General features: G+C 68.3%; 40 protein-coding genes, 1 tRNA gene and 1 riboswitch (1 of these 42 only partly in view). Of the genes, 18 read left to right on the forward strand and 23 right to left on the reverse strand.

Translation table 11 applies throughout. From position 1 onward, the window contains the following. Window positions 1-610, reverse strand: partial view of an endonuclease III domain-containing protein gene (locus ASF60_RS08995; protein WP_056183576.1) — the 5' portion only. 182 nt of this gene lie to the left of the window's left edge; the window shows 610 of its 792 coding nt (coding positions 1-610); its start codon is at window positions 608-610; its stop codon lies beyond the left edge, outside the window. 264 nt (window positions 611-874) lie between these two features. Then, window positions 875-983, forward strand: a riboswitch (glycine riboswitch). A gap of 51 nt (window positions 984-1034) precedes the next feature. On the opposite strand from ASF60_RS08995, the gene gcvT reads away from it, so the two are divergent. The 4 genes from gcvT (at window position 1035) to ASF60_RS09015 (ending at window position 6286) form a co-directional block, all read left to right on the forward strand. Beyond that, window positions 1035-2165 (forward strand): glycine cleavage system aminomethyltransferase GcvT, encoded by a 1131-nt coding sequence (gene gcvT, locus ASF60_RS09000; protein ID WP_056183579.1) that lies wholly within the window; start codon window positions 1035-1037, stop codon window positions 2163-2165. A 50-nt stretch (window positions 2166-2215) separates the two neighbouring features. Continuing rightward, window positions 2216-2578 carry a glycine cleavage system protein GcvH gene (gene gcvH / locus ASF60_RS09005; RefSeq protein ID WP_056183581.1) on the forward strand — a complete coding sequence of 121 codons (363 nt, stop codon included), beginning with the start codon at window positions 2216-2218 and terminating at the stop codon, window positions 2576-2578. Window positions 2579-2865: 287 nt separating this feature from the next. Beyond that, on the forward strand, window positions 2866-5712 hold the full coding sequence (gene gcvP, locus ASF60_RS09010) for an aminomethyl-transferring glycine dehydrogenase (protein WP_056183583.1): 2847 nt from the start codon (window positions 2866-2868) through the stop codon (window positions 5710-5712). A 61-nt stretch (window positions 5713-5773) separates the two neighbouring features. Continuing rightward, on the forward strand, window positions 5774-6286 hold the full coding sequence (locus ASF60_RS09015; RefSeq protein ID WP_056183586.1) for a methylated-DNA--[protein]-cysteine S-methyltransferase: 513 nt from the start codon (window positions 5774-5776) through the stop codon (window positions 6284-6286). Window positions 6287-6293: 7 nt separating this feature from the next. Here the strand turns inward: ASF60_RS09015 and ASF60_RS09020 are convergent, their stop codons facing one another. Then, window positions 6294-7001, reverse strand: coding sequence for a GyrI-like domain-containing protein (locus ASF60_RS09020; RefSeq protein WP_056183589.1), 708 nt, complete (start codon window positions 6999-7001; stop codon window positions 6294-6296). A gap of 276 nt (window positions 7002-7277) precedes the next feature. Between ASF60_RS09020 and dapF the strand changes: the two genes are divergently transcribed. Then, window positions 7278-8171: a diaminopimelate epimerase gene (gene dapF / locus ASF60_RS09025; RefSeq protein WP_056183591.1), complete on the forward strand. Its 894-nt coding sequence runs from the start codon at window positions 7278-7280 to the stop codon at window positions 8169-8171. Window position 8172: 1 nt separating this feature from the next. Next, window positions 8173-9417, forward strand: a complete 1245-nt coding sequence (gene mtaB / locus ASF60_RS09030; RefSeq protein WP_056183593.1) for a tRNA (N(6)-L-threonylcarbamoyladenosine(37)-C(2))-methylthiotransferase MtaB — start codon at window positions 8173-8175, stop codon at window positions 9415-9417. Window positions 9418-9453: 36 nt separating this feature from the next. On the opposite strand, the gene ASF60_RS09035 is transcribed toward mtaB, so the two are convergent. Continuing rightward, window positions 9454-10155 (reverse strand): RluA family pseudouridine synthase, encoded by a 702-nt coding sequence (locus tag ASF60_RS09035; RefSeq protein WP_056183595.1) that lies wholly within the window; start codon window positions 10153-10155, stop codon window positions 9454-9456. Between the two features lie 41 nt (window positions 10156-10196). Between ASF60_RS09035 and ftsY the strand changes: the two genes are divergently transcribed. Next, complete coding sequence (gene ftsY / locus ASF60_RS09040) at window positions 10197-11672, forward strand: signal recognition particle-docking protein FtsY (protein WP_056183597.1); 1476 nt, start codon at window positions 10197-10199, stop codon at window positions 11670-11672. Window positions 11673-11730: 58 nt separating this feature from the next. Beyond that, window positions 11731-12348, forward strand: coding sequence for a septation protein A (locus tag ASF60_RS09045; RefSeq protein WP_056183647.1), 618 nt, complete (start codon window positions 11731-11733; stop codon window positions 12346-12348). 10 nt (window positions 12349-12358) lie between these two features. Here the strand turns inward: ASF60_RS09045 and ASF60_RS09050 are convergent, their stop codons facing one another. Continuing rightward, on the reverse strand, window positions 12359-12904 hold the full coding sequence (locus tag ASF60_RS09050) for a Crp/Fnr family transcriptional regulator (protein WP_056183599.1): 546 nt from the start codon (window positions 12902-12904) through the stop codon (window positions 12359-12361). Window positions 12905-13776: 872 nt separating this feature from the next. Between ASF60_RS09050 and ASF60_RS09055 the strand changes: the two genes are divergently transcribed. Further along, entirely contained in the window at window positions 13777-14493 is a 717-nt protein-coding gene (locus ASF60_RS09055; RefSeq protein ID WP_056183601.1) for a Crp/Fnr family transcriptional regulator, read from the forward strand. Between the two features lie 37 nt (window positions 14494-14530). Here ASF60_RS09055 and ASF60_RS09060 read toward each other — a convergent pair whose 3' ends face one another. The 6 genes from ASF60_RS09060 to ASF60_RS09080 all read right to left on the reverse strand — a co-directional run bounded on the left by ASF60_RS09060 (window position 14531) and on the right by ASF60_RS09080 (window position 20046). Continuing rightward, window positions 14531-15142: a DsbE family thiol:disulfide interchange protein gene (locus tag ASF60_RS09060; protein WP_056183603.1), complete on the reverse strand. Its 612-nt coding sequence runs from the start codon at window positions 15140-15142 to the stop codon at window positions 14531-14533. Beyond that, window positions 15139-15315 (reverse strand): heme exporter protein CcmD, encoded by a 177-nt coding sequence (gene ccmD / locus ASF60_RS23525; RefSeq protein ID WP_082507830.1) that lies wholly within the window; start codon window positions 15313-15315, stop codon window positions 15139-15141. Before ccmD ends, ASF60_RS09060 begins: the two co-directional genes overlap by 4 nt. Window positions 15316-15378: 63 nt before the next feature. Next, window positions 15379-16200 carry a heme ABC transporter permease gene (locus ASF60_RS09065; RefSeq protein ID WP_056183605.1) on the reverse strand — a complete coding sequence of 274 codons (822 nt, stop codon included), beginning with the start codon at window positions 16198-16200 and terminating at the stop codon, window positions 15379-15381. A gap of 88 nt (window positions 16201-16288) precedes the next feature. Then, window positions 16289-18616, reverse strand: coding sequence for a PAS domain-containing sensor histidine kinase (locus ASF60_RS09070; RefSeq protein WP_082507831.1), 2328 nt, complete (start codon window positions 18614-18616; stop codon window positions 16289-16291). Between the two features lie 43 nt (window positions 18617-18659). Then, window positions 18660-19469 carry a Crp/Fnr family transcriptional regulator gene (locus ASF60_RS09075; protein WP_056183607.1) on the reverse strand — a complete coding sequence of 270 codons (810 nt, stop codon included), beginning with the start codon at window positions 19467-19469 and terminating at the stop codon, window positions 18660-18662. Between the two features lie 328 nt (window positions 19470-19797). Next, complete coding sequence (locus ASF60_RS09080) at window positions 19798-20046, reverse strand: hypothetical protein (protein ID WP_056183609.1); 249 nt, start codon at window positions 20044-20046, stop codon at window positions 19798-19800. Between the two features lie 246 nt (window positions 20047-20292). Here ASF60_RS09080 and ASF60_RS09085 point away from each other — a divergent pair, with 246 nt between their 5' ends. Next, the gene (locus ASF60_RS09085) at window positions 20293-20508 is read left to right on the forward strand and encodes a hypothetical protein (RefSeq protein ID WP_056183611.1); all 216 of its coding nucleotides are present in this window, start codon (window positions 20293-20295) and stop codon (window positions 20506-20508) included. A 252-nt stretch (window positions 20509-20760) separates the two neighbouring features. Here ASF60_RS09085 and ASF60_RS09090 read toward each other — a convergent pair whose 3' ends face one another. The 5 genes from ASF60_RS09090 to ASF60_RS09110 form a co-directional block, all read right to left on the reverse strand. Beyond that, the gene (locus ASF60_RS09090) at window positions 20761-21030 is read right to left on the reverse strand and encodes a DUF6894 family protein (RefSeq protein WP_056183612.1); all 270 of its coding nucleotides are present in this window, start codon (window positions 21028-21030) and stop codon (window positions 20761-20763) included. Window positions 21031-21271: 241 nt separating this feature from the next. Beyond that, entirely contained in the window at window positions 21272-22333 is a 1062-nt protein-coding gene (locus ASF60_RS09095; RefSeq protein WP_056183614.1) for a hypothetical protein, read from the reverse strand. Between the two features lie 296 nt (window positions 22334-22629). Beyond that, complete coding sequence (locus ASF60_RS09100) at window positions 22630-23055, reverse strand: RES family NAD+ phosphorylase (RefSeq protein ID WP_244477078.1); 426 nt, start codon at window positions 23053-23055, stop codon at window positions 22630-22632. A 128-nt stretch (window positions 23056-23183) separates the two neighbouring features. Then, the gene (locus tag ASF60_RS09105) at window positions 23184-26291 is read right to left on the reverse strand and encodes a penicillin-binding protein 1A (protein ID WP_056183616.1); all 3108 of its coding nucleotides are present in this window, start codon (window positions 26289-26291) and stop codon (window positions 23184-23186) included. A gap of 213 nt (window positions 26292-26504) precedes the next feature. Then, complete coding sequence (locus ASF60_RS09110; protein WP_056183618.1) at window positions 26505-28139, reverse strand: ABC1 kinase family protein; 1635 nt, start codon at window positions 28137-28139, stop codon at window positions 26505-26507. 248 nt (window positions 28140-28387) lie between these two features. Here ASF60_RS09110 and ASF60_RS09115 point away from each other — a divergent pair, with 248 nt between their 5' ends. Further along, window positions 28388-29032, forward strand: coding sequence for an MBL fold metallo-hydrolase (locus ASF60_RS09115; RefSeq protein ID WP_056183620.1), 645 nt, complete (start codon window positions 28388-28390; stop codon window positions 29030-29032). 587 nt (window positions 29033-29619) lie between these two features. Beyond that, a complete protein-coding gene (gene gyrB / locus ASF60_RS09120; RefSeq protein ID WP_056183622.1) occupies window positions 29620-32067 on the forward strand; it encodes a DNA topoisomerase (ATP-hydrolyzing) subunit B in 2448 nt (815 codons plus the stop codon). Between the two features lie 471 nt (window positions 32068-32538). On the opposite strand, the gene ASF60_RS25135 is transcribed toward gyrB, so the two are convergent. Continuing rightward, window positions 32539-33051, reverse strand: coding sequence for a hypothetical protein (locus tag ASF60_RS25135; protein ID WP_200940940.1), 513 nt, complete (start codon window positions 33049-33051; stop codon window positions 32539-32541). Between the two features lie 227 nt (window positions 33052-33278). Between ASF60_RS25135 and ASF60_RS09130 the strand changes: the two genes are divergently transcribed. From ASF60_RS09130 to ASF60_RS09145, 4 genes are all read left to right on the forward strand, one after another. After that, complete coding sequence (locus ASF60_RS09130; protein WP_056183624.1) at window positions 33279-35579, forward strand: FdhF/YdeP family oxidoreductase; 2301 nt, start codon at window positions 33279-33281, stop codon at window positions 35577-35579. Between the two features lie 380 nt (window positions 35580-35959). Then, window positions 35960-36775, forward strand: a complete 816-nt coding sequence (locus ASF60_RS09135; protein WP_082507832.1) for a Crp/Fnr family transcriptional regulator — start codon at window positions 35960-35962, stop codon at window positions 36773-36775. An 80-nt stretch (window positions 36776-36855) separates the two neighbouring features. After that, entirely contained in the window at window positions 36856-39783 is a 2928-nt protein-coding gene (locus ASF60_RS09140) for a PAS domain-containing protein (protein ID WP_156633967.1), read from the forward strand. Further along, window positions 39780-40208, forward strand: coding sequence for a response regulator (locus ASF60_RS09145; protein WP_244478378.1), 429 nt, complete (start codon window positions 39780-39782; stop codon window positions 40206-40208). Before ASF60_RS09140 ends, ASF60_RS09145 begins: the two co-directional genes overlap by 4 nt. Before the next feature lie 77 nt (window positions 40209-40285). On the opposite strand, the gene ASF60_RS09150 is transcribed toward ASF60_RS09145, so the two are convergent. The 5 genes from ASF60_RS09150 to ASF60_RS09170 form a co-directional block, all read right to left on the reverse strand. Beyond that, window positions 40286-41014 (reverse strand): sensor histidine kinase, encoded by a 729-nt coding sequence (locus tag ASF60_RS09150; RefSeq protein ID WP_056183629.1) that lies wholly within the window; start codon window positions 41012-41014, stop codon window positions 40286-40288. 387 nt (window positions 41015-41401) lie between these two features. Further along, window positions 41402-41944 (reverse strand): TetR family transcriptional regulator, encoded by a 543-nt coding sequence (locus tag ASF60_RS09155; protein ID WP_056183658.1) that lies wholly within the window; start codon window positions 41942-41944, stop codon window positions 41402-41404. Between the two features lie 222 nt (window positions 41945-42166). Continuing rightward, window positions 42167-45268, reverse strand: coding sequence for an efflux RND transporter permease subunit (locus ASF60_RS09160; RefSeq protein WP_056183631.1), 3102 nt, complete (start codon window positions 45266-45268; stop codon window positions 42167-42169). After that, window positions 45265-46350, reverse strand: coding sequence for an efflux RND transporter periplasmic adaptor subunit (locus tag ASF60_RS09165; RefSeq protein ID WP_056183634.1), 1086 nt, complete (start codon window positions 46348-46350; stop codon window positions 45265-45267). The genes ASF60_RS09160 and ASF60_RS09165 overlap by 4 nt, the downstream gene beginning before the upstream one ends. Before the next feature lie 690 nt (window positions 46351-47040). After that, complete coding sequence (locus ASF60_RS09170; protein WP_056183636.1) at window positions 47041-47688, reverse strand: hypothetical protein; 648 nt, start codon at window positions 47686-47688, stop codon at window positions 47041-47043. Between the two features lie 362 nt (window positions 47689-48050). Between ASF60_RS09170 and ASF60_RS09175 the strand changes: the two genes are divergently transcribed. Next, complete coding sequence (locus ASF60_RS09175) at window positions 48051-49043, forward strand: DUF808 domain-containing protein (RefSeq protein ID WP_056183660.1); 993 nt, start codon at window positions 48051-48053, stop codon at window positions 49041-49043. Between the two features lie 16 nt (window positions 49044-49059). On the opposite strand, the gene aroQ is transcribed toward ASF60_RS09175, so the two are convergent. Beyond that, window positions 49060-49509, reverse strand: a complete 450-nt coding sequence (gene aroQ / locus ASF60_RS09180; protein ID WP_056183638.1) for a type II 3-dehydroquinate dehydratase — start codon at window positions 49507-49509, stop codon at window positions 49060-49062. A 176-nt stretch (window positions 49510-49685) separates the two neighbouring features. Here aroQ and ASF60_RS09185 point away from each other — a divergent pair, with 176 nt between their 5' ends. Beyond that, complete coding sequence (locus tag ASF60_RS09185; protein ID WP_056183640.1) at window positions 49686-50528, forward strand: 3-keto-5-aminohexanoate cleavage protein; 843 nt, start codon at window positions 49686-49688, stop codon at window positions 50526-50528. A gap of 54 nt (window positions 50529-50582) precedes the next feature. Here the strand turns inward: ASF60_RS09185 and ASF60_RS09190 are convergent. Further along, window positions 50583-50659, reverse strand: a tRNA-Met gene (locus tag ASF60_RS09190). Window positions 50660-50773: the final 114 nt, after the last annotated feature.

Below are 50773 nucleotides of genomic sequence, written 5' to 3' on the forward strand. Positions count from 1 at the left end.
GCAGAATCGGATGCGACGGTCCGACGTCGACGCGCGAACCGATGAGTCCGGTGCGCTGGGCGACCCGGTGATGGTGGCTATCCACTGGCAGGGCCGGCATCCGCAGGACGCTGAAGGAGAGCACGGCCGCGCTGGTCTTCGGCCCGACACCCGGAATCGTCTCCAGCCAGTCCCGGGCTTCGTCCACCGCCATGTCCCTGAGGAAGTCAAGGCTGAGACGGCCGTGGCGCGCCTTCACGGCGGACAGGATCGCCTGGAGCCGCGGCGCCTTCAGTTCCGGCCAGGTCACACCCGCGATCGTCGCCTGGATTTCGGCGACGGGAGCCGCCAGCATCATGTCCCAATCGGGATAGCGGGATCGCAGGGCTTTGAAGGCACGTCCCGAATCCGCGTTGCGCGTCCGGTGCGAGAGGAGCGACGAGACGAGTTCGCTCAAGGGATCGAGCGCGTGGAAGTACGGGATCGGACAGCCATAGACCGGACAGAGGCGCGCATGGATCGCCAGGGCCTTGTCGGTCAGGGCCGGATCGACCTCCGTCTTGGGCGGTTTCGAGGAACGGGTCCGGCGAGGGCGGGGGCCGGCGAGGTCGTGCCCGGATGGGGTCGGCATGCGGAGGGAATCCCTGCCGAGTCTTGGCGGTTCCCAGGCGATCGTCAGCTGCCGGCAGACCATTCGGAATGACGGATTACCACAAGCGTCACACGCTTGCGGGGTCGGGCGGCTTGCCTGACGCGGTGCGGTGTGGAACCTTGTCCGGGTCAGCAATGACGATACGGGAGAGCCCAGGCCGCAAGTTTCGCTGAGCGAATCGTCCGGACCATGGCGCCGACGGAGCAACCACCCCCGGAAACTCTCAGGCACAATCACCGTATCGTTGGACAATCTGGAGAGAGGCGCCTGACGGCGTCCACCGAAGGAGAAATCCTGGGCCGCACTCGCAGCCCGGGAGAAACTCTCAGGTAACCGCGACAGATGGGGGCAGCCGGAAACGCTCAACCGAGCATCCGGAAGCTTTGTGTCGTGGAGTCATCCGATGTCCCCTGATGTTGCCTGCACACCCCTGCACGGGCTGCACTTGCGCCATGGCGGCCGGATGGTGCCATTCGCGGGTTATGCCATGCCGGTGCAATACCCGGCCGGCCTGATGAAGGAACACCTACACACCCGGTCTCATGCCGGCCTGTTCGACGTGTCGCATATGGGTCAGATTCGACTCACGCCGCATTCCGGCGACGTCGAGGACGCGGCGCGCGCACTGGAAACTCTGCTGCCCATCGACGTGCTCGGCTTGAGGCCAGGTCGCCAGCGTTACGGACTCCTCCTCGACGCATCCGGCGGCATTCGCGACGACCTCATGGTCGCGCATTGCGGCGACAGCCTCTTCCTCGTGGTGAATGCGGCCAACAAGGTTGCCGACGAGGCGTATCTGCGGGCCCACCTGTCCCATGCCTGCAAGGCGACGGTCCTCGCCCGCGCCCTCGTCGCCCTCCAGGGGCCAGGCGCCGAAGCGGCCCTGTCCCGCCTCGTGCCGGAGGTGACGGAGATGCGCTTCATGGACGTGCGGATGCTCGGCCTTCTCGGCACGTCCGCCATCGTCAGCCGCTCCGGCTATACCGGCGAGGACGGCTTCGAGATCTCGGTTCCGGAGGACCGGGCCGAGGCCCTGGCCGAGGCACTGCTGGCCGATCCGACCGTGCTGCCGATCGGGCTCGGAGCCCGCGACTCGCTCCGCCTCGAGGCGGGTTTGTGCCTCCACGGCAACGACATCGATGCGGGAACCGACCCCGTGGAAGCCGGGCTGTCTTGGGCGATTTCCGCCGTGCGACGGCGTGGCGGCGCTCGGAGCGGCGGCTTTCCCGGCGCCGCGCGCATCCTGGACGCCCTGGAGAACGGGCCGCCCCGCAAGCGCGTCGGCCTTCGCCCCGAGGGACCGACGCCCGTTCGGGCCGGCGCACCGCTTTTCGGCGACGAGACTGGCGAGGCGATCGGCCACGTCACCTCCGGCGGATTCGGACCGAGCCTGCAGGCGCCCATCGCCATGGGCTACCTGCCGGCAGCGCTCAGCACCCCCGGCACTCGCATCTTCGCGGAGGTACGCGGCAAGCGCCTCGCCGTCGTGGTCTCGGCACTGCCCTTCGTTCCGGCGGGCTTCAAGCGCGCCTGACCCCCCTTTCACGTCGACCCCCAACGCACGTCAACAATCAGGAGAGAGCGATGCGGAAGTTCACGGACGAGCACGAATGGCTGGACTGCGCCGGCGACGTGGCCACGGTGGGCATCACCAGCCATGCCGCCGAGCAGCTTGGTGACCTCGTCTTCATCGAGCTGCCGAAGGTCGGCGCCCGGCTGACGAAGGGCGAAGCCGCGGCGGTGGTCGAGTCGGTAAAGGCCGCCTCGGACGTCTACGCACCTGTCTCCGGCGAGGTTACGGAGGTTAACGAGGCAGCTGTGGCCGACCCGTCCAGCGTGGGTGCCGATCCGCAGGGCGCCGGCTGGCTCTATCGCATCCGCCTCGACGATCCCGCCAGCCTCGACGAGCTGATGGACGAGACGGCCTACGCGGACTTCGCGAAGTAGCGCCCCGCTGGCGCATGACGACGACCGTCTCCCTGCGCGCGCCTTTCAAGTCGCCGCAGGCGACCCCGGACTCCAAGGGGCGCTCCAGTGGCGTGCAATCTCGAACCGCCTACGGCGCCGGACCGCGCACCCTATGCGGTTCTGGATCCGGGGCTCCGCTGCGCGGACCCAGGATAACGCGGCGCTTCGGGCGATTACCGGACACCCCATTCGCGACGCCCGCTCCCGTTCGCAAAGACACGTGAGAGCGTCGGCGCAGTCCCGACAATTCACCATTCGAGGCCCCCATGACCACCGACCGCTACGACCCCTACGATTTCGCCAACCGCCGCCACATCGGTCCAACGACGCAGGAAATCGACGCGATGCTCGGCGTCGTGGGCACGGACAGCCTGCACGCTCTGATGGACGAGACCCTGCCAGCCGACATTCGCCAGGAAGAGCGCCTGGACTTCGGGATCGCCATGACCGAGCGCCGGGTCATCGAGCACATGCGGGGCATCGCCGACAAGAACCGGCTCCTCGTCTCGCTGATCGGACAGGGCTATCACGGGACGACGATGCCGCCCGTGATCCAGCGCAACATCTTCGAGAACCCGGCCTGGTACACCGCCTACTCGCCCTACCAGCCGGAGATCAGCCAGGGTCGGCTGGAGGCGTTGCTGAACTTCCAGACTCTGGTCTGCGACCTCACCGGCCTCGACATCGCCAACGCGTCGCTCTTGGACGAGGCCACCGCCGCGGCGGAAGCTATGGGCATGGCCCAGCGCATTGCCGGCAACGGGAAGACGACCTTCTTCGTGGATGCCGAGTGCCTGCCCCAAACCATCGCAGTGCTGCGCACCCGCGCCGCGCCCCTGGGCTGGACGATCGTTGTCGGCGACCCCGCGACCAATCTCGATCCGGGGCAGGTCTTCGGCGCGATCTTCCAGTATCCCGGCGTCTGCGGTGGCATCCGCGACCTGACACAGCCCATCGCCGACCTGCACGCGGCCGGCGCGGTCGCCGTCGTGGCGGCCGACCCTCTGGCGCTGACGCTGCTGACCTCCCCCGGTGAAATGGGCGCCGACATCGCCATCGGCTCGATGCAGCGCTACGGCGTGCCGATGGGCTACGGCGGCCCGCACGCCGCCTACATGGCGACCCGCGACGCGCACAAGCGGACCCTGCCGGGGCGCTTGGTCGGTGTTTCGGTGGATGCCCGCGGCAACCGGGCCTACCGTCTCGCGCTCCAGACCCGCGAGCAGCATATCCGCCGCGAGAAGGCGACCTCGAATATCTGTACCGCGCAGGTCCTGCTCGCAGTCATCGCCGGCATGTACGCGGTGTTCCACGGCCCGCGCGGTCTCAAGGCCATCGCCGCCCGCGTCCACCGCGACGCCGTGCGCCTCGCCGCTGGGCTGGAAGCCCTCGGCTTCACGGTGGAACCGGAGCACTTCTTCGACACGATCACCGTGCGGGTCGGCGCCTTCCAGAGCCTGATCCTCGGACAGGCGGTGGCCAACGGCGTCAACCTGCGTAAGGTCGGCGACGAGCGCATCGGCATCACGGTGGACGAGCGCACCCGCCCCGACATCCTCCAGGCCGTGTGGCGCGCCTTCGGGGCCAAGGACCCGGCCTACGACGAGGCCTGGCCCGAAGCCCGCCTACCGGAAGCCCTGGTGCGCACCTCCCCGTATCTGACGCACCCGATCTTTCACATGAACCGGGCCGAGAGCGAGATGACGCGCTACATGCGCCGCCTCGCGGATCGTGACCTGGCGCTGGATCGAGCGATGATCCCCCTCGGCTCCTGCACGATGAAGCTGAACGCCACCGCCGAGATGCTGCCGATCTCCTGGCCGGAATTCTCTGAGATCCACCCCTTCGTCCCGGCAGACCAGGCGCTGGGTTATCGGGCGCTCATCGACGACCTCTCCGAAAAGCTCTGCGCCATCACCGGCTACGACGCGATCTCGATGCAACCGAACTCGGGGGCGCAGGGAGAGTATGCCGGGCTTCTCGCCATCCGGGCCTACCACCTGTCGCGGAACGAAGCGCACCGTACGGTCTGCCTGATCCCATCCTCGGCCCACGGCACCAATCCGGCCTCGGCCCAGATGTGCGGCATGAGCGTGGTGGTGGTGGGCGCCGACGCCCAGGGTAACGTCGACCTCGCGGACTTCCGCCGGAAGGCCGAGCAGCACGCGGACAAGCTCGCTGCCTGCATGATCACCTATCCGTCGACGCATGGAGTGTTCGAGGTGCAGGTCCGCGAGATCTGCGACATCGTCCACGGCCATGGCGGGCAGGTCTACCTCGACGGAGCCAACCTCAATGCGCTGGTGGGCCTTGCCCGGCCCGGTGACATCGGCGCCGATGTCAGCCACCTCAACCTGCACAAGACCTTCTGCATTCCCCACGGCGGCGGAGGCCCCGGCATGGGCCCGATCGGCGTCAAGGCGCACCTGATCCCGTTCCTGCCCTCCGACCCGCAAACGGGTGAAGAGGGCGCGGTCTCGGCCGCCCCCTACGGCTCGGCCTCGATCCTGCCGATCTCGTGGAGCTACTGCCTGCTCATGGGCGGGCGCGGCCTGACCCAGGCGACCCGCATCGCCATCCTCAACGCCAATTACATCGCGGCCCGCCTCGCGGGCGCCTACCCGGTGCTGTATTCCGGCGCAGGAGGCCGCGTGGCGCACGAATGCATCATCGACGTGCGCGCGTTCCAGAAAAGCGCGGGCGTCAGCGTCGATGACATCGCCAAGCGACTGATCGATTGCGGCTTCCACCCGCCGACCATGTCCTGGCCGGTGGCCGGTACCCTGATGATCGAGCCCACCGAATCCGAGACCAAGGGCGAAATCGATCGCTTCTGCGATGCCATGCTGGCGATCCGCGAGGAGATCCGCGCCATCGAGGAGGGGCGGATGGACAAGGCGAACAACCCGCTGAAGCACGCGCCCCACACGGTCCGGGACCTCGTCGGGACCTGGGAGCGTCCCTATTCCCGCGAGGCCGCGTGCTTCCCGTCTGGCAGCCTCGGGATGGACAAGTACTGGCCCCCGATCAACCGCGTCGACAACGCCTATGGCGACCGCAATCTCGTCTGCTCCTGCCCGCCGATGGATTCCTACAGCGAGGCAGCGGAGTAGGGCGCGCGTGCCGGCGCCACCTGCTCCATTCCGAGCGCGTCGCGCCGTGCTAGGAGGGGCCATGTCCCGAATGCGCTACACAACCCTGCCCAGCCCCATCGGCACCCTCGTCCTCGTGGGTGCGGACGGACGCCTCGCCTGCATCGGTTTCCCCGCCGGCAAAGGCGCTGTGACAGTGGGTTCCGACTGGCGACGGGACGATGCAGCCTTCCCGGATGTGCGCGCCCAGCTGGGTGCCTATTTCGGTGGGTGCCTCACACGGTTCAAGGTGGAACTCGCTCCGCGCGGTACGCCGTTTCAGCTCGAGGTCTGGCGGGCCCTCACCGAAATTCCGCCGGGCGAGACGATCTCCTACGGCGAACTCGCCCGACGGATCGGCCGGCCGCGTGCCAGCCGAGCCGTCGGCGCGGCCAACGGCGCCAATCCCTTGCCCATCGTGGTGCCCTGCCATCGGGTCATCGGTGCAGGCGGCGCCCTGACTGGTTTTGCCGGCGGCCTCGATACCAAGCGCTTCCTGCTGGCACTCGAACGCGGCCACGGTCGCACGCAGCTGGAGCAGATATTTCGACCCTGATACCCGCCTATTTCGGCAGGGCGTAGATGTTCACGTCCAGCTTCTCGTCCGCCTTGTCGTTGAGATCGGTGACGTATTCCTCGATGAACCGGTCCTGCACCACCACGTCCTTGGCATCGAGATAGGCCGTCAGAGTCTCGTAGGTGCCGTCGATCTCGTCGTAGGAACCCTTGTGCGGGAAGCGCAGGGCCTTGCCGCTCGGCGTGGTGCCGAAGCGCAGGCCGTCGGTTTCGGCCGGCTTCGGGTCCGGCATTGCGGCGATCGGGATCATCGCGTCGTACTGGAAACCGTCATCATCGGTCTTGGCGAAGACGGCGATCGGCCGGCCCACCGGCCGAATGCCGGCCTTGGCCAGATCAGCTTCGATCCGCTGGAAAGCGGCCTTCAGGCTCGGCACCGCCTCCTCCCACTTGGCCCGGCCCGCCAGGATGGCGGCCGGCTTGGCCGGCAGCGAGACCTCGTCGACGTCGTTGGCGTCGCCGGGCGTCGCGACCAGTGTATCGCGTCCCGCAGCCGGCGGCATGGCGGAGGGAGCAGCACCCGCCTGGGCGGGGACCGGGATATCGGCCGTTCCCGGCGTCTTCGGATCGGGATTGGTGGTCGTCGGCAGCGGGTTCGTTGCGGCCGGCGGCGGTGACTGAGCAAGAGCAGGTGCGGCAGCATCAGCGATCGAGAGCGCGAGGCACCCGGCGAGCGTGCGGGCCAGCAGCGTCAAACGCGACTTGGAACGTGTGCGGGTCAAGGCGAGGGCTCCGGAACGTCGCTGGGGCGCGGATGACGTCGGATCGGCGACGCGATTCCGAGGTCAGGAATCTAGTGGCGACAGGAGCGATCGGCGAGGGATCATCGGTGTCGCGACGCACGAAGCCTGCAGGGCGCGGCGCTTCTGCAACGCAGCTCTGGCGCCGGCCCCCGTGCGTGCGGGCGCGCTTTGCCCTATAGCCCTGGGGCGTTGAACACACCGGAAGACAGACGAAAGAGACTAGGCGGCATGAGCGAGCTCGCCCATCGACGGTTCCTGAAGATGCACGGAGCCGGCAACCGGATCGTGGTGCTGGATCTGCGCGGAGCCTCCACGCAGGTCGCTCCCGGGGAGGCGCGCGCGATCGCGGAGCATCCACGATCGGCCTTCGATCAGCTCATGGTCATCCATGATGCCCGCACCCCCGGCACAGACGCGTCCCTGCGCATCTACAACACGGACGGTTCGGAATCCGGTGCCTGCGGCAATGGCACCCGCTGCGTCGCCTACGCCATGTTCGATGATCCGGCCATGGCGCGCCCGGCGGAGAGCGGTCGGCTGCTCCTGGAGACGCAGGGCGGGTTGGTGGGCGTTAAGCGCGTTGCCGAGCGCTCCTTCACCGTCGACATGGGTCGGCCGAAACTGGCCTGGAACGAGATCCCGCTCGCCGAACCGTTCCAGGATACGCGGCGGATCGAGCTGCAGATCGGGCCGATCGACGATCCGGTCCTGCACTCGCCGAGCGTCGTCAACATGGGCAACCCGCACGCGATCTTCTTCGTGGAGCACGACCCCGACAGCTACGATCTCGCCCGCATCGGCCCGATGCTGGAGAACCACCCCATCTTCCCGGAGCGGGCCAACATCTCGGTGGCGCAGGTCCGCGGGTCGGATCGGATCAAGCTGCGGGTCTGGGAGCGCGGGGCCGGGTTGACGCTCGCCTGCGGCACGGCCGCCTGCGCCACCGTGGTGGCGGCTTCGCGCCTGCGCATGATCGGCCGCGGCGCCACAGTAAGCCTGCCGGGCGGCGACCTGGTCATCGAGTGGCGCGCCGATGATCACGTCCTGATGACCGGACCCGTGGCTCTCGAATGGGACGGCACCTTCCCGCCCGAGCTGTTTTCGCACGTGGACGCCGCCTGACATGGCGGTGGAAACCCTGACCTTCGGATGCCGCCTCAACACCGTCGAATCGCAGGTGATGCGCGAGCATGCGGAGGCGGCTGCGATGCACCGCGACCTCGTCATCGTCAACACCTGCGCGGTGACGGCCGAAGCCGGGCGCCAATCGCGAAAGGCCATTCGCCGCCTCGCCCGCGAGCGTCCCGGCGCGGAGATCATTATCACCGGCTGTGGCGCGCAAGTCGAGACCGCCGCCTACGCGGCGATGCCCGAGGTCGCACGTCTCGTCGGCAACGATGCGAAGAGTCGCGCCGAGACCTGGGGCCCGCTTTCGTTGTCAGCGGAACGGATCGAGGTCGACGACATCATGTCGGTGCGCCGGGCGAACTCCACCCGGATCGCCGGCATCGCCGGGCAGACCCGCGCCTTCGTGCCCGTCCAGAACGGCTGCGACCATCGCTGCACCTTCTGCATCATTCCTTTCGGGCGCGGAAACTCGCGCTCCGTCCCGATCTCCGACGTCATCGACCAAGTCGTCCGCATCGTCGCGGCCGGCGGCCGCGAAGTGGTGCTCACCGGCGTTGATCTCACGGCCTATGGCCGAGACCTCGACGCACCCCCAAGCCTGGGCCGACTAGTTCAGGCTATCCTCGCACAGGTCCCGGATCTCGGCCGGCTCCGTCTCTCCTCCATCGATTCCATCGAGGTCGATGATGCGCTGATGGAGGCGATTGCGGGCGAAGCGCGGCTGATGCCGCATTTCCACCTCTCCCTTCAGGCCGGCGACGACCTCATCCTGAAGCGGATGAAGCGTCGCCACGCCCGTGCCGACGCGATCCGGTTCTGCGACGCCGTGCGGCGATTACGGCCGGGAGCGGTGTTCGGCGCTGACCTGATCGCGGGCTTTCCGACCGAAACCGAAGCACAGTTCGCCCGCTCCCTCGACCTCGTGGACGCGTGCGGGCTGACCCATCTGCACGTCTTTCCGTACTCGGCCCGCCCCGGGACACCGGCGGCCCGAATGCCGCCGGTGCCGGATGACATCGTGCGGGAGCGCGCGGCCCGCCTGCGAGAGGCAGGCGCAGCCGCCCTGGCGGTCCATCTCGCCAGCGAGGTCGGGCGCACCCACCGGGTGCTCACCGAGCGCGGTGGGATCGCGCGGACCGAGGGGTTTACCCCCGTCCGCCTGTCGTCCGACACACCGGCGGGCCGGTTTCTCGATGTGACGATCACGGGGCACGACGGACGGGTGCTCATCGCGTCCTGAAGGCTGAGCGTCGATGCCCCAGTCAGGCTCCGCCGCTCACTGCGCGTAGCCGCACGTCTCCAGCCTCGAGCGCATAGGCCCGGGCACCGGCGCTTCCACCGTGATCGGCGGCTTCTTCGGGTATAGCGGAAGGCGCAGGGCCCGGGCATGCAGCTGCAGCCCGGGACCGCCGCTGCGGGGGCCGGCACCATAGATCGGGTCGCCGAGGATCGGGTAGCCCATCGCCGCGCAATGGACGCGAAGCTGATGCGTCCGGCCGGTGACCGGCGAGAGGGCGAGCCAGGTCAGGCCATCGCCGCGCCCCAGAACGGTGTAGCGCGTCAGGGAAGGATCGCCCGCCGGATCGGCTTTCATCCACCAGGAGCGCGGATCGTCGGAGCGGCGTGCAAGTGGCAGATCGATCGTACCCGACTGGTCGGATGGCCCTCCCTCCACGAGGGCCCAGTAGGTCTTCTCGACAGTGCCGCTCGCAGCGAACAGCTTGTTCAGGCGCGCCAGCGCCTTGGCGTGGCGTCCGAGCGCGAGGCAGCCGGAGGTGTCCCGGTCGAGCCGATGCGCGGCCTCAGGCCGTCGGGGCAGGCCGAAGCGCAGGGCATCGAGATGGTCGGTGAGGGTTTCGCCCCCCTTCGGCCCGGGATGAACGGGCAAACCCGCCGGCTTGTCGATGACGAGCACCAGGGCATCGCGGTAGAGGAGGCGCGCGCCTATGTCTGTTACGAGGGCATCGGCTGGGGACATGGCCCTGCGCTAACCATGCCGGGTCCGGGGAGCAAGCGGGAATGAGCGAAGACAAGAGGCCGGGCTGGCTGCTGCGCAAGATGTTCGGCACCAAGGAGGAGCCGCGTCCGGCACCGGTACCAGTTCAGCCGCCGGACCCGAAGCCGCCTTCGGCAGGGACTCTGGCGCCCGCTCCACAGCCGGTGCCTGAGCCTGTCGTCGCACCCGTAGCCCCCCCACCCGAATCCCCAGCCTCGTTCTCCGAAGGACAGCCAGACTTCGCCACCGCCGCGACGGATGTGTCCCACGTGCCACCGCCGCCGGGCGAGCCCGGCACAGGGACGCCGGACAAGAACGCGGTGCCTGACGAACTCGAAGGAGCCGACCTGCAGCCGGTGGAGGGTGCCGAGGAGCGTCCCCCCGCCGGTACGGCCGGTGACGACCCGAACCGGGGTGCCGAGGCCGCCGATACGACGACCCAGGCGTTTGCACCCGAGCCCGCGCAGGCACCGGACCTTCCGTCCGAGCCAGTGCAGGTACCGGATCTGAAGCTTGAGCCGGAAGTCGCGACCCAGATCTTCATGCCCGAGCCGGACGCGGCTGCGGAGGAGCCCAAGCGCGGGTGGTGGAGCCGCTTGACCGGAGGCATGAAGCGCACGTCCTCCGCGCTGACCGAGCGCGTGACCGGCCTGTTCACCAAGCGCAAGCTCGATGCCGATACGCTGGAAGAACTGGAAGACGCCCTGATCCAGGCTGATTTCGGTATCGAGACCGCCATGCGGATCTCCGAGGCCGTGGGCAAGGGCCGTTACGAGAAAGGCATCTCACCGGATGCGGTGCGCGAGATCCTCGCAACCGAAGTCGAGCGGGCGCTCACCCCCGTGGCCATCCCGTTCAGCATCGACACCACGAAGAAGCCCTTCGTGATCCTGATGATCGGGGTGAATGGAGCCGGCAAGACCACCACCATCGGCAAGCTCGCGATGAAGCTGAAGGCGGAAGGTCATTCCCTCATGTTGGCCGCGGGCGACACGTTCCGGGCCGCGGCGATCGAGCAGCTCAAGGTCTGGGGGCAGCGCACGCAGACCCCCGTGATCGCCAGGGCCCAGGGCGCGGACGCGGCAGGCCTCGCCTTCGATGCCTATGAGGCTGCCAGGGCACAGGGCACCGACGTACTGCTGATCGACACCGCCGGACGGCTCCAGAACAAGGCCGGCCTGATGGCGGAACTGGAGAAAATCCTGCGGGTGATCCGCAAGATCGACCCGGAGGCCCCCCACGCCGTCCTCCTCGTCCTCGACGCCACCGTGGGTCAGAACGCGCTAAGCCAGGTCGAGCTGTTCTCGAAGGCCGCCAACGTCACAGGCCTCGTCATGACGAAGCTCGACGGCACCGCGCGCGGCGGCATCCTGGTCGCGCTCGCGGCCAAGTTCGGCCTCCCCGTCCACTTCATCGGGGTCGGCGAGGGCGTTGAAGATCTCGAGCCCTTCGAGGCCCGGGATTTCGCCCGCGCCATCGCCGGGCTCGACGCCATTTAGGCGACCGAGCGCCACGTCACAGCCCACAACGGCCGGGACTGCTATAGATATGGACACCATGCAGATCGAAGCCATTCCCCCGCGCCGCCATCTTCCGCCCCTGCTCAAGCTCGCGCTCGAGCTTGGGCCGCTGATGGTCTTCTTCTTCGGCAATGCCTATGCCGAGCGCCTCGGCGTTCACCCCGACCAGAAGCTGTTCGTGGCCACCGGAGTCTTCATCGCCGCGACCGTGGTGGCGCTGGCAATCCACTACGCGTTGATGCGGAGGCTTCCCATCATGCCGCTCGTCTCGGGCGTCGTGGTGGTGGTGTTCGGCGGCCTGACTCTGGCGCTGCAGGACAAGACCTTCATCATGATGAAGCCCACCATCGTGAACACGCTGTTCGGTCTCGTGCTGCTCGGCGGTCTCGCGTTCGGAAAATCCCTGCTGTCGGTCGTGCTCGATTCGATGTTCACCCTGACCGAGGATGGCTGGCGCAAGCTCACCTTCCGATGGGGCGTATTCTTCCTGGTACTGGCGGTCCTGAACGAGGTGGTGTGGCGAACCCAGACGGAGGATTTCTGGGTGAGCTTCAAGGTGTTCGGCATCATGCCGCTGACCATTGTCTTCGCATTGGCCCAGACGCCCCTCTTGATGCGCTACGAGCGCAAGGAGCCCGGCGCAGACCCGGTCTGACCGGACCCCATCAGGGGATTCCTAGGATTCGGGTATATTCGAGTTCGGGAACCCCATAGGAAGCCCCGGCAATCTCCAGCAGCGCCGTGCGGTCCCTGATGTCGACGCCGCCGCGCCGTGTCTTCAGGCCCCCGGTGAGTTCGAGCACGCGCAGACCGGTGGTCACCCCCGCCCGTCGCACGCCGAGCATCAGCGAGAGCATCTCGTGGGTCAGCGGCAGATCCTCACGATCGGCACGGTCGTGGCACATCAGAAGCCAGCGCGCGAGGCGTTGCTCGATGGTGAAATGGGCATTGCAGAGACCGGCCTGAGCCAGCTGCACCGCGAAGGCCTGGGCATACCGCAACAGGTAATCATGCAGGGGCCGGCTCTCAGCCAGCACGCCCCGGAGGACATCCGCTTCGATCCGCAGGGCTCGGCAGGGCACCTGAACCAGGGCCGTATGGGGCGAGGCATCGACGCCGTTCAGCAGGGTGATGCCAGTCATGCCCTCCGGCCCGACGATGCCGGCCTCCGCCTGGGTTCCATCTGCGCCGTGCGCGACGACGGAGATCATGCCAGGTTCCGGGAAATGCGCAGCGCGGATCGTGACACTAGGTGCCTCAAGGACGGCACCCTGATCGAGCGAGCACCGGACGAAATGCGATCGAAGACGCTCGAACTCAAGCGGCGGCAATGCGCGAAGGAGGCGGTTACGGACCTCAGATTGAACGATGAACGACGTCACAACTCCGGCACTCGATAGGCGAGAGTGCAAACGCAAGGTCACCCGCAACCCGAATTCATTTCAGGCAACGCAGTGGACATGGCACACGGATTTAACACAGGGAAGAGAACGTGGACTTATATTTTTGTCCGATTTCAGACAAACCTAGATATTTGCAAGATGAATTACAACCGTAAGATCGAAATAACCTAAGTAATGTCGATTTTTATCGATTTTTCGCCGCGATCGCCGGCCACAGCTTCTCCGCAAGTTCACTCGCGGGGATTGTGTGCCGGCTTTCGGTGAGACTTGGTAGTCCCGGCCACAGCGGTGATGGCCTTCAGCAGTAGACGTGACCCGGGCTTATAAAGCGACGGACAAAGGGGCTTGTGGGCTCGGACCATGAGCGGAACCAGATCGCGAAACGCGACGCCGACATCGGGGAGGCGCACGACCTGAAGCGCCGCGCTTCAGGAGAGGACGACTCCTTCGCGCTCGCTGAAAGAGCAGGTGAGATCCGACACGGATGTCTCTGTTTTCACGTACGATAGCGGACTGTAGGGCCCCAGCGCAGACAAGGTCCAGAGCCAGAGATTGTACGACATAGTACAGACCCCGGACTGTGCGGTTCCTTCACACCCCGATCCAGCTATGAGGGACATCCATCCCTCCTCCCGAGCAGCAAAACGTTCGATGGCTGCTCTATCGAGCCGCTACGTTTCATGCCGGTGCCGTCTCAGCGATATGTCCGAAACCAGCTCCTCAGCATCCTGGGTGGTGATGATTATGGGGCCATTCAGGCTGTCGCCGAGAGCGTGATGCTCGGCCGGCGGGATATCCTGATCGCCGGCAAAAAGACGATCACCCACGTGTATTTCCTGGAAGCCGGGATCGCCTCGGAGATTGCCGCCACTCCGGAAGGGCGCCGGATCGAGGTATGCATCACCGGACGCGAGGGTATGGTCGGGGTCCCGTTACTGCTCGATGTCGACCGAACACCGCATGAGACCTTCGTGCAGATCGAGGGCGAGGCCTTGCGGATCGATGCCGCAAGCTTCCGGACCCTGATCGAGGAACGGCCGAACCTGCGACGCACCTTCGCGAACTACGCCTACGTGGCCCATCTGCAGACCGCCGGCACGGCCCTCTCCAACGGCAGCCATACCCTGGAGGAGCGCCTCGCGCGCTGGCTGCTGATGTGCCACGATCGGGTCGATGGGGACGAGTTTCCCGTGACCCATGAATTCCTCTCGACGATGCTCGGCGTGCGGCGGCCTGGCGTCACGACGGCGATCCACAGCCTCGAGGGGGGCGGCATGATCAAGGCCCGGCGCTCGCACATCCAGGTCTTGGATCGGGAGAAGCTGAAGACCGCGGCGGGAGACAGCTACGGCGTGCCGGAGATCGAATATGGGCGCCTGATCCGCACTGGACGCTGAGCGTTCCGGTGCCCGATTCGTCCGCGGCTCTATCGGGTCAGCGAGACGGCGCCGGCGCAGTTCCGGCGGCCCGGATCTTGTCGAGCACGCCGGCATAACTCTCCGGTGTGAGGATGCCCACGAGTTTGTCACGGATCGTGCCGTCAGGCCCGATGATGAACGTCTCGGGCACGCCATAGACGCCGAAATCGATCCCAGTGCGCCCTTCCATATCCAACCCCACGGCCTGGAACGGTATGCCGTTCCGGGTCAGGAAGCGGCGGCCGTTCTCGGGCGTATCCTTGTAGGCGATGCCCACCAGGTGCACGCCCGGCTCGCGTGCGAGCCGCATCAGTTGCGGGTGCTCGACCTGACAGGGGGCGCACCAGGATGCCCAGAAATTGACGACGGTAACGTTGCCCAGAAGGTCGGCGCGAGACACGCCAGGGATTGAAGCTCCGTTGGTGGCCAGACCCGGCAGACCGGGAAGAGCGAATTCCGGGGCCGGCTTACCGATCAACGCGGACGGAATCGCTGCGGGGTCCGCGCCCGAGCGCAGACGCAGGAAAAAGATCGCGGCCAGGACCGCGAAGGTGACGAGGGGCAGGATCACCAAAAGCGAGCGGCGCGCGGGCTCCGCCCGATGCGTGGCAGGGTCGATCGGGCTCATGGGCGCACTCCCGCCCCGTCCTGCGATCCCCCCTGCGACCCATCCTGAAAACGCGCAAGGGCCCGCTTCTGGGCAGTGTGATCCCGTCGAGCGCGCGCAATCAAGGTGCCGATCACCAGAGCCGTGAAGGCATAGGCGGCGAAAATGTAACCGGCATGCGGTCCAACGTTCATGATCGAAACTTCACCATCAGCGTTGCAGGAAATCCGACCTGTTCGTGAGGACCTGCGCCGTCCTCACAGGCCTTGCGCCACGCGCCCGACTGGCGCCTGACTCAGGGGAATGCTGCGTCCAGGCGCGACCGAGGCGGCGGTTCCGGTGGACATCCCCGCATCAAGCTGCTCCGCCTCACGCAGGGTCAGGGCACGAACCCGGCGGCGCAGGATCTCGGTGCGCATGGCAGAGAGGTGCAGGGTCACCCCGAGCACCGTGAAGGCCAAAATCATTTCGAGCAGGGGATAGAGCATGCTCGGATCGATCGACGAGCCACCCATGCGCATGATCGATGCGGGCTGGTGAAGCGTCGACCACCAATTCACCGAGAATTTGATGATCGGCAGATTCACAGCACCGACCAGGGTGAGAATGGCGATCGCGCGTGCAGCCCGGTTCGGATCCTCGATCGTCCGCCAAAGCGCAATGATCCCGCAATAGATCAGGAACAGCACGAGCATCGAGGTCAGACGCGCATCCCAGACCCAATAGGTGCCCCACATGGGCTTGCCCCAGAGAGACCCCGTCACGAGACAGATGAGGGTGAACGCCGCCCCGATCGGCGCCGCAGCGCGCTGGGCCACATCCGCCAGAGGGTGGCGCCAGACCAGGGTTCCGATCGCGGACACCGCCATCGCGCCGTAGAAGAAGACGCCGAGCCAGGCTGCCGGCACGTGGATGTACATGATCCGCACGGTCTCGCCCTGCTGATAATCGGGCGGGACGACGAACCACGTGAGCGACAAACCGACGATCAGGAGCAATCCTGAGACCCCGGCGAGCCAGGGCATCACGGGTTGCGTCCAGCGCAGGAAGTGACCGGGATGAGCGAGGCGATTCCACATGGTTGCGCCCTCTACCCCAGGGTGCGGTGCGGCGGCAATGTGGGGGTTACGCGCAGGCGGCCCGTCCCGCCTCGGTCTGTCCGCGTGCTTACCCATTCGCCTGGAAGCCAGCCAGCGGTGCCACCACGCAGCAGATCAAGCCCGCAGGCGCATAGTCGAGGCTGATGGTGCCGCCGACGGCACCGACGAGGCCGCGCTCGATCAGGCGCGAGCCGAAACCCTTCTGCAGGGGTGGCGTCACCCGTGGCCCGTTCACTTCCGACCAGGCCAATCGAACGGTTGGGCCGCCATCCGCCTCCTCGATCGTCCAGGCGAGGCTGACACGACCGTCGGGGAGTGAGAGGGCACCGTACTTGGCCGCGTTGGTCGCCAGTTCGTGCAGCATCAGCGCCAGCGACAGGGCTGCCTTCGATCCGAGCAGAATCGAAGGGCCCACGAAGTCGAAACGCCCGGGCTGACGGTCATCGTGGATCGAGAGTGCACCGCGCATCACCGCCTCCATGTCGGCGCTCTCATGCACCCCGGCGAGCAGGATGTCGTGCGCCTTGCCCAGGGCGATGAGGCGGGCGGCCAGCGCCTCCTTGGCCGCATCCATGTCGGTGACGTTGCGCAGGGTCTGCGAGGCGATCGCCTGGACCATGGCCAGAGTGTTCTTCAGACGATGGCTGAGTTCCCGGTTGAGGGTGCGCTGCTGCTCGTCGGCCTCGATCCGGGTCAGGCCGCCCCAGGCGCGCTCGGCCACCTCGCGCGCGAAAGTGATCTCTCCCGCACTCCAGTCGCGGACCTGCCGGTCGAGGACGTAGAGGATACCCACCAGACGGCCGCGCCGGAGAACCGGTACCTTGATCACGGCACGCATGCCGAGCCGGGCATAGCCCTCCGGATCGTCGACGCGATCCGGCGTCGCCACGATGTCGCCGACACTGATGACGTCGCCCCGCGCCAAGCGCTCGATGCTCGCGGCCAGGGTCGACCGGGACGGCGTCGGCAAGCCAAGGGCACGGGTCGGATCGTCCTGCGCCTCGGCGGTCCAGTCGGGGTTGAAAGCGGCGATCTGACCGCCGGGATCGACCTGGGCGTAACCGGCGCGGGTGACGCCGAGCGTGCGGCCCAGGCTCTCGGCCGTGGTCGTCACCACGTCGGCGTGGGTCTGCATCTCACGCAGGCGGTCGCTGAGCGCGATCAGGGCCTCGCGGCGGGCATCGGCCCGCTTCTCCTCGGTGATGTCCTCGATCATCGCGGTGGCGTGGACATCGTCGCCGAGGCGCTGGGAGACGAGGTTGACCCGTGCCCAGATGATGGTTCCGTCCATGCGACGGTAGCGCTTCTCCAGGCGGAGTTGCAGGGTTTGACCGGTGGAGAGGCGCTCGTGCAGGGCGACCCGGGCGTCGTCGTCCTCCGGTGGCGTCCAGCGCGCGAGGGACTGCCCGAGGATCTCGGATTCCGGCGCGCCCCAGATCTCGCAGAGCTTGGCATTGACCGCGAAAGCGCGGACGGTGCGGGGATCGAACTGGACGATTCCGATATTGGCGCCCTGGAACACAGCCCGGAACTGGGCGGCGGCGCGGTTGCGCGCGGTCAGGTCGAGCATCGCTCCGATCATCCGGATCGGCTGGCCGGCCGCGTCGCGGACGACGTAGCCGCGGTCGAGCACGTCGGCGTAGGTGCCGTCGGCGCGCAGGAAGCGGTAATCGTGGTTCCAGGCCTCGGCGCCGCCCGCGATGGCGGCCCGGATGTCGGCTTCGACAGCGGCGCGGTCGTCAGGATGGAGGCGGCCGAGCCACCAGGCGCCGGTGGGCTCGATCTGATCCGGCGCCCAGCCGTAGGCGGTGGTCAGCGCCTCGTTCCACTGGACGGTGTCGGTGGCGAGATCCCAGTCCCAGATCGCGTCGTTGGTGGCGCGGGCGGCGAGACGGTAGCGCTCCTCCGTGGTGCGCAGCGCGATTTCGGCGCGTTTGGCATCGGTGATGTCGCGCATCGTGCCGACGAGACGGACCGATCGGTCGGCCCCCGGGACGCGTCGGCCGCGCGCCGATATCCAAAGCGGTCGCGTCGAGGTCGCGACACGGAACTCGCAGTCGAACGTCCCGGCACCGTCCGGGTCGAGGGCACCCCGCATCGCCGACTCCACGGCCGCACGATCCTCGGGGGCCAGCGCGTTCAGGAAGGTCTCCCGATAGGTGACGGGGTCCTCCGCTGCCAAGCCGAACAGGTCCCGGATCCGGGCGTCCCAGCGGAGGCTCTGCGTGGCTAGGTCGTGATCGAAGATGCCGATGCCGGCCGACTCGACCGCCAGTCTGAGACACAGCGTCTCGTCGGCGCGGTCGAGCGCGCCGGGCAGGAGACCGCCCCCGTTGGTCGGGGACGGCCCCTCCGGGGGCTGGCCGGGCAGCGTGGGGGCAGCGCGCTTCTTCATCGGGAACGGGACGGGGATTCGGGATCTCGAGGCGGGGAGGGGGTCAGGCCGGTTCCGGGGTTGCGAATTCCCGGTGCGGATCGGTTTCACGCTGGCCGGGCGGCGGTTCCACCGCGACCAGAATCCCCCCGGGGTCGTAGACCGCGCCCAGCACGGTCTCGTAGTGGCGACGGACGACGCCGTGGCATTCGCAGGCGGCGCTCTCCGCGAGCACCCGGCTCTGCACCGTGATGCGGCCGCGGCCGACCTCGATCAGACCCTGACGCTGCAGCGCGTGCAGGATGCGGGTGAGATAGGTTCGCTGCACGCCCAGCATGGTGGCGAGGAGTTCGTGCGTGACCGGCAGGACGTTGGTGCCGATGCGGTCCTGCAGGGTCAGGAGCCAGCGCAGGCAGCGCGCCTCGATCGGGTGAAGGGCGTTGCAGGCCACCGATTGTAGAACCTGGGCGAGCAGGCAGTCGCCGTAGCGGGTGAACAGGTTGCGCAGGGCCGGGGATTGTCGCTTGGCCTCCTGGAGGCGCAGGGCGTCGAGGTGCAGGACCGGGCCGACGATCTGCACCACGGCGCTGGTCGAGGCCGGCAGGAAGCCGCTGCTGACGATGGCGCCGACGGCCCCCTCGCGGCCCACCGTGGCGACCTCTGCGCTCCGGCCGTCGCGCATGGCGACGATGAGGGTGACCACCGCCTGACGGCATGGGAATGCGATGGCGGTGACGTCGCTGCCGACCTCGAACAGGGACTGGCCCCGCTCGCGCCGCGACAGCGTCAGGTGAGGTTCGAGGAGCGCACGATCCTCGGGCCGCAGGCCGTCGAGGAGAAGATTGCCCGTGAGAGGATCGAGGGCCGGACTCATGCGACGCGCTGTGTTCACCGTATGTCTCTCCGGCCTCTAGCGCACAGCCGTCGCATCCGTCTGTCTGTAAGTAGACCCTAGCTGAGACAATTTTGTCGTTTTGATGGGAACCTGCGCGGAAAGACCTGTTTGAGGCCGTCCAAGCATCGGATGCCGGTGTCGTGCAGGTCTGGGAAGTCTCGGCTTCCGACGCCGACGCGCAATCTTGACACACGCAGTCTTGGCAGCCGCAACCGAGGTCGGATCGGTCGTCGCGCTTCGACGCGGGCTGAACCAAAAAGGTTCAGGCCAACCGACAGGCTTCGACCAAGCCTCGACCAAGTCCCGATCAGGCTTGGCCGGCCTCGTCGCCCTCGCCGATGCAGTCGAGGGCGCGCTCGACCGCCGTGACGGCGTCGAGGAGGTTCTGGACCGTGCGCTCGACCTCGCGGGCCGGGCGCCCCATGGCAGCGGCCCGGGCGCTCACGATCTCCAACTGCTCGAGGAGCGCGAAGAGATCGTCGGCGACGGCCACCACGTCGGTGACCACGACCGCGGGAGCGGGGGGGCGTCGGAGGAAGGGGACCACGTTGCTCATCGACGCTATGTCTCGCGTGTTCCTGGCCAAAGCGCCAGCCTGACGGCCCTCGGATTCCACACGTTCACCCCCCATTCGGCCGCTTCCTTGCCGAGGTGGTGAGCGTTTTCGTGTCGCGGCGACATCAGTGCGGCAGGAACCTGAGACGATTCGTTAGGCTTTGGCCCTGTCGAGCGGCCGCCGGCTTGACGGGGATGCGGGCCGGGCAGCACCACGGAGACCGCTTTCCCACCAGGATCTCCACCGATGCGCCTCGCTCCACTCGTCCTTGCCGCCACCCTCCTGGGCGGCCTCTGTGCCTGCAACAGCGACAGCCCGAGCGGGCGCGGCGGCGTCTCCGACGCCTTCGACGCCAGCAACTATCGCCAGTCCAGCAACACCAACGGCACCCAGACCCGCCGCGACGTCAACCGCCAATACACTCAGCCGTCGATGCCCTCGATCGCCAATCGCGGAAACTGAGGCGAAGGTCGGTCTCACCCCTCCCGGGGGCTGGGTGAGACCGATGCCTCGGCGATCGGGTTCGCCGAGGCCGCCTCCAGGCCAAGCCCGCCTCCAGGCCAAGCCGACCTCAAGTCCCAAAGCGCGCTCCGGCTCGGTGCCGAGACGGTCGAGCCCGCGGAGCATGAACCGCCGCTTCATCGAAGCCGCGCGGGAGGCTGGCGCCCGCGAGGACAAGGCAGGGATCGCGCCGCCAGGAACGTCCCGAAAGACCTAGAAGTGGTCCGTCTGACTGTGGCCGGAAATCGAGACGACCGGCGACTCGATCACGCTGAAGTCGAGCCAGAGCATGACCAAACCCTGCGCATTCGTCACTTCCAGCCGCCACTCCCGGCACGAGCTGACATGCGCGGCGTTCTCCAGGATGATCCGGCCGGCGACGCCGATCGCCTCTATCCGCGCCGCATCGAGGCTATCAAGCTCCGTTCCGATGCGATCAAACCACGTTTTCCCGTCGTGCATGTTGAAATGAAAGCGCGGCATGTCCTGCCTCGTTGACGGGGAGGCGGGAGCATCTGCGCTCTCACTCGCGAGCATGCCGGTGATAGGGCGAACGATTGCCCGCACCGTGAGCAGGTATTCTCTATGCCGCTATTTCATGCGTTGATCCGATCGTCAGATCGACGCTGTGTCGCAGGCGGATAGGCGAGCGGCAGCATCGTTGAAGACACCCTGAACGTTCCTCATGATGTCTTCGATGAGGAACGGTGACGTGATCGACCGCTCAGTTCTTCGCCAGCGCATCCGCGAAGGCGATCATGCGGTTTCGGGCGTAGGTCGGCAGGCCGGCGCTGATCGAGGTGCCGGTGTTGAAAGACGAGTTGCCCATCAGCACCTGCGCCGGCAGCAGGTTCTTGAGCACCGGCACGCGCGCGTATTCCTGCTTGCGGTCAAGGACGTCGCCCTTGATCGCCAGCGCCACGTAGGTGGTCACCACGGTCTTGCCCGGATCGCCCGGCATCGGCTGGAACACCGCCAGGAACTTGCCGAAGCGCAGGATCTGGTTGACCCAGAAGATCGTCTGCTCCAGCCCGCCGGTCACCGGCGTGTCGATCTTCGTGAGGCTGTCCAGAGTTGCGGTCTCCGCCGGGGGCAGGGTGCGCAATTCGCTCTGGAACGAGACGAACTCGGCGATCTTCTTCGAGGCTCCGTCCTCCAGGCGGTTGGCGAGCTTCACGCCGAGCGGCAGCTTGCCTTCGAGATCGTAGCGCGACTCGATGCAGGTGGTGCCGGCCTCGCACCAGGGCCGGTCGGGCCGCTTGGCGAAGGCGGCGGCCGGGTCCTTGTTCGGCGTCGCGTCGGCGGGGTTGAGAGCCTTGTGCTTGATCACCGGGTCCATCTTGGCGACGAAGCCGAGGGTGGCGTAAGCGGCGAGGTCGATGCTCTCCGGGGCCTTCGCCACCACGAAGCGCCCCTGCGCCACGTAGACCTTCAGGGTCTCGTGCCGGCGCTTGGCGACGCCGTTGAGGGTCTGCATGTAGTCGGGCTCGACGTAGCCCGGATGCGGCGCCAGCGCCGCCCGCTCGCCGGGACGGAGCTTGCCCCAGTCGAGGTAGGGCACGAGGCCGTTCTCCGGCTTGGTCGGATCGTCGCGATGGTCGGTGAACAGGATGGTGCCGGGCTTCAGGCTGGTCACGCCGGCCGCCTCGATGGCGGGCACGTCCTTGATCCGCTCGCTACCCGCGGGGCTCGCGGGCGCCTGCAGCTTCATGCCGTCCTGGGCCAGAGCCGGGCGCAGGGTGCCGGCGCCCGTCAGGGCGAGGGCCAGGAGAAGGGTTGCGGGCATTCGCCCATGCGAAAGGTGCCTGTCCAAAACTTGCCTGTTCACGTCGGGGCCTCAGAAGTCGGGGGCTACTGGATTCACACGACTTTGACGAGACTAACTTCGCCGAGAGACCGTGTGATGGCGCTCACCTCCGGGTGAGCGTAAGGCGCACCAGACTCCCCCTCCTTCCAGGAGGCGGGACCGGCGCAGCCCGCGAGACGTGGGAATGCCGTCGAATCGGAGGAGGGGTGTGGAGTCCGGCGCCGGCACGCGATCCGTCGCGTCGGGCGGGGCGGCTTTCGCACCCGGCCGACCGGTCACAAGCGCACCTGCGGCGCGCCCGGAACGTTCCAGTGAAACAGGACGAGGTGCCAGAGGCCCGGCGCCTTGCGCGACGGATCGATCAGGCCCTGCGCGCCCTGGGCGGCGATCCAGTCGCGGGCGCGCCAGGACGACGGCGCGCGACCTTCGGCGAGGTCCTGCTGCCAGTCGCCGAACGGCTCGCCGGCCATCGTCCGGACGCGTTCGGCGGCATCCGGGTCGCGCAGATCGAAGACGGCATCGGCCTGAACCCACAGGGTGAGAACGGATTTTTCCGGGTCCGTCGCCGTGGTGTGGGCGCGCATCGCCGCATCGATCCCGGCCCGCGATGCGCTGAGATACAGCGTGCGCTGATCCGGCCGCGAATATCGTCCCGCCCTCTGTGACCCGGACAGCGCCGCCCCGACATGAGCCGGCGCCACCGCACGATAGAAAATGCCCGCGACCGAGCCGAGACCGCCAGGGGTCGGGCGGAACTCGGGCTGTGATGACTCGGGCCGGGACGACTCGCGGCAAGACTCGGAGGATGACAACGGATCCCTGACAAACGTTAGAAGCGCGGCTCGTCGCCGAACAGGTAATCGGGATCGCGGCGGCGCTGGCGCGGCCTGACCTCCTCGTCGTCGCCGAAGGGCGAGAGCTGGGTGCCCGGCCAGGGCTGGTAGGTCTCGGATTGCGCCCGGCGGTTGCGGCGCTGGCCGTAGGGATCGAGCAGATCCGCTTCGGACTGCGCCCGGCGCCGATCGTAATCGGCGGGTGCCTGCGGCCGATCGTAATCGGGCTGCGCCCGACGTCGCTCATCATCAGGCTGCGCCCGTCTGCCTCCATCGAGGCCCCCGAACAATCCGCCCGCAACATCGGGGGCGTCCTCTTCGGGACCGAGATCGCCGTCCTCCGGGTCGGGTCGCATGGCGGTGCGGGTCTCGCGCGGCAGCAGCTTGTACTGGGTGTCGGCCATGCGGCCGTCCTTGATCCGGAAATGCTCCTGGAAGCCGCCGCCCGCGACCCGCTCGCCGCTGCGCGGATCGATGCTGGCGTCGGCGAGCGATTGCTGCGCCTCCGGCGAGGGCGGGGCGAGGGGGGTGCGCGGCACGCCGTTGGCCCAGGCCGCCTGCAGGATGGTGCCGGCGATCGGCACCGCGAGGTGTCCGCCGGTCTGGCCGCGCCCCAGGGTCTTGCGGGTGCCGTCGGCGTTGTCGTAGCCGACCCAGACCACGATCGTGATCTCGTTGGTGAAGCCCGCGAACCAGGCGTCGTTCTCGTTCTCCGAGGTGCCGGTCTTGCCGGCGATCGACGCGGAGAACCGGGCCAGGGCCGCGGCGGTGCCGTGGTTGGTCACCCCCTGCAGCATGGTCTTGAGCTGGTAGAACGCCACCCGGTCCGCCGAGGCGATGCGCGTCGGCGCCCGGGTCTCTCGGGTGTAGAGCGCCTTGCCGTCGCGCTCGACCGATTCCAACGCGTAGGGCGCCGGCCGGGCACCCTCGTTGGCCACCGCCGCGTAGAACGCGGCCAGATCCACCATGCGCACCGGCTGCGCCCCAAGCACGAAGGGATAATAGCGCTCGCATTCGGCGTAGATCTGCGCCTCCAGGGCGAGGTCGCAGACCTTTTGCAGGCTGGCCGGGGCCTTGTCGGCGATGCCGCCCTGGAGCAGGCGGGCGGTGACGAGGTTCTTCGAGAATTCGAGGCCGCGCCGCAGCGTCGTGGCCCCGGCGCCCATGCCCTCGTAGTTCTTGGGTGACCAGGAATCGCCGATTCCGCCGATGGGCGGCAGGGTGATGGCGGAATCGAGCACCAGGGTGTTGGGCTGCAGGCCGGCGTTGAGCGCGGCCAGATAGGTCAGGGGCTTCAGGGTCGAGCCCGGCTGGCGCACGGTCTGGGTGACGCGGTTGAGCTGGCTCAGCGGGTAGGAGAAGCCGCCCGCCATGGCGAGGATGCGCCCGGTGCGGTTCTCCAGCACCAGGGCAGCGCCCTGAACGCTCGGGCGGACCCGCAGGTCGGCCCGGAGTGCCTTCGCGTTCGGATCGCGCAGCTTCACCCGCACCACGTCGTAGGGCTGAAGCTTGCCGCGGGCCGGGGCGGGCTCCAGGCTCGCGGTGCGTCCGTCGGCGAGGCCGACCTTGGCGCTGCCGCCGCGCCCGGTCTCGAGCACCACCGCCAGCGGCCAGTGCACATCGTAGAGCGCGGGCCTGGCCGTCTCCAGCGCCCGTTGCCAGGCCGGTTTCGGACGCTCGACCCTGGGGGCGGCCTTCTCGGCAGCGGCCGCGACCTTGCGCTCGGCCCGGGTTTTCGGAGCCGGCGCGGGCTTGGCCGCATCGCCGACGAGCAACGGTACGCCGAGGGGCGAGGCCTCGGCGGCCGGGGCCGCACCTTCGAGCTTGCGCACGGCCTCGGCGAGGTTGAGTTCCGGCCCCTCGTAACGGGCGCGGCCGGTCGATCGCTCGTAGGTGGCGAGCCCCTCCTGCAGCGCCGTCTCGGTGGCGGTCTGGAGGCCGGCATTGATGGTGGAGCGCACCAGGTGGCTGGCGGCGGTGAGCGACTCCACCCCCGCGAAGGTCCGCACCTCGCGGGCCAGGTGATCGACGAAGTAGAAGCCCGAATCGCGCCGGGCCGCCTCGATCGGCTTGAGGCCGAGGGGCGCATTGGCGGCCTCGCCGAGTTGCGCCTCGGTGATGACGCCCTCCTCCTTCATCCGCGCCAGCACGTAGGCCCGGCGCTCGCGCGCCCGGTCGGGGTACTTGTCGGGGCTGTAGAAGTTCGGGCCCTTGGGCATGCCGGCGAGGAGCGCGGCCTCCGGCACGGTGAGCTGGCCCACCGATTTGCCGAAGTAGCTGCGCGCCGCCATCTCGATGCCGTAGGCGCCGCGACCGAGATAGATGCCGTTGAGGTAGAGTTCCAGGATCTGCGGCTTGCCCAGGATGTGCTCCAGGCGGGAGGCCACGATCATCTCGCGGATCTTGCGCTCGTAGGTGACGTCGTCGCCGACCGAGAGGTTCTTGACCACCTGCTGGGTGATGGTGGAGCCGCCGGCCGGGCGCCCGGGGGAGGCGAGATTGCCGATGAAGGCGCGGATCACGCCGCGCTCGTCGATGCCCTTGTGGCTCTCGAAGCGCTTGTCCTCGGCCGCCACGAAGGCTTGTCGGACCATCGCGGGCACCTCGGCGATCGGCACGCTGAGACGCCGGCCATTGGCCTCGAAGGCCTCGGCGTAGCGCTTGCCCGATCCGTCGAGGATCAGGGACGCGCCGGGAAGCTTGCGCTCCTTCAGGGCCTCGGCCGAGGGCAGGTCCGCCACCGCCTTGTTGTAGAAGGCGATGACCTCGGCCGCGTCGAAGGGCGAATCCTTGGGTGTCTCGCCCTTGCAGAACTGGCGGTAGCTGACGTTCAGTTCGCCGATGTCGAGGCCGTGCAGGATTTTGGGCGCGCTCGCGCCGGCCACGGCGGACGGGTCCTCCATGGCGGTGGAGATCAGTTCGTCGAGGTTGATGTCCTCGATGTCGAAGGCCTTGCGCATGTGGGCGCAGCCGTCGCGCAGGATCTGCACCACCTCGGCCTTGTCGGCCACCGGATCGAACTGCGTCTTCACCGCATCCGGCCGCGTGGTGACCTGACTGAGCGTCAGCGCCGTCGCGAACAGCTTGATCAGAATGATGTTCATGCGGGCCGGGCTACCGGAGGTTGGGTCGTGTCGCACAACGGCCGCACGGTCCGAAGCGGGACCGCCGGCGCCAGCGCGGCAGATGCACCGCACAACGCGGCTGATTTAAGATGGCGGACGCGAGCGGATGCCGGCATCCGAGGCGATCGCCGTCCCGTCCCGGCAATCGGCCGGGACCGTCCCAGTCCGCCGGCAGGCGTGAGTGCCCAGCCCCTACTTGTTGCGCCCCAGCAGCACGAGCCAGCCGATGCCGATCACGCAGACCACCGCGCCGACGGTAATGAAGGCCGGGGTGCCGAGGTCCATGAAGCGCGGGGCGAGCTGCGTCGCGAAGGCGGCGACGATGAGCGCCACCGCGATGCGGGCGGCGGCGCGCTCGATGCCGCGGGTCAGCTTCTCGATGCCCTTCAGCTCGATCTCGACGGTGACGCGGCCCTGCTTCAGGCGCACCAGCATGAGGTGAATCAGGGTCGGCAGCTCGGAGGCGGCGCCGAACAGGCCGGCTCCCACCGCCTCGACCTTGCGGGTGATGCCCTTGATCGAGAACTGCGAGGCGAGCTTGCGCTTCACGGTCGGTCCGGCGGCCGAGAACAGGTCGAAGCCGGGGTCGAGCTGGCGCATCACGCCGTCGGCGGTGACCAGGCCCTTGAACAGGATGGCCAGATCGGTGGGCATGGCGAGGTCGTTCTCGCGCGCCATGGTCATGAAGTCGGTGAGCAGGGCGCCGAAATCGAGGGAGGCGCCGGTGTGGCGCGCCACGAAGGCCTGCGACGAGGCCTCGAGCTTGGTCAGGTCCGGGTTGCTCGAGCCGCTCCAGTCGAGGAGCACGGCCATCAGCCCGTCGGAATCCTCCTTGAGCATGGCGCCGATCAGCATCAGGAGCTGGGTCCGGCGGCGCTGGGACAGGCGCCCGATGATGCCGAAATCGATGAAGCCGATCCGGTTGTCCGGCATGATCAGCATGTTGCCGGGATGCGGATCGGCGTGGAACACGCCCTCGATCAGGGCCATCTGCAGGAAGGCGTCGGTGCCCTTCTGGGCCAGCAGCACCTTGTCGTAGCCCGCCGCGTCGAGCCGGGGATGGTCGTTGGGTGGGATGCCGTGCACGAATTCCTGCACCAGCACGCGCTCGGAGGTCCATTCCCAGTGGATCTTGGGCACCACGATATCGTCGCGGTCGGCGAAGATCGCCGCGATGGTCTCGCAGTTGCGCGCCTCGTTGATCAGATCGAGTTCGCCGTAGAGGCCGCTGGCCAGATGACGCATCTGTTCCTGGGGCTGGTAGCGCCCGAATTCCGGCCACTCGTCCACGACGATGCGGGTGGCGTGGCCCATCAGGCGCAGGTCCGCCTCGATGATCTTGCGCAGGCCGGGGCGCAGCACCTTCACCACCACTTCCTCGCCGGTCTGCAGGCGGGCGCGGTAGACCTGCGCGATGGAGGCGGCGGCGAGCGGCGTGGTGTCGAACTCGGCGAAGATCTCCGAGGCCGGGCCGCCGAGGTCCTCCTCGAGCTGGGGCCGGATGCGCTCCCACGGGATCGGCGAAACCTGGCTGTGAAGCTTCTCCAGTTCCTCGGTCCATTCCGGGGTCAGGAGGTCGGGCCGGCTCGCCAGGATCTGGCCGAGCTTGACGAAGGTCGGCCCCAGGGTCTCGATCGCCCGGCGCACCCGCTGGGGCTGCGACAGGCGGGCGATGTCGACCTGCGGCGTCCGGCGCTTGGCCAACCGCGCGACCTGGGCGAGGCCCAGGCGCTCGACCACCTTGGTGACACCGAATCCGATGAGGACGGACGCGATCTCCCCGAGGCGCTGCCGGTCCCGTGCGGCGACGAAGGCGGTTTTCAGCATGTGCGCAAGGGACCCGGGTCGGGGGAGGGGGAGCCGGCCGAGTGGGCGGCCGGATCGTGGTTAAGGCCCCGCTAGTCCCGTGGCGAGGCCGAAGTTTGGCGGAGGTGACGATGGCGGCGCGGCGGATTCGCGCCAACGGCGATCTCGGGCTAGACAGGCGGCCACCGGCGCCGCCGCGGCGCCACACCTCCCCGCGTCAACCCTGCGCCGACCCGGCACCGCCCCGGCGCCATCCCGCGAGACCCCTGATGCCAGGCACGCCCCGCGCCGGAATCATCCCGGTGACCCCCTTCCAGCAGAACTGCACCCTGATCTGGTCGGACGAGACCAAGGTCGGCGCCGTGGTCGATCCGGGCGGCGACCTCGACCGGATCACGGCGGCGATCGCCGACCAGGGCATCACCATCGAGAAGATCCTGCTCACCCACGGCCATATCGACCATGCGGGCGGGGCGGCCGAATTGCGCGACCGTCTCGGCGTCCCGATCGAGGGTCCGCACGAGGCCGACCGCTACCTCCTCGACAGCCTGCCGGAGACCGGCGCCAATTACGGGATCGACGGCGCCCGGGTGGTGACGCCGGACCGCTGGCTCGGCGACGGCGACGTGGTCGAGGTCGGCGGCCTGACCTTCGACATCCTGCACGCCCCCGGCCACTCCCCCGGCAGCGTGGTGTTCATGAGCCGCGACGCGCGCTTCGCCCTGGTGGGCGACGTGGTGTTCAAGGGCTCGGTCGGCCGCACCGACCTGCCGGGCGGCAGCCACGAGCAGCTGATCCGGGCGATCAAGGACAAGGTCCTGCCGCTCGGCGACGATGTCGCCTTCATCCCCGGCCACGGCCCCACCAGCACGCTGGGCGAGGAGCGGATGACGAACCCGTTCCTGCAGGATTGAGCCTTGTCGAGTGAGGCTTGGCGAAACTGAGGCTCGGCAGGATCGAAGCCCGGCAGGCCTGAGAGTCCGCGGGATTCGCGCGTCGGAGACCCGCTCGTAGCGCCCCGTCATCCCGGGGCCGCGTAGCGGAACCCGGGATCCAGAAACGCAGGTGGCGCAAGACGTTGCACCGTCAGCGGCTCTGGATTGCACGTCCCCGGCGCCCGCCTTCGGGGCCGGGCTCGCCTGCGGCGCCCCGGAAGGACGGAGTGGTGCCATCCGTGATCGCCCTGCCTGCTACGAGGGGGGGGGGGAGGAAACGTGCCCGTGTCCCCGTCCGTCCCCGGCGCACACCCCGTATCCGGACCGATCGACGAACGCCGCAACTGGGGTGGAGGGCGCCGCCGTCGCGCCTGCGAGGCGGCCTTGACCGATCGTTAAAGCCGACCGCCCATCATCCCGTCGTTTCCGGGCTCGCAAAGCGCCGGAAACGATGCATTCTCAACGCGAAACGCCTATATTGCGTGAGCAAGTACGAAACGCAGGCGCGCGGGGGTCCGGCCTGGGCCGACAGCTCAGCCCAAGTGCCCGCCTGCCCGAGGAAGTTCATGTCCGACAGCTCCCACAATCTCGCCGCCGATGCCTACGGCGCGGAATCCATCCGGGTCCTCAAGGGGCTCGACGCCGTGCGCAAGCGCCCCGGCATGTATATCGGCGACACCGACGACGGCTCGGGCCTGCACCACATGGTCTACGAGGTGGTCGACAACGCCATCGACGAGGCGCTCGCGGGCCACGCGGACCTCGTCACCGTCACGCTGAACGCCGACGGCTCCGTCACGGTCTCCGACAACGGCCGCGGCATCCCCACCGACATCCACAAGGAGGAGGGGGTCTCGGCGGCCGAGGTCATCATGACCCAGCTCCATGCCGGCGGTAAGTTCGACCAGAATTCCTACAAGGTCTCCGGCGGCCTGCACGGCGTCGGCGTCTCCGTGGTCAACGCCCTGTCGCAATGGCTCCGCCTGCGCATCTGGCGCAACGACAAGGAGCACGCCATGGAGTTCCGCCACGGCGACGCGGTCTCGCCGCTGATCATCGTCGGCGACGGCAACGGCCGGCGCGGCACCGAGGTGTCGTTCCTGCCGTCCACCGACACCTTCACGATGATCGAGTTCGACTACGCGACCCTGGAGAAGCGCCTGCGCGAGCTGGCCTTCCTGAATTCCGGCGTGCGCATCGTCCTCACCGATGCGCGCCACGCCGAGCACAAGCGCGAGGAGCTGTTCTACGAGGGCGGTATCGAGGCCTTCGTGCGCTACCTCGACCGCTCCCGCAAACCGATCGAGGGCATGCAGAAGCCCGTGATGGTGCGGGCCGAGCGCGACAACATCCGCGTCGAAGTCGCCTTGTGGTGGAACGACTCGTTCAACGAGACCGTGCTGCCCTTCACCAACAACATTCCGCAGCGCGACGGCGGTACCCACATGGCGGGCTTCCGCGCCGCCCTCACGCGCCAGATCACCGGCTATTCGGAATCGTCCGGCATCGCCAAGCGCGAAAAGATCTCGCTCACCGGCGAGGATTGCCGCGAGGGCCTGACCGCCGTGATCTCGGTGCAGGTGCCGGACCCGAAATTCTCGTCGCAGACCAAGGACAAGCTGGTCTCCTCCGAGGTGCGCCCGGCCGTCGAGAACGTCCTCAACGAGGGCCTGTCGAACTGGCTCGAGGAGAACCCGACGCTGGCCCGCTCGGTGATGGCCAAGGTCATCATGGCGGCCTCGGCCCGCGAGGCGGCCCGCAAGGCCCGCGAGACCGTGACCCGCAAGGGCGTCCTCGACATCGCCTCCCTGCCCGGCAAGCTCGCCGATTGCCAGGAGCGCGATCCCTCGAAATGCGAAATCCTTCTGGTGGAGGGCGATTCCGCCGGCGGTTCTGCCAAGCAGGGCCGCGACCGGACCTTCCAGGCCGTGCTCCCCCTCCGGGGCAAGATCCTTAACGTCGAGCGCGTGCGCGCCGACCGGATGCTGTCCTCGGCCGAGATCGGCACGCTGATCACGGCGCTGGGCGCCGGCATCGGACGGTCATCGACCGACCGCGAGGGCTTCAACCCCGAAAAGCTGCGCTACCACCGCATCATCATCATGACGGATGCCGACGTCGACGGCTCGCACATCCGTACCCTGCTGCTGACCTTCTTCTTCCGGCAGATGCCGGAGGTGATCGAGCGCGGGCACCTCTACATCGCCCAGCCGCCCCTCTACAAAGCCGCCAAGGGCAAGTCGGCGCTCTACCTCAAGGACGAGCGGGCGCTGGAGGATTACCTGATCGATGCCGGCGTCGAGGGCGCCGTGCTGCGGCTCGCCTCCGGCACCGAGTTCGGCGGCGCGCAGCTGAAGTCCCTGGTCGAGGAGGCCCGCCAGTTCCGCGGGCTGATGCAGGCGCTCCACACCCGCTACGACCGCGCCGTGGTCGAGCAGGCCCTGATCGCCGGCGCGTTCCGGACCAATGTCGACGAGAACGCGGCTGAGGCCGAGGGTCTGGCCGGGACGGTCGCCCGGCGCATGGACCGGATCGCCGACGACATCGAGCGCGGTTGGGAAGGTTCCGTCTCGGAAGGCGGCTACGTCCTCAGCCGCACCCTGCGCGGCGTGCGCCAAGTGGCGACCCTCGACGCCTCGCTCCTGGCTTCGCAGGAGGCCCGGCGCCTCGCCGACCGGGCGGAAGCCCTGCGGGAGATCTACGACGAGCCCGTCACCTACGCGCGCAAGGGCGACGAGACGACCCTGCACGGCCCCGTCGGCCTGTTCGAGGCGGTGATGGCCTTCGGCCGCAAGGGCCTGCAGCTCCAGCGCTACAAGGGCCTCGGCGAGATGACCGCCCAGCAGCTGTGGGAGACCACCCTCGACCGCGACGTGCGCTCGCTCCTCCAGGTCAAGGTCAAGGACACCCAGGACGCCGACGATCTGTTCGTGAAGCTGATGGGCGACGTGGTCGAACCCCGCCGCGAGTTCATCCAGGACAACGCGCTCAGCGTCGCCAACCTCGACGTGTAAAATCGGAGCTGAGCCAGCGCGCAGGAGCACCGACGCACCACGGCGTGGCCGCCGGGCGTCGGCGCCTGTTCAAAAGGCGAGACCGCCGCGAGGGCCGGGCCCGTCGGGTTCCGCCTCGACCCACTGCCGTCTCGCATCCGGCCGTTGGGCCGGGTCCGGTTCCGGCTCTATGGCGCAGACGCTCGGGCCTCATCGCCGTCGCGCGACACCGCGAAAGCCTCGCCCCTACGCCGTGACGATCCGGTCCGGCTGGTGCGCACAATCCTCGCGCAGGAGGCGCTCCGTGCGCCGCAACGGCTTCTCGGCGGCGCCGCCTTCGCGTCCAACCCAGGCTGCGCCGTGAGAATTCCCTGTCGGCACCCGTGATCGGCCGCCATTCCGGCAATGGCTCTCCCGGGGAAAATCTCTGAGCAGAACGCCACGGAAACGACCCGCCGGACGGGCTCGCCCAACCTCCGCTGTGCGGGTTGCCTAGCGGGTGATCCGCTTCGGGGCGATCGGGTCGCTGGCCGGGAAGGTTTCCTCGATCGCCTCGTCCAGAAGCCGTTCCTGACGGGCGCGAAGGTCCGCGTCGGGCGTCCATGGTCCGGGCGCCCGTTCGGCGGCCAGATCCGCGCGGGACCGACCCTGCGACCGGTCCGGATGGTCCTGCGGCGTCCGTCCGGTCCCGGACATCCTCGCGCCGTCGTCTCGCGGGGCGGGGGCAATCTCGCGCAGCGGCGGTTGTTCGACGACGCGCGTCCACCGCTGCCTGCGACGCATTCCGGACCATCCGGCGAGGCTCGCCGCCGCGAGGCCTAATCCGGCGAGGCCCACGGCGACGATCACGACCGGCCGGACACCCAGGCGCCGGGCCGTCCGGTCCAGCGCGACTTCGAACGCGCCCGCGGCATTGACGGCCACCGGGACGATCTGCGTATCGAGAAACATCTTTGGCACCGATGGTCGAGCGGGCTTCTTCAGCAGATAGTCTTGGGTAATCATGACGACAACCTTCGTTAAGCCCAGAGCATAATCTCTCGAACAAACGCCAAGTTTCGAACAAACGCCAAGGCGGCGGGTTGGAGGTGCAACCTGGGCAGGCGGGCAATGTTTCCCGGCTCCGACGGGAAAGGTCGATCCGGCCGGTCGGCCTCGGCCCCAGCGCGTCGTTCAGGTCGCGGCGACAGGGAGATCATTCGTTGAAAAAGCCCGTTTTCAAGCCCTACCGCATGCCCTCCGGTGGATGGGGGTCGGCCCGTTCGGTCGGCAACATCCTGAGGCGCGAGGGTGTGCTGGCGAGCGTCCCGATCGCGCTGACCCGCCACAACAAGGTCGACGGCTACCAGTGCACCAGCTGCGCCTGGGTGAAGCCCGCGAACCCGCTGCCGTTCGAGTTCTGCGAGAACGGCGTCAAGGCGGTGGCCTGGGAACTGACCGCGCATCGCTGCACGCCGAAGTTCTTCGCCGAGCACACCGTCACCGAACTTCGGGGCTGGGACGATTACCACCTCGAACAGCCGGGGCGCCTGACCCATCCGCTTCGCTACGACGCCAGCAGCGACAAGTACGTGCCGGTCTCCTGGGGGCATGCCCTCGATGAGATCGCCCGCGAACTGCGCGCCGTCGACGATCGTCAAAAGGGCACCGTGTTCTACAGTTCAGGCCGCCTGTCGAACGAAGCGAGCTATCTCTATCAGCTCTTCGCCCGGCTCTACGGCAACAACAACCTGCCGGACTCGTCCAACATGTGCCACGAGACCACCTCGGTGGCGCTGCCCGCCAGCATCGGCCAGCCGGTCGGGACGGTCAATCTGGAGGATTTCGGCAAGACGGACTGCATCCTGTTCTTCGGCCAGAATCCGGGCAGCAACGCGCCCCGCATGCTCCATCCGCTTCAGGAGGCGAGCGAGCGCGGCGTCCCGATCATCACCTACAACCCCTTGCGCGAGCGCGGGCTGGAACGGTTCCTGAACCCGCAATCACCGACCGAGATGCTGACCGGCAAGGACACCCGGATCAGTTCGCAATATCACCAGGTCAAGGCCGGCGGCGACCTCGCGGCCCTCGCCGGCATCTGCAAGTCCGTGCTGGAGGCGCACGAGGCCTCGCGGACGGCGGGCGGCCCGGGGGTGCTGGACGAGGCCTTCATCGCCGAGCACACCCAGGGCTTCGACACCTTCGCCGACTGGCTCCGCGCGCAGAATTGGGACGAACTGGAACGGCGCTCGGGCCTGCGCCGGGCCGACATGGAGGCGACCGCCACCGTCTACGGCCGCTCGCACGCGGTGATCGGCGTCTACGGCATGGGGCTGACGCAGCACCGGGCCGGGGTCGAGACCGTGCAGATGCTGGTCAATCTCCTGCTGATGCGCGGCAATCTCGGCCGCGTCGGCGCCGGCATCTGCCCGATCCGCGGCCATTCCAACGTGCAGGGCCAGCGCACGGTGGGGATCACCGAGAAGCCCGAGCTGTTTCCCCTGGACCGGCTCGGTGCGCAGTTCGGCTTCGAACCGCCACGGGAGGCCGGCTACAACACGGTCGAGGCCTGCGAGGCGATCCTCAAGGACGAGGTCCAGGCCTTCTTCATGCTGGGCGGCAACTTCGTCCGGGCGATCCCCGATCACGGCCAGATGGAGCCGGCCTGGCGCCGCCTGCGCCTCACCGTCAACGTGATCACCAAGCTCAATCGCTCGGCCCTGCTGCCGGGCGAGATCAGCTACATCCTGCCGGTGATCAGCCGCATCGAGATCGACGAGACGAAGATGGGGCAGCAGGTCCTCTCGATGGAGGACACCTCCGCCTGCATCCACGGCAATCGCGGCGTGCGCCGGCCGGCCTCGCCCCACCTCATCAGCGAGATCCGGCTCATCTGCGAGCTGGGCCGGCGGGTGCTCGACCCCAATCCACGTGTGATCTGGGACGTCTGGCAGGAGGATTACGCCGAGATCCGCAAGGCGATCGGCGAGACGCTGCCCGAGTCGTTCTGGGACTACGAGCGGCGGATGTGGGAGCCGGGCGGTTTCCAGCGTGACCTGCCGGCGCGCAAGCGCCAGTGGCACACCGAGACGGGCCGGGCCAACATCGTGACGCCCGGCGGCCTCGACGAGGATGCGGACATGCCGACGGTGGGGCACGACGTGCTGCGCCTGATCACGCTGCGCTCGAACGACCAGTTCAACACCACGGTCTACGGCTACGACGACCGCTTCCGGGGCATCAAGAACACCCGCAAGGTGGTGCTGATGAACCGCTCGGACATCGACCGGCTCGGGCTGAAGATCGGCCAGGCCGTGACTCTGAAGACGGTGGCGGACGACGGCATCGACCGCCGGCTCTCCGACATGCTCGTCGTCGCCTACGACATCCCCATCGGCTGCATCGGCGGCTACTATCCGGAATGCAACGTGCTTCTGCCGATCTGGCATTACGCGATCGGCAGCAAGACCCCGGCGGCCAAGACCATCCCGGTCACCATACAGGCCGACGACGACCGCGTGCTCGCGCCGCAACTGGAATACGCGACCGGCTGAGAGCGGGATCGCGACGAATGCCGCGGGGGAGGCGGCAAGGCAGGCGCGAAAGGCAGGCGCGAACAGGTCACACGCGAACAGGTCACGCCAGCACATCACCAGCCGGCATGATCGATCCGAGGCGATCGGGGCAGTCATCGAAGCCGTGACGGCACGACCTTGACAGTGAAATCCATGAAGAAACTGCTCTTTCTCAGGCGAAAGAACCGATTATAACATGCGTTAAATTGGTATTTTATCGAACATTGGGGAAGTGTCGGACACAACACCATCAGACACTGAGGGATAACAAACGCATACCCTTTGGATTACGGTCGCGGACATCGCCCGTTTGTCTGCCGGCCTGCTCTGATGCTGCCGGCGTTCTGGGAGCCGCATCCATGAACGCCCGTCTTAGCCTCGTTCCCGCTACTCCGGTCAGGACGGCCGAGCCTGACCCCGGTCGCAACCCGCTGATCCGGAAGCTCCAAAGCCTGGTGAGCCTGAACGCGGCGGATGTCGCAGCCCTGGAGGAGATCAGTCTCCCGCCGCGGCTGCTCGGGCCGCGCGTCGACCTCATCCGCGGCGAGGAAGGATCGGGGGATGCCGTCATGCTGCTCGAAGGCTTCGCCTGCCGCTACAAGCAGCGTCAGGCCGGCCAGCGTCAGATCATGGCGTACCTGTTGCCGGGCGATCTCTGCGATGTCGATGCGTCCTATCTCGGTCGCATGGATCATGCGGTGGGGACCCTGGCCTCCTCCGTCGTGGTCCGTATCCGCCGCCAGGCCCTGGCGGATCTGGTCGCCCGCCACCCCAACATCGCGCAGGCGCTGCGCATGGCCAGGCTCTTCGAGGAGGCGACCACGCGCGAGTGGGTGGTGAATCTCGGCTGCCGCTCGGCCATGGAGCGGATGGCGCACCTCTTCTGCGAGCTTCTGACCCGCTTCCAGATGGTGGGCATGGCCGAGGGCGATTCCTGTCCCCTGCCGCTGACGCAGGCGGATCTCGGCGACACGCTGGGCCTCTCGAACGTCCACGTGAACCGCACGCTTCAGGAGCTGCGGCGCCAGGGTCTGGTCGAGCTCAGGGGCAAGAGCCTGCGGCTTCTCAAGGTGAGGCGCCTCCAGGAGATCGGGGAGTTCAACCCGGCCTATCTGCAGCCTGTCGACGGCGCGAAAGGGCATGCTGCCTTCGGGCTGGTCAGCGGGTTGGCCTGAGGCGCGGACAACCCCGTGCCGATTCCCCGCTTTCCGTCCCCGGCCGGTCGTTCAGCCGCGCGCGCACCCCGTGTCGCGACGTGACCGTCGCCGTGGACATCGAGGCGCTTCGGAGCCGACTCGCGGCTCTCGAAGCGGCCCTGCGGGAGAAAGAAGCGGCCTTGCGGGAAAAAGCCGGTATCGAAACCGCCCTTCGAGAGAGCGAAGCGCTTCGCCGCATCGCTCTCAAGGGCGGCCGCATGGGCACCTGGTGCTGGAACCTGCGCGAGCGGCTGATCTGGGGTGACGCGGCGTTCCTGGCGCTGTGGGGATTCCCGGCCGCCGAGGAGGCTCGCCCCCTCTCCGCCTTCACCGATCGCATGTCCCCGCAGGGGCAGATCGCAATGCACGAGATGGTGACCCGCGCCATCGCCAACCGTGAGGAGTTCGACGGCCTGCTGGAGGTCGTCGCGGGACCCGCCCGGGGGCGCTGGGTGCGCTGGCGCGGCGTTGCCGAGGCGGAGCGGCCCTGGATCGTCAACGGCGTGAGCTTCGATGTCACGGAGGAGCACCGATTCGACGAGCGGCTTCGGGCGAGCGAGGCACGGCAGACGTTCCTGCTGCGCCTCTCCGACACGCTGCGCCTCCACACCGATCCGAACGCGGTCATCGCGATGGTCACGGCGGCCCTCGGCCAGCATCTCGGCGCCGGCCAGGTCACCTATGCGGAAGCCGACCCCTCCGGCGATCACGTCACGGTCACGCGGGATTGGAACGACGGCACCATCCCGAGCAACGTCGGCCGCCACCGTCTCGAGGATTTCGGCGCGGCCTTCATCGCGGAACTGCGGCAGGGACAGACCGTCGCCATTCCGGATGTGGCGCTCGATCTCCGCACCGCACCGGCGCGCGCGGCCTTCGCTCGGATCTCGGTCGCCAGCCTCGTCGACGTGCCGCTCGTCAAGACCGGCCGCCTCGTCGCCGTGCTGGCGGTCCACAGCCGCGCTCCGCGGGACTGGTCGCCCCACGATATCGCGCTCATCGAGGAAGTGGCCGAGCGCACCTGGGCCTCGGTCGAACGGGTCCAGGCCGAGACGGCCCTGCGGGAGAGCGAGGGCCGCCTGGCCGCGGACCTCGCCGGCATGCGGCGGCTGCACGACCTGCAGTCCCGGATCTCCGACACGGCGGATTTCGAGGCGGCTCTGGACGAGATCCTGGCCGCCGCCGTCGCGTTCACGAAGACGGACCGTGGCGTCATCCAACTGGTCGCCAACACCGGAGAGACCCTGGAGATCGTGCGCGCGCTCGGCTACGAGCCCGACGCCCCGGTCATCGAGCGTTTCCGCCAGGACAGCTTCACCGAGGGCTGCGAACTCGCCCGCGTCCGCCGTCAGCAGCTGGTGGTGGCCGATATGGCGGACATTCCCGGCTTCGCGGGGACGCCGGACGGTGACCTCGTCGCCGCTTCGGAGGTGCACGCCTTCCAGTGCACCCCCATGATCAGCCGGAAGGGCGATCTCGTCGGCGTCCTGAGCACCCAGTTCCGCCAGCCCCACCGCCCGAGCGACGACGCCTTGCGGCTGGTCGACCTGCTCGCCTGGACGGCGGCCAACTACATCGCTCGCCACCGCGGCGACGAAGCGCTGCGGGAGAGCGAGGCGCGGTTTCGACAATTCGCCGAGGCCTCCTCCGAGGTTCTCTGGATCCGGGACGCCACCACCCTCGAATGGGAGTATCTGAGCCCTGCCTTCGAGGCCATCTACGGCCTGTCCGTCACCGATGCGCTCACCGGCGACACCTTCCGCAACTGGACCGACCTGATCGTCGCGGACGATCGCGAAACGGCGGCGGCCTGCATCCAGCGCGTCCGTGAAGGCGGGCATGCCACCTTCGAGTACCGGGTACACCGCCCCGACGGCGGTCTGCGCTGGCTCAGGAACACCGATTTTCCGATGCGGGGGCCTAGCGGAGCCGTCGAACGCGTCGGCGGCGTCGGCCAGGACGTCACCGAGCTGAAGCGGGTCGAGGCCGCGCTGCGGGAGAGCGAAGGGCGGCTGCGCACGCTGATGGAGGGCATCCCCCAACTGGTCTGGCGCTCCCGCGACGAGGGTGACTGGACCTGGGCGGGGCCGCAATGGCTCGCATTCACGGGCCAGAGCCAGGAGGCGTCCCACGGCCTCGGCTGGCTGGACGCGGTCCATCCCGACGACCGCGAGGCGAGCCTGCGGGCATGGGACGAAGCGCGCCCGCACGGCCGGCTCGACACGGAGTTCCGCGTCCGGCGGGCGAGCGACGGGCCCTACCTGTGGCATCGCACCCGCTCGGTCCCGGTGCGCGACCCGTCGGGGCACATCCTTGAATGGCTCGGCACGACGACCGACGTCGACGACCTGCGCCGGCTGCAGGAGGAGCAGACCGTCATGGTTGCCGAGCTGCAGCACAGGACGCGCAACCTGATCGCGGTGGTCCGCTCCATCGCGCAACAGACCATGACCCAGACCGGCCCCGGCGAGGATTTTCGCGAGCAGTTCAACGCCCGGCTCGGGGCGCTGTCGCGCGTCCAGGGTCTGCTCTCCCGGGCGCAGAGCGAGCCGATCACGATCGGCCAGCTCGTCCGGCTGGAGCTCGATGCGCTCGGCGCCCGGACCGAGGGTCATATCGCGCTGGAGGGGCCGGAGGTGCTTCTGCGCCCTTCGATGGTGCAGACGCTGGCGCTGGCGCTGCACGAGCTGGCCACCAACGCCCGCAAATACGGTGCGCTGAGCACCGAGGGTGGCCGGCTCGCAGTGCGCTGGTTCGTCAAGGAATCCGAGGACGAAGGCCGGCGCCTCGTGCTGGCATGGATGGAGCACGACATCGGCCATTCCACGGAGGAGCGCTCCAGCCGGCGCGGCTACGGGCGGGAGCTGATCGAGCGGGCGTTACCCTACGCGCTGCAGGCCCGGACGCGCTACGAACTCGGGGCGACGGAGCTGCACTGCTCGATCGACCTGCCCCTCACCGAACGAACCAGGAAGGTCAGCCCATGAGTCGCGTCAGTTCCATGAATCCAACCCATCCGACCCATCCAACCCATCCGGCCGGTGCCTCGCATTCCGCCGCTCCCTCGCTCGCCGGCCGCCGCGTGCTGGTCGTGGAAGACGAGTACTTCATCGCGGACGACCTGCGTCATCAGTTGGAGGCCTGCGGGGCCGAGGTGCTGGGGCCGGTGCCGCGGGTGGGGGAGGCGCTGGCGCTGATCGCGGCGACGCCCGAGATCGACGCGGCGGTGCTCGACATCAACCTGCAGGACGAGACGGTCTACCCGGTGGCCGATGCCCTGCAGGCACGCGGCGTGACGTTCCTGTTCGCCACCGGTTACGAGAAGGCTGCCATCCCGAGCCGCTACGCCGGCGTGCGCCATTGCGAAAAGCCCCTCGAGCTGTCGATGGTCACCGACGCGCTCTTCGGCTGACGGGGCGCCCCGGAACGACTTCTTCCTTCAAGGCAGGGCGGCTTTCGGGGGAGGGCGGCTTTGAGGCGAAGGCCGCTTCAGGGGAGGGCGGCTCCCGCGCAGATCCGCTCGGAGAGCGGCAGGATGATGGTGCAGGCGAGACCCGCCGGTTCGAAGCGCAGATCCGCGCGGGCCTTCAGCTCGTAGGGCAGTCCATCCTCGAGCAAGCCCAGGCCGAACCCCTTGCGCGGCGATGCGGCGACGGGCGGTCCCCCCTGCTCGCGCCATGTGACGACCAGGTTCGGCCACGGATCGGCGCTGACATGCCAGGACACGGTGATCCGCCCCTCCGCATGGCTGAGGGCCCCGAACTTGACCGCGTTCGTCGTCAGCTCATGGAAGACGAGACCGAGAGTCCCGGCGACCTGGGGCTGCAGCAGTACGGGCGGCCCCGACAGAGCGACCTGCAGGCCTTCCTGAGCCTGGGCCGACAGCAGCTCGTCCGAGATCAGCGCGTGGAGGTCGAGCTTCGCCCGCGGATTGAGCGTCATCGCGCCCTGTACGCGGGCAAGCGCCGCCAGCCGCCCGTCGAGATGCATGGCGTAGTCCTCGACGCTCTCGCTGGTCTCGGCCGAGCGCTGCGCCACGGCACGCACCACGGCCAACATGTTGCGGACATGATGCTGGAGGTCGCGCGCGAGCTGATGCTGCTCGGTCTGCAGGGCGGTGTAGCGGGCCTCGGACTCGATCAACCGGCGCTCCGCGGCCGCCGCCTTCGCATTCGCCACGGCCAGAGCCTGCCGTAGGGTGGTGTCTTCGGCGTTCAACGTTGCCCCCGAAGGTTGCGCGCTAGCGGAAGATCCGAGCCGGTGCGGCTCGAGCAGAAGATCCGAGCCGGTGCGGCTCGAGCAGAAGATCCGAGCCGGTGCGGCTCAGGCTTCCGAACCTGCCGGCAAAACACGGTGGGAGCGTGACGGCTCCATCAAGGTTCGGTGAAAAGGTCGGCCGCCGCGTTTCGCGCCGGGAACCCCGAACGTCAGGGCGAACACATCCCCCTCGATCCAACGACAGCCCGGTCTCGCCTCGGGCCCTTTGCCGAAAGTTTGTCAGGGATCAGTGGAAACCGGTTGTCCCGACGAGACAAACGAAAACAACAGACTCCAGGGAGTCCACCGGGCGAGCCGGGACCGCCGCGGGACTTGGGGTCATGAGGTTCAGGCGGTGACGGCGGCGCGGGCCGCTTCGATCAGTTCCTGGGCCAGCGTCTCGTCGTCGACGGCCCGGGCCAGCACGATGGCGCCGACCAGGGTCGACAAGGTCGCCAGGGAGCGCTGCCGCCGGCGCGCGCGGGCGGCTTTCGGCGACAGGTCGGCCAGGAGGGTGGCGAGCGCCTCGACCCCTCGGGTGAAGCGCGCACGCACGGGGCATCCCTTCGGCTCCCGCGCGACGTCGTTGGCGAGGGCCGCGAGGGGGCATCCTTTTCCGGGGGTCTGGACGTGGGCCTCCGAAAGGTAGTTCGCCAGAAGGGTCTCGGGACCGCCCCGGTACTCCTCCGCGATCGCGGCGTCGAACGCCTCGGCCGCCAGGGCCTCCTTGTTGGCGAACTGACCGTAGAAGCCGCCATGGGTCAGGCCGGCGGCCGCCATGATGTCGGCCACTCCGACGCCGTGCAGACCGCGCTCGCGGAACAGGGCCGAGGCGACCTCGACGACGCGCTGGCGATTCAGCCGGGCCTGCTCCTGGGATACCCTCGGCATCTGCCGCTCCTCGTCCGTCGCCACCCTCGTCTGCGCCCCCTCATATGGATGCGCGGCATCATTTAAAACAGCTTCCACTCCCTCCGCCGATCGACCGGCCCGCGCGAGGGGGCACAAGCGTGGGCCGGTCGATGGACCGCGCGCGCCGATCGGGCCGCGCGATTCCGGAACGCCCCGCCCCGGACCGGAGGGCCGGGAGGGGTTCGATCAGCTCCGTGCCGATCAAGCCTCGGCCGGGTTCGCCAGCGGGGCTTGTCCGGCCGGCACCGGCGCGGGGGTTCGGCCCACCCGGAACCACAGGGCGTAGAGGGCCGGCAGGAACAGCAGGGTCAGCAGGGTGCCGACGCCGACGCCGCCGATCAGGACGTAGGCCAGAGCCCCCCAGAACACCGAGTGGGTCAACGGGATGAAGGCCAGCATGGCCGCGGCCGCCGTCAGGATCACGGGGCGTGCCCGTCGCACCGTGGATTCCACGATGGCCTCGTAGTTCGACAGCCCCGCCGCCTGATCGTGGTGGATCTGGTCGACCAGGATCAGGGTGTTGCGCATCAGGATGCCCGACAGGGCGATCAGCCCGAGGATCGCGTTGAAGCCGAAGGGCTGGTGGAAGAGGAGCAGGGTCGGCGCCGCGCCCACGAGGCCGAGCGGGGCGGTGGCGAAGACCATGAACATGGTGGCGAAGGAGCGCACCTGGATCATGATCACCGTCAGCGTCACGATCAGCATGATGGGGAACACCGCCACCAGCGACAGCATCGCCTTCTCGCTCTCCTCCACGGCGCCGGCCGTGTCGATGCGATAGCCCGACGGAAGCTTGGCCTTGATCGGCGCCAGCAGGGGGAAGACCTGGGCGTGGATGTCGGGCGGCTGCTTCCCGTCGAGCACGTCACCCTGGACGCGGATGTAGGTCTCGCGGTTGTAGCGCTTGAGAACCACGTCCTCGGTGCGGCTCTCCAGCCGGACCACCTGGGAGACCGGCACCTGCCGTCCGTCTTTCGTCGCCAGGGTCAGGTCGCCGATCTCGCCGAGCGAGCGTCGCTCGGGGCCGGGGCTGCGCAGCAGCACGTCGACGGAGCGCAAGTTTTCCCGCACCTGGGTGGCGGGCGTGCCGTTGAGGTAGGTCTGCAATTGCTGGCCGGCCTCCTTCGGGGTCAGGCCGATCAGGCGCAGGCGCTCCTGGTCGAGGGCGAGATGCAGGCTCGGGGTCTTGTCGCCCCAGTCGAGGTGGACGAGGCGCATGTTGGCATTGGCCGCCATCACCTCCCGAACCTCGGCGGCGATGCCCCGGATCACGTCGAGATCGGGTCCGACCACCCGGAAGGCGACGGGAAAGCGGATCGGCGGGCCGAACACGATCTGCAGCACGCGCACCCGGGCCTCGGGGAAGCGGCCCTCGTCCACGAGTGCGCGGACCTTGCCCCGCAGGGCGTCGCGGGCCTGGGCGTCGGCCGTCTGCACCACGATCTGCGCGAAGGCCGGATCGGGTAGTTCGGGGTCGAAGGAGAGCACGAAGCGGGGCATGCCCTGACCGATGTAGCTCGTGATCTCGCCCGCCTCCGGCAGATCGCGCAATGCCGCCTCGACCCGCTTGACGCTGGCCTCGGTAGTCCTGAAGGCCGAACCCGCCGGCAGGGTGACCTCGACGATGAGTTCGGGCCGCTCCGAATTGGGGAAGAACTGCTGCTCGACCCGCCCCATCGCCACCACGGCGAGCGCGAACAGCCCGACCGTGATGCCGGCGGCGAGCCACTTGTGGTCGACTGACATCCGTACGAGGCGGCGCAGGCGCTCGTAGTTCTTGGTGGCGTAGATCGCCTCGTGTCCCCCCTCGACCTTCTTGATGTTCGGCAGCAGCTTGACGCCGAGATAGGGCGTGAAGGTCACGGCCACGATCCACGAGATGATCAGCGAGAAGGCCACCACCCAGAAGATGTTGCCGGCATATTCGCCCGCCGTGGAGGCGGCGAAGCCCACCGGCAGGAAGCCCGCGATGGTCACCAGCGTGCCGGTGAGCATCGGCGCGGCGGTGGCGCTCCAGGCATAGGTCGCAGCCTCGATGCGGTCGGCGCCTTCCTCCATGCGCACCACCATCATCTCGATGGCGATGATGGCGTCGTCGACGAGAAGTCCCAGCGAGATGATGAGGGCGCCCAGCGTGATCCGGTCGAAATCGCGGCCGGTGATCATCATCACCACGAACACCGCCGACAGGGTGAGTGGCACGGCCAGCGCCACCACGATTCCGACCCGGAAGCCGAGCGCCACCAGGGACACGAAGATCACCACGCCGAGGGCGGTGAAGAACTTGACCATGAACTCGTGGATGGCGTCGTCGATGACCTTGGCCTGGTCGGTGATCTTGGTGAACGTGATGCCGACCGGAGTCTCGTGGTGGATCGCCACCTCCTCGGCGTTGAGGGCCTCGCCGAGCTTCAGCCCGTTGAAGCCGGGCTTCATCACCAGGCCGAGCATCAGAGCCGGCGCGCCGTCGTTGCGGATTTCGAAGGTCTTGGGGTCCTCGTAGCCGCGCGTGACCTCAGCGATATCGCCGAGCTTGAGGCTGCGGTCGCCGGCGGCCACCGGCAGGTCGCGGATCGCATCGATCCCGTCGATCGCGCCGTCGAGGCGCAGGTACACGCGCGGGCCCGCGGCCTCGACGAAGCCGGCCGGCGTGACATCGTTCTGGTTGGCCAGCGCGGCAAGCAGCTGCTGGCCGGTGATGCCGAGGGTGGCGAGGCGCTGGTAGGAGATCTCGACGAAGATCTTCTGCGCCTGCTCGCCCAGGATGTTGATCTTCTCGACGCCGGGCACGCGCAGCAGGCGCTGGCGCATGTCCTCGGCCCGCAGCACCAGCTGGCGGTGCGGCAGGCCCCGGGCCTGCACGGCGTAGAGGGCGAAGTAGATGTCCGAGAACTCGTCGTTGAACAGCGGCCCGAGCACGCCGCGCGGCAGGCTTGAGGCTTGATCCGACAGCTTCTTCCGCGCTTGATAGAACTCCGAGGCGAGCTTGGCCGGGGGCATGTTGTCCTTGAAGATGACCTTCGTCATCATCAGCCCGGGACGGACCGTCGTCTCGGCCCTGTCGTAATAGACCAGTTCCTGCAGACGCTTCTCCAGAGGATCGGCGACCTGGCGCTGCATCTCCTCCGCCGTGGCGCCGGGCCAGGCGGCCGAGACCGTCATCACCTTCACGGTGAAGGCCGGGTCCTCGGCCCGCCCGAGCTTCTCGAAGGCGAAGAAGCCCGCCCCCGTCAGCGCGATCAGCAGGAACAGCGTGACGGCCCGCTCGCGAACGGCGAGCGCCGAGAGGTTGAAGCCGCTCATCGCACCACACCCGTCATGCTCGGCGGCGCCTGGCGCACCCGCTGGTCGGCCTTGAGGAGATGGGCACCGAGCGCCACGATCCGGTCGCCCGGGGCCAGGCCGGCGGCGATCTCGGCGCGCTCCTCGCCCATGCGGGCGACCTGCACGGGCTGGGGCCTCACCGTCTCGGTGGCGGCGTCGTAGCGCCAGACGGCGCTGCCGTGCCCCTGATCGAACAGGGCGCCGAGCGGAACCTCCACCCGGGCGGCCCGGCCGGCGTCGAGGGCGCGGAGTTGCAGGGTCACGGTGGCGCCGAGCGACGCGGCCTCGCCGCCGCCCGACAGGATGTAGCGTGCCCGGTAGGTGCGGGTGGCCGGATCAGCCGTGGCGGAGAGTTCGCGCAGGCGTGCCGGGTAGGTCGCCGCTCCGTCGGCGTAGAGAGTGGCGGAGGCCTCGCCTTCGGCAGCCCGCCGGCTGCCCTCGGGCAGGAACACCTCCGCCTCGCGCGCGCCGTCGCGGGCGAGCTTCACCACCGTCTGGCCGGCAGCGACCACCTGGCCGGGCTCGGTGGGAACCTCCATCACCACGCCGTCGGCATCGGCCTGGAGCTCCGCGTAGCCGGCCTGGTTCTGGATCTGGCTGGCCTGGGCCTCCGCATTGGCGAATTGCGCGTTCGCCGCGTCCGCCGCACCCTTGTTCTGGTCGTAGGTCTGTTTCGAGGTCCAGCCGTCGGCCACCAGCTTGCGGCTGCGCTCCTCGTCGGCCCGAGCCTTGATCATCTGGGCACGGGCCGCCTCGACCGAGGCGCGGGCGGCGTTGAGCGCCAAGGTGAAATCGGTGCGGTCGAGGCGCATCAGCGGCTGGCCAAGGCGCACGCGGTCGCCCGGATCGACCAGGCGCTGGAAGATCTTGCCGCCGACCCGGAAGCCGAGGTTGCTCTCGGTGCGGGCACGGATCACTCCGGTGTAGCGCGCAACGCCACCCGGGGCGGACGCGACCACCACGGTCTGAACCAGCGGCGGCTCCGGCGTCACCGCCGTCTCGGCCGGCGAGCAGGCCGACAGGGCCAGGCCCGCGAGCCCCAGCATCACCCTCGTATCCATTCTGCGCCCCACGGTCGAACCATCCGCCTATAAAAATGATGATCATCATCTATTTTGGCATGGCGAAGCTGTCAATGGGCGCCGGATCGAGAATTCCGGCCCAGCGCGCACCGACAGGCTGCTGACCAGGCAGCATCGTCAAACGGCACCGGCGCGCAGCTCATGGGCGAGCGGTCGTGCGAGGGCAGGGCGAGGACAGAACGAAGACAGGGAGCGCCGGCTTCCACCCGGGTCGATGGTCGGTGGTCGGTGGTCGGCGATCCACCACAACCTGACGCCATGGCCAGTCGGCACTCCGGCACCGGTGCGCCGAGCCCGCGGCTCCGCGTCCTCACCACATGGTTTCCGGGAACACCGGTTCGCGCACAACCCGGTACGGCTGACCGGGCGGCTTCAAGGCCGCCTTGCGATCGTGCGAGTCTGTGAGGAGGCATTGGGGCGGCCGGGAGCCCCTGCCGCCGAGCGAAGTCAGCCGAGCCCCCACCTCATCGCTCCGAGCCCGAAGGACACATCCCCGGATGAGCGAATCCAGCGGCCTCACGCGGGGAGGGCAACCGCACCGTGGCGGCGCTTCCGGTTCGGGTTCGGCGGGGGTGAGCCCGGCTGAGGAGGACGCGCCATCCCGGCCCGCCAACGGTCGGGCCCGACATCATCGGCTGGAGGTCCAGGACCGACGCGGGGACGCGCGCTCTACCAGAGCGCGCGGGGCAGGCGCCGCTTCCAACGCTCCCCGGGGCGCAGGGCGACGTCCTTCTGGACCCGGCGCGTCGCCCGCAGCGATGCCGCCGGGGCGTCGGTCGGGGACGCCATCGAGGCTGGTCGTGCGACAGGCGGGGCGGCCGCAGCCGGCGGCACCGTCGCTTCTTGCTGCACCTGCAAGGCCGCGCGCGGGCTGGCGTCGAAGTCCGACGTATCTTTCAAACCGGATTTCGGCTTGGCCTGACGCGGCGCGGGAGGCTTGACGCGCCGGACGCGTGGCAACCGCTCGACCACGGGTGCGGCCTGAACCTCCGGTTCGGGCGAGGGTACGAACATCGGCAGCAGGCTCGGCAGGATGCGCCGGGCCGGGGCCTCGGGTGTGGACGACTCAAGCTTGGATGAGGCGAGCTTGGAAGACCCAGACTTCGACGTCCCGGACTTGGATGTCCCGGATTTGGACGCGCTCGCCTCACCCCACGCCGCGGGGGCGGCCGGCGCTTCGACGCGGGTGTCCGCATCCTCCAGGGAAACGTCGTGCCAGAGGTTCTGGTCTTTGCGGGGACGGGCGGAGGCCTCGGACAGCGAGGCGCGGTTGTGCTTGATTTCGACCGTGAACGGTCGCGCGCTGCGGCGCTTCATCGGCTTCGAATTCCCAGTAAAATCCGCTCGGCGAAATCCATTTCACAACGAGCATTCCGGTATCATACGGGATGCATCCAGTACTTGTCGAGACGATCCCGGCGCAGTACGCACTTTCTCTTCGGCAGGAGGCTCGGGGCCGTGATAAAGCCCGCCGCGAAGGAGCCGACGGCTGTGCCTGAACAGACCTTCCGCCCGATCGCGAAGGTGTGGACAGATCATTCGGTCTCGCCCTTGGCATTCCCGCATCGGCACGGATCAAATCGACCTGCCGTTCGTCTCTAGTAAAGGCTGAGCTTGCCGAGCGCCGATCCCGTACGATGGTCCGCGACGGCCGGCGGTGTGCCCAGGAAGGATTTCTCGTGAGTATCGGACTGATCGCGCTCCTCGACGACATCGCGGGCCTGGCCAAGGTGGCGGCGGCCTCCCTCGACGATGTGGCGGCGCAGGCGGGCCGCGCCGGCGTGAAGGCGGCCGGTGTCGTCATCGACGATGCGGCGGTCACGCCCCGGTACGTCGTGGGCTTCGCCGCCGAGCGCGAACTGCCGATCGTCGGCCGCATCGCCCTCGGTTCCCTGCGCAACAAGCTGCTGTTCCTGCTGCCGGCCGCCCTGGCGCTCGGCGCCTTCGCGCCCTGGGCCATCACGCCGCTGCTGATGCTCGGCGGCGCCTATCTCTGCTACGAGGGCAGCGAGAAGGTCTACGAGGCCCTGTTCCCGCATCAGGCCCACGCCCACGAGGCCCAGCGCGACGGGGCGGCCGGCAATGCCCAGGCGCTTGAAGACCAGAAAGTATCCAGCGCGATCAAGACCGACTTCATCCTGTCGGCCGAGATCATGGCGATCACCCTGGCGGCCCTGCCCGAGGGCTCGTTCTGGATGAAGGCGGCGGTTCTGGCCGTGGTCGCGGTGGGAATCACGGTCGCGGTCTATGGCGGCGTCGCCCTGATCGTGAAAGCGGACGATGCCGGCGTCGCCATGGCGGGCAACACCAGCCGGTCGGCGTTCGGCAGCCTCGTCCGGGGCTTCGGTCGCGCCCTGGTCAAGGGCATGCCGGGCTTCCTCAAGATCCTGGCCATCGTCGGCACCGCCGCGATGATCTGGGTCGGCGGCGGCATCCTGGTGCATGGCCTCGAAACCTATGGCTTGCCCGAAATCGGTCATGCCATCCACGCGGTTGCCGTTCAGGCTGCGAGCGTCGCGGGTCCGCTTGCGGGAATCGTCGAGTGGCTGGTGACGGCGGCGGGCTCCGGCCTCGTCGGCCTCGCCGTCGGCGCCGCCCTCATCCCGATCACGAGCTTCGTCCTGGCGCCGGCCTGGAACAGCCTCGCGCGGCTGCGAATGCGGGCCGCCTGATGCGGCCGCGGGCTGCCTAAGCCTGCCGGGCTTCGCGCAGGTGAGCGAGGTGCCGGATGGCGAGTTCGTAGCCATGGGTGCCGAAGCCCGCCATCACCGCGGTGGCGGCGGGCGACACGTAGGAATGATGGCGAAACGACTCACGCCGATACACGTTCGAGATATGGCACTCGACGATCGGAACCGTGCAGGCGCTCAAGGCATCCAGGATCGCGATCGAGGTATGGGTGTAGGCCCCGGCATTGATCACGATGCCGGCGCAATCGACCCGATAGGCCTGGATCCAGTCGATCAGCTGGTGCTCGGCATTGCTCTGATGAAACGCGATCGTGAGGCCGAATCCGGCGGCCAGGCTCCGGCATCGGGCCTCCACGTCCGCGAGCGTTTCGTGCCCGTAGATGTGCGGTTCGCGCTGGCCGAGCAGGTTGAGGTTCGGGCCGTTCAGGATCAGGATCGTGTCGCTCATGCGGCGGAACCTTAAAGCGAGCACCGAGGGCCGGAAAGGGTTCTGTCACGCGAGGCGGTGCAAGGCCTCCGGGTGAGGGCGCGAGACCGTGCGTCGGGAGGCTTGCGGTCACCGCGGCTGCCGGCCATGCGGAGCGGTGAGGAACGCGACAACCGCATCCGCCAGGGAGACAATGCGTGACAGACTCCGCCAAGACCGACCCCGTCGTCATCGCCGTGGCGATCACCGGCTCGGTACCGCGCAAATCCGACACTCCCGCCCTTCCGGTGACTGTGGCCGAGCAGATCGCCTCGACCCGGGAGGCGTACGAGGCGGGCGCCACCCTGGCGCATATCCATGTGCGCAACGACGATGAGACCCCGTCCTCCGACCCGGACCGATTCGCCGCCGTGCAGGATGGCCTGCGCCGGCACTGCCCGGGCCTCATCGTGCAATTCTCCACGGGCGGACGCGGACGCGATCCGGCGAGCCGAGGGCTGTCCCTGCAGCACCGCCCGGACATGGCCTCGCTCTCGACCGGATCGGTGAATTTCCCTACCATCGTGTACGAGAACCACGCGGTGCTGGTGTCGGATCTGGCAGGTCAGATGAAGCGGTTCGGCGTCCGGCCCGAGATCGAGATCTTCGACCTGTCCCATCTCCACGGCGCCCTCCGGTTGGCCGAAGCCGGACTGATCGATGCGCGCCCGCACGTGCAGTTTGTGATGGGCGTCAAGAACGCGTTGCCGGCCGATCCGCACCTCCTGGACCTGCTCCTCGGCGAAATGCGGCGCATCCTGCCGAGTGCGACCTGGACGGCCGCCGGGATCGGCCGGCATCAGGCGGAGGTGATGGACTGGGCTCTGGCGCGCGGTGCCGACGCGGTGCGGACGGGCCTGGAGGACAACATCCGGATCACCCGGGAGCGCCTCGCCGCGAGCAATGCCGAACTCGTCGCGCTGGCGGCCGAGACCGTGCGGCGCCACGGCCGCCGGGTCGCGACGCCCTCCGAGGCCCGAAACATTCTGGGTTTGCGCTGAGGGCCGAGACACGAAAAAGCCCGCCCTAGTTCTCCCAGGGCGGGCTTTTGTGTTTGGTTGCGGGGACAGGATTTGAACCTGTGACCTTCAGGTTATGAGCCTGACGAGCTACCGGGCTGCTCCACCCCGCGCCACCTGGGATCGTTTCGAGGGAATGTGGGTCGACGCGGATGGGCGTGGACGAACCTTGTTCTGAGCAGGTCTGGCGGCGACCGACTCTCCCGTGTCTTGAGACACAGTACCAT

Origin of the sequence: Methylobacterium sp. Leaf113 (assembly GCF_001423325.1) — a bacterium.
GTDB lineage: Bacteria > Pseudomonadota > Alphaproteobacteria > Rhizobiales > Beijerinckiaceae > Methylobacterium.

Bases quoted from the DNA above. Each gene is read 5' to 3' on its own strand.
- gcvT (WP_056183579.1), top strand. From the start codon at position 1,035: ATGTCCCCTGATGTTGCCTGCACACCCCTGCACGGGCTGCACTTGCGC.
- gcvH (WP_056183581.1), top strand. From the start codon at position 2,216: ATGCGGAAGTTCACGGACGAGCACGAATGGCTGGACTGCGCCGGCGAC.
- gcvP (WP_056183583.1), top strand. From the start codon at position 2,866: ATGACCACCGACCGCTACGACCCCTACGATTTCGCCAACCGCCGCCAC.
- ASF60_RS09015 (WP_056183586.1), top strand. From the start codon at position 5,774: ATGTCCCGAATGCGCTACACAACCCTGCCCAGCCCCATCGGCACCCTC.
- dapF (WP_056183591.1), top strand. From the start codon at position 7,278: ATGAGCGAGCTCGCCCATCGACGGTTCCTGAAGATGCACGGAGCCGGC.
- mtaB (WP_056183593.1), top strand. From the start codon at position 8,173: ATGGCGGTGGAAACCCTGACCTTCGGATGCCGCCTCAACACCGTCGAA.
- ASF60_RS09035 (WP_056183595.1), bottom strand. From the start codon at position 10,155: ATGTCCCCAGCCGATGCCCTCGTAACAGACATAGGCGCGCGCCTCCTC.
- ftsY (WP_056183597.1), top strand. From the start codon at position 10,197: ATGAGCGAAGACAAGAGGCCGGGCTGGCTGCTGCGCAAGATGTTCGGC.
- ASF60_RS09045 (WP_056183647.1), top strand. From the start codon at position 11,731: ATGCAGATCGAAGCCATTCCCCCGCGCCGCCATCTTCCGCCCCTGCTC.
- ASF60_RS09050 (WP_056183599.1), bottom strand. From the start codon at position 12,904: ATGATCTCCGTCGTCGCGCACGGCGCAGATGGAACCCAGGCGGAGGCC.
- ASF60_RS09055 (WP_056183601.1), top strand. From the start codon at position 13,777: ATGCCGGTGCCGTCTCAGCGATATGTCCGAAACCAGCTCCTCAGCATC.
- ASF60_RS09060 (WP_056183603.1), bottom strand. From the start codon at position 15,142: ATGAGCCCGATCGACCCTGCCACGCATCGGGCGGAGCCCGCGCGCCGC.
- ccmD (WP_082507830.1), bottom strand. From the start codon at position 15,315: ATGAACGTTGGACCGCATGCCGGTTACATTTTCGCCGCCTATGCCTTC.
- ASF60_RS09065 (WP_056183605.1), bottom strand. From the start codon at position 16,200: ATGTGGAATCGCCTCGCTCATCCCGGTCACTTCCTGCGCTGGACGCAA.
- ASF60_RS09070 (WP_082507831.1), bottom strand. From the start codon at position 18,616: ATGAAGAAGCGCGCTGCCCCCACGCTGCCCGGCCAGCCCCCGGAGGGG.
- ASF60_RS09075 (WP_056183607.1), bottom strand. From the start codon at position 19,469: ATGAGTCCGGCCCTCGATCCTCTCACGGGCAATCTTCTCCTCGACGGC.
- ASF60_RS09080 (WP_056183609.1), bottom strand. From the start codon at position 20,046: ATGAGCAACGTGGTCCCCTTCCTCCGACGCCCCCCCGCTCCCGCGGTC.
- ASF60_RS09085 (WP_056183611.1), top strand. From the start codon at position 20,293: ATGCGCCTCGCTCCACTCGTCCTTGCCGCCACCCTCCTGGGCGGCCTC.
- ASF60_RS09090 (WP_056183612.1), bottom strand. From the start codon at position 21,030: ATGCCGCGCTTTCATTTCAACATGCACGACGGGAAAACGTGGTTTGAT.
- ASF60_RS09095 (WP_056183614.1), bottom strand. From the start codon at position 22,333: ATGCCCGCAACCCTTCTCCTGGCCCTCGCCCTGACGGGCGCCGGCACC.
- ASF60_RS09105 (WP_056183616.1), bottom strand. From the start codon at position 26,291: ATGAACATCATTCTGATCAAGCTGTTCGCGACGGCGCTGACGCTCAGT.
- ASF60_RS09110 (WP_056183618.1), bottom strand. From the start codon at position 28,139: ATGCTGAAAACCGCCTTCGTCGCCGCACGGGACCGGCAGCGCCTCGGG.
- ASF60_RS09115 (WP_056183620.1), top strand. From the start codon at position 28,388: ATGCCAGGCACGCCCCGCGCCGGAATCATCCCGGTGACCCCCTTCCAG.
- gyrB (WP_056183622.1), top strand. From the start codon at position 29,620: ATGTCCGACAGCTCCCACAATCTCGCCGCCGATGCCTACGGCGCGGAA.
- ASF60_RS25135 (WP_200940940.1), bottom strand. From the start codon at position 33,051: ATGATTACCCAAGACTATCTGCTGAAGAAGCCCGCTCGACCATCGGTG.
- ASF60_RS09130 (WP_056183624.1), top strand. From the start codon at position 33,279: ATGCCCTCCGGTGGATGGGGGTCGGCCCGTTCGGTCGGCAACATCCTG.
- ASF60_RS09135 (WP_082507832.1), top strand. From the start codon at position 35,960: ATGAACGCCCGTCTTAGCCTCGTTCCCGCTACTCCGGTCAGGACGGCC.
- ASF60_RS09145 (WP_244478378.1), top strand. From the start codon at position 39,780: ATGAGTCGCGTCAGTTCCATGAATCCAACCCATCCGACCCATCCAACC.
- ASF60_RS09155 (WP_056183658.1), bottom strand. From the start codon at position 41,944: ATGCCGAGGGTATCCCAGGAGCAGGCCCGGCTGAATCGCCAGCGCGTC.
- ASF60_RS09160 (WP_056183631.1), bottom strand. From the start codon at position 45,268: ATGAGCGGCTTCAACCTCTCGGCGCTCGCCGTTCGCGAGCGGGCCGTC.
- ASF60_RS09165 (WP_056183634.1), bottom strand. From the start codon at position 46,350: ATGGATACGAGGGTGATGCTGGGGCTCGCGGGCCTGGCCCTGTCGGCC.
- ASF60_RS09170 (WP_056183636.1), bottom strand. From the start codon at position 47,688: ATGAAGCGCCGCAGCGCGCGACCGTTCACGGTCGAAATCAAGCACAAC.
- aroQ (WP_056183638.1), bottom strand. From the start codon at position 49,509: ATGAGCGACACGATCCTGATCCTGAACGGCCCGAACCTCAACCTGCTC.